At 30.5% G+C, this 43,435-nt stretch carries 42 protein-coding genes, 1 tRNA gene and 1 other RNA gene; 36 read left to right on the forward strand and 8 right to left on the reverse strand.

Annotated features, from left to right (window positions below; translation table 11 throughout):
• Positions 1–177: 177 nt before the first annotated feature.
• Entirely contained in the window at positions 178–1,005 is an 828-nt protein-coding gene (gene speE, locus FGK85_RS05850) for a polyamine aminopropyltransferase (protein ID WP_138204645.1), read from the reverse strand.
• A gap of 417 nt (positions 1,006–1,422) precedes the next feature.
• On the opposite strand from speE, the gene spoIIAA reads away from it, so the two are divergent.
• The 6 genes from spoIIAA (at position 1,423) to spoVAE (ending at position 5,235) form a co-directional block, all read left to right on the forward strand.
• On the forward strand, positions 1,423–1,758 hold the full coding sequence (gene spoIIAA, locus FGK85_RS05855) for an anti-sigma F factor antagonist (protein ID WP_138204647.1): 336 nt from the start codon (positions 1,423–1,425) through the stop codon (positions 1,756–1,758).
• A gap of 17 nt (positions 1,759–1,775) precedes the next feature.
• Positions 1,776–2,207, forward strand: coding sequence for an anti-sigma F factor (gene spoIIAB / locus FGK85_RS05860; RefSeq protein WP_138204649.1), 432 nt, complete (start codon positions 1,776–1,778; stop codon positions 2,205–2,207).
• 9 nt (positions 2,208–2,216) lie between these two features.
• Complete coding sequence (sigF, locus tag FGK85_RS05865; protein ID WP_138204650.1) at positions 2,217–2,972, forward strand: RNA polymerase sporulation sigma factor SigF; 756 nt, start codon at positions 2,217–2,219, stop codon at positions 2,970–2,972.
• A gap of 398 nt (positions 2,973–3,370) precedes the next feature.
• Positions 3,371–3,844 carry a stage V sporulation protein AC gene (gene spoVAC / locus FGK85_RS05870; protein ID WP_138204652.1) on the forward strand — a complete coding sequence of 158 codons (474 nt, stop codon included), beginning with the start codon at positions 3,371–3,373 and terminating at the stop codon, positions 3,842–3,844.
• 13 nt (positions 3,845–3,857) lie between these two features.
• Positions 3,858–4,883 carry a stage V sporulation protein AD gene (spoVAD, locus tag FGK85_RS05875; RefSeq protein WP_138204654.1) on the forward strand — a complete coding sequence of 342 codons (1,026 nt, stop codon included), beginning with the start codon at positions 3,858–3,860 and terminating at the stop codon, positions 4,881–4,883.
• Entirely contained in the window at positions 4,876–5,235 is a 360-nt protein-coding gene (gene spoVAE / locus FGK85_RS05880) for a stage V sporulation protein AE (protein ID WP_138204656.1), read from the forward strand. Before spoVAD ends, spoVAE begins: the two co-directional genes overlap by 8 nt.
• Before the next feature lie 259 nt (positions 5,236–5,494).
• Here the strand turns inward: spoVAE and FGK85_RS05885 are convergent, their stop codons facing one another.
• Positions 5,495–7,804, reverse strand: a complete 2,310-nt coding sequence (locus FGK85_RS05885) for a transglycosylase domain-containing protein (protein WP_138204658.1) — start codon at positions 7,802–7,804, stop codon at positions 5,495–5,497.
• Positions 7,805–8,131: 327 nt separating this feature from the next.
• Between FGK85_RS05885 and yunB the strand changes: the two genes are divergently transcribed.
• On the forward strand, positions 8,132–8,842 hold the full coding sequence (gene yunB, locus FGK85_RS05890; RefSeq protein ID WP_396276661.1) for a sporulation protein YunB: 711 nt from the start codon (positions 8,132–8,134) through the stop codon (positions 8,840–8,842).
• A 252-nt stretch (positions 8,843–9,094) separates the two neighbouring features.
• On the opposite strand, the gene hpt is transcribed toward yunB, so the two are convergent.
• Positions 9,095–9,619: a hypoxanthine phosphoribosyltransferase gene (gene hpt / locus FGK85_RS05895; RefSeq protein WP_138204726.1), complete on the reverse strand. Its 525-nt coding sequence runs from the start codon at positions 9,617–9,619 to the stop codon at positions 9,095–9,097.
• Between the two features lie 597 nt (positions 9,620–10,216).
• On the opposite strand from hpt, the gene hflX reads away from it, so the two are divergent.
• The 9 genes from hflX to FGK85_RS05940 all read left to right on the forward strand — a co-directional run bounded on the left by hflX (position 10,217) and on the right by FGK85_RS05940 (position 19,884).
• Positions 10,217–12,001, forward strand: a complete 1,785-nt coding sequence (gene hflX, locus FGK85_RS05900; protein ID WP_138204662.1) for a GTPase HflX — start codon at positions 10,217–10,219, stop codon at positions 11,999–12,001.
• Between the two features lie 196 nt (positions 12,002–12,197).
• On the forward strand, positions 12,198–13,481 hold the full coding sequence (locus FGK85_RS05905; protein ID WP_138204664.1) for an amidohydrolase: 1,284 nt from the start codon (positions 12,198–12,200) through the stop codon (positions 13,479–13,481).
• Between the two features lie 201 nt (positions 13,482–13,682).
• A complete protein-coding gene (locus FGK85_RS05910; RefSeq protein ID WP_138204666.1) occupies positions 13,683–14,012 on the forward strand; it encodes a hypothetical protein in 330 nt (109 codons plus the stop codon).
• A gap of 149 nt (positions 14,013–14,161) precedes the next feature.
• A complete protein-coding gene (locus FGK85_RS05915) occupies positions 14,162–14,392 on the forward strand; it encodes a hypothetical protein (protein ID WP_243122819.1) in 231 nt (76 codons plus the stop codon).
• Positions 14,393–14,517: 125 nt separating this feature from the next.
• Positions 14,518–15,414 carry a nucleotidyltransferase domain-containing protein gene (locus tag FGK85_RS05920; RefSeq protein ID WP_138204670.1) on the forward strand — a complete coding sequence of 299 codons (897 nt, stop codon included), beginning with the start codon at positions 14,518–14,520 and terminating at the stop codon, positions 15,412–15,414.
• A gap of 40 nt (positions 15,415–15,454) precedes the next feature.
• Complete coding sequence (gene pdxR, locus FGK85_RS05925) at positions 15,455–16,864, forward strand: MocR-like pyridoxine biosynthesis transcription factor PdxR (RefSeq protein ID WP_138204672.1); 1,410 nt, start codon at positions 15,455–15,457, stop codon at positions 16,862–16,864.
• 90 nt (positions 16,865–16,954) lie between these two features.
• Positions 16,955–17,644 carry a HEAT repeat domain-containing protein gene (locus FGK85_RS05930; protein ID WP_138204674.1) on the forward strand — a complete coding sequence of 230 codons (690 nt, stop codon included), beginning with the start codon at positions 16,955–16,957 and terminating at the stop codon, positions 17,642–17,644.
• Positions 17,645–17,719: 75 nt separating this feature from the next.
• Positions 17,720–18,367 (forward strand): YigZ family protein, encoded by a 648-nt coding sequence (locus tag FGK85_RS05935; RefSeq protein WP_138204676.1) that lies wholly within the window; start codon positions 17,720–17,722, stop codon positions 18,365–18,367.
• Positions 18,368–18,711: 344 nt separating this feature from the next.
• A complete protein-coding gene (locus tag FGK85_RS05940) occupies positions 18,712–19,884 on the forward strand; it encodes an FprA family A-type flavoprotein (RefSeq protein WP_138204678.1) in 1,173 nt (390 codons plus the stop codon).
• Between the two features lie 86 nt (positions 19,885–19,970).
• Here FGK85_RS05940 and rocF read toward each other — a convergent pair whose 3' ends face one another.
• Entirely contained in the window at positions 19,971–20,867 is an 897-nt protein-coding gene (rocF, locus tag FGK85_RS05945) for an arginase (protein ID WP_138204680.1), read from the reverse strand.
• A 187-nt stretch (positions 20,868–21,054) separates the two neighbouring features.
• On the opposite strand from rocF, the gene ssrS reads away from it, so the two are divergent.
• A non-coding RNA gene (ssrS, locus tag FGK85_RS05950) (6S RNA) lies at positions 21,055–21,238 on the forward strand.
• A 41-nt stretch (positions 21,239–21,279) separates the two neighbouring features.
• On the opposite strand, the gene FGK85_RS05955 is transcribed toward ssrS, so the two are convergent.
• On the reverse strand, positions 21,280–22,068 hold the full coding sequence (locus tag FGK85_RS05955) for an S-methyl-5'-thioinosine phosphorylase (protein WP_138204682.1): 789 nt from the start codon (positions 22,066–22,068) through the stop codon (positions 21,280–21,282).
• 457 nt (positions 22,069–22,525) lie between these two features.
• On the opposite strand from FGK85_RS05955, the gene FGK85_RS05960 reads away from it, so the two are divergent.
• The 3 genes from FGK85_RS05960 to FGK85_RS05970 all read left to right on the forward strand — a co-directional run bounded on the left by FGK85_RS05960 (position 22,526) and on the right by FGK85_RS05970 (position 25,273).
• Entirely contained in the window at positions 22,526–22,702 is a 177-nt protein-coding gene (locus FGK85_RS05960; protein ID WP_138204684.1) for a DUF896 domain-containing protein, read from the forward strand.
• 32 nt (positions 22,703–22,734) lie between these two features.
• Positions 22,735–23,640, forward strand: a complete 906-nt coding sequence (hprK, locus tag FGK85_RS05965) for an HPr(Ser) kinase/phosphatase (protein WP_138204686.1) — start codon at positions 22,735–22,737, stop codon at positions 23,638–23,640.
• Positions 23,641–23,863: 223 nt separating this feature from the next.
• Positions 23,864–25,273, forward strand: coding sequence for an aminopeptidase (locus FGK85_RS05970; RefSeq protein WP_138204688.1), 1,410 nt, complete (start codon positions 23,864–23,866; stop codon positions 25,271–25,273).
• Positions 25,274–25,441: 168 nt separating this feature from the next.
• Here the strand turns inward: FGK85_RS05970 and FGK85_RS05975 are convergent, their stop codons facing one another.
• The gene (locus FGK85_RS05975; protein ID WP_138204690.1) at positions 25,442–26,275 is read right to left on the reverse strand and encodes a PHP domain-containing protein; all 834 of its coding nucleotides are present in this window, start codon (positions 26,273–26,275) and stop codon (positions 25,442–25,444) included.
• 111 nt (positions 26,276–26,386) lie between these two features.
• A complete protein-coding gene (locus FGK85_RS05980) occupies positions 26,387–26,866 on the reverse strand; it encodes a DUF4883 family protein (protein WP_138204692.1) in 480 nt (159 codons plus the stop codon).
• Positions 26,867–27,003: 137 nt separating this feature from the next.
• Here FGK85_RS05980 and FGK85_RS05985 point away from each other — a divergent pair, with 137 nt between their 5' ends.
• The 4 genes from FGK85_RS05985 to FGK85_RS06000 are packed head-to-tail and all read left to right on the forward strand — an operon-like array spanning position 27,004 to position 30,891.
• Positions 27,004–27,942: an acyl-CoA dehydratase activase-related protein gene (locus tag FGK85_RS05985; RefSeq protein WP_138204694.1), complete on the forward strand. Its 939-nt coding sequence runs from the start codon at positions 27,004–27,006 to the stop codon at positions 27,940–27,942.
• A complete protein-coding gene (locus FGK85_RS05990) occupies positions 27,896–28,987 on the forward strand; it encodes an acyl-CoA dehydratase activase-related protein (protein WP_138204696.1) in 1,092 nt (363 codons plus the stop codon). The genes FGK85_RS05985 and FGK85_RS05990 overlap by 47 nt, the downstream gene beginning before the upstream one ends.
• Positions 28,975–29,934, forward strand: coding sequence for an acyl-CoA dehydratase activase (locus FGK85_RS05995; protein ID WP_138204698.1), 960 nt, complete (start codon positions 28,975–28,977; stop codon positions 29,932–29,934). Before FGK85_RS05990 ends, FGK85_RS05995 begins: the two co-directional genes overlap by 13 nt.
• 42 nt (positions 29,935–29,976) lie before the next feature.
• A complete protein-coding gene (locus tag FGK85_RS06000; protein ID WP_138204700.1) occupies positions 29,977–30,891 on the forward strand; it encodes a ribonuclease Z in 915 nt (304 codons plus the stop codon).
• A 273-nt stretch (positions 30,892–31,164) separates the two neighbouring features.
• Here the strand turns inward: FGK85_RS06000 and asd are convergent, their stop codons facing one another.
• Entirely contained in the window at positions 31,165–32,244 is a 1,080-nt protein-coding gene (gene asd / locus FGK85_RS06005; RefSeq protein WP_138204702.1) for an aspartate-semialdehyde dehydrogenase, read from the reverse strand.
• Positions 32,245–32,570: 326 nt separating this feature from the next.
• Here asd and FGK85_RS06010 point away from each other — a divergent pair, with 326 nt between their 5' ends.
• The 12 genes from FGK85_RS06010 (at position 32,571) to glsA (ending at position 43,155) form a co-directional block, all read left to right on the forward strand.
• Complete coding sequence (locus tag FGK85_RS06010) at positions 32,571–33,455, forward strand: AraC family transcriptional regulator (RefSeq protein WP_138204704.1); 885 nt, start codon at positions 32,571–32,573, stop codon at positions 33,453–33,455.
• 115 nt (positions 33,456–33,570) lie between these two features.
• Positions 33,571–34,011, forward strand: a complete 441-nt coding sequence (locus tag FGK85_RS06015; protein ID WP_138204706.1) for a cytochrome b5 domain-containing protein — start codon at positions 33,571–33,573, stop codon at positions 34,009–34,011.
• A 6-nt stretch (positions 34,012–34,017) separates the two neighbouring features.
• Positions 34,018–34,902 carry a hydrogenase small subunit gene (locus tag FGK85_RS06020; RefSeq protein ID WP_138204708.1) on the forward strand — a complete coding sequence of 295 codons (885 nt, stop codon included), beginning with the start codon at positions 34,018–34,020 and terminating at the stop codon, positions 34,900–34,902.
• 36 nt (positions 34,903–34,938) lie between these two features.
• On the forward strand, positions 34,939–36,345 hold the full coding sequence (locus tag FGK85_RS06025; RefSeq protein ID WP_138204710.1) for a nickel-dependent hydrogenase large subunit: 1,407 nt from the start codon (positions 34,939–34,941) through the stop codon (positions 36,343–36,345).
• Between the two features lie 182 nt (positions 36,346–36,527).
• A complete protein-coding gene (locus FGK85_RS06030) occupies positions 36,528–36,974 on the forward strand; it encodes a hydrogenase maturation protease (RefSeq protein ID WP_138204712.1) in 447 nt (148 codons plus the stop codon).
• A gap of 156 nt (positions 36,975–37,130) precedes the next feature.
• A complete protein-coding gene (locus tag FGK85_RS06035) occupies positions 37,131–37,385 on the forward strand; it encodes a hypothetical protein (protein WP_138204714.1) in 255 nt (84 codons plus the stop codon).
• On the forward strand, positions 37,385–39,241 hold the full coding sequence (locus FGK85_RS06040) for a Kae1-like domain-containing protein (protein ID WP_138204716.1): 1,857 nt from the start codon (positions 37,385–37,387) through the stop codon (positions 39,239–39,241). The genes FGK85_RS06035 and FGK85_RS06040 overlap by 1 nt, the downstream gene beginning before the upstream one ends.
• 129 nt (positions 39,242–39,370) lie before the next feature.
• Positions 39,371–39,595 carry a HypC/HybG/HupF family hydrogenase formation chaperone gene (locus tag FGK85_RS06045; protein WP_138204718.1) on the forward strand — a complete coding sequence of 75 codons (225 nt, stop codon included), beginning with the start codon at positions 39,371–39,373 and terminating at the stop codon, positions 39,593–39,595.
• A 1-nt stretch (position 39,596) separates the two neighbouring features.
• Complete coding sequence (gene hypD, locus FGK85_RS06050) at positions 39,597–40,763, forward strand: hydrogenase formation protein HypD (RefSeq protein ID WP_171011342.1); 1,167 nt, start codon at positions 39,597–39,599, stop codon at positions 40,761–40,763.
• Positions 40,764–40,822: 59 nt separating this feature from the next.
• Entirely contained in the window at positions 40,823–41,818 is a 996-nt protein-coding gene (gene hypE / locus FGK85_RS06055) for a hydrogenase expression/formation protein HypE (RefSeq protein WP_138204722.1), read from the forward strand.
• Positions 41,819–41,903: 85 nt separating this feature from the next.
• Positions 41,904–41,990: transfer RNA gene (locus FGK85_RS06060), tRNA-Leu, on the forward strand.
• A gap of 247 nt (positions 41,991–42,237) precedes the next feature.
• Positions 42,238–43,155: a glutaminase A gene (gene glsA / locus FGK85_RS06065; RefSeq protein ID WP_138204724.1), complete on the forward strand. Its 918-nt coding sequence runs from the start codon at positions 42,238–42,240 to the stop codon at positions 43,153–43,155.
• Positions 43,156–43,435: the final 280 nt, after the last annotated feature.

A 43,435-nucleotide genomic window follows, 5' to 3' on the forward strand; every position in this document is an offset into this window, starting at 1 on the left:
AAGACATAAAAGAAATAATAATCAGAAAGACAATCAAACAAAAAAAAGAGAAAATGAATAGACAAATAAACTAAAAAACAAATAAACAAATAAACAAAAAGTCCACAAGCCCACTAGCCCACTAGCCCACTAGCCCACTAGCCCACTAGCCCACTAGCCCACTAGCCCACTAGCCCACTAGCAAGTGAGGTTTTCTACAAACTTCGGAAGAACAAAGCAGGCTTTGTGAAGTTTTTTTGTATAGTATTTAGTTTCTAGTTCAGGCTTATCAGAAATATCTGCGTTTTCAGGATCGTATTTTTTAGAACCCATAGTAAAACTCCAAAATCCACTAGGATATGTGGGGATTCCTGCCATGAAAAGCTTAGTTATTGGAAAAACATCTTTAGCATCTTTATAAACTCTTTTGACCACATCTGGTAAATAAAAAGGGGATTCAGTTTGAGCAACAAATATGCCGCCTTTTGTTAGGCAATCAGATATTTCCCTATAAAAACTTCCTCCAAATAAACCCTCTGCAGCACCAAAAGGATCTGTAGAATCCACTATAATAACATCAAATTCATTTTTGTGTTCATGAACATATTTTATTCCATCACCTATAAAAATTTCGCATCTTTCGTCTTCTAGGGCACAAGATATTTCTGGAAGATATTTTTTACACTCTTTTATTACTTCAGCGTCTATTTCACATAAAACTGCCTTTTGTACTGATGAGTGTTTAAGAATTTCTCGTATAGTGCCACCATCTCCACCACCAACTACTAGAACTTTTTCAGGGTTTGGGTGAGTATTCAAAGCTATATGTGTGATCATTTCATGGTAAACATATTCATCTGCTATGGTAGTCTGAACTATTCCATCTAATAGAAGCATTCTTCCAAAAGCTTCAGTGTCTACAATAGTTAAATCTTGATAATTAGTTTTTTTTCTTACTAAAGTTTCTTTTACTTTATAAGTCATAGCAGCATCCTTAATTTGAGCTTCTTTAAGCCACATTTCCATAAATAAGACCTCCTTAAAATAAATTTATAGATAGTTAAATATACAAATACTTCAGATTTGTATATAAAATACAATTCTAAAACATTTTTTATAATTAGACCAATATAGTTTTTGATTCAACTTTTGCAGTTATAAAATTTGCAGATAAGTAATAGGTAATAGCTCTTACTTTTTCACTTTTAATTCTTACCTTGTATAATGTAGAGCTTAAAATTTATATGCGAAAGTTGAGGTATTAATTAAATAGTATTCTACAATTAGGTTAAAATTATATCAATAAATTTAGATTAAAGCAATATTTAGAAAAATTATTATAGAAAAAGAAGGAAAATAATGAATAATATAGAATGTAAACTATATACCTTTGTGTAGTATTTGTAAAATTGTATTTAAATATACAGGTATGGAGGGGTTTAAATGTATTTAAAATTCGATAAAGTTGGAGATACAGTTATAGCTTATATGATGGGGGAACTTGACCATCACAGTGCTGAAGAGGTTAGAAATAAAATAGATAACAGGCTTGATGTGGAAAGGGTCAATAAATTGATAATGGATTTTTCAGGGGTTACATTTATGGATAGTTCTGGTATAGGAGTAGTAATTGGACGATACAAAAGACTAAGCAGAAATGGTGGAAAAGTGGTTGTGACTAATGTAACAGGTTCTGTTAGTAGAGTGTTTGAACTATCAGGGATGTTTAAAATAATAAATTTATATAACAACATAGAAGAAGCAGTAAATAATATTTAATTTGTGGAGGGATTATAATGCAGGATAATATGATGAAAATAGAATTTTTAAGTAGATCTGAAAATGAGAGTTTTGCTAGAGTTGCAGTATCGGCCTTTGTATCACAATTAGATCCTACCATTGAGGAATTAACTGATATAAAAACAGCTGTTTCAGAAGCGGTTACCAATTCTATAATTCATGGATATGAAAATAATAAGGATGGTATAGTTAAAATAGAAGGATATATAGAAAAAAATTGCTTTACAGTGATAGTTATAGATGAAGGCAGAGGAATTGATAATTTAGAATTAGCTATGCAGCCTTTATATACCTCAAGGCCAGACTTAGAAAGATCAGGCATGGGTTTTACAGTGATGGAAACCTTCATGGACTCATTGGAAGTATCTTCTGAAAATGGAAAAGGTACCAAGGTAGTAATGAAAAAAGTTTTCAGGTCTTTAAGTTAGGTGAAGCTTATGGAAAATAATAATATAAATAAAAAACAGGATATTTATGAGGATAATGGAGAACTTATAAAGCTTGCAAAGCAGGGAGATAAAAAGGCTTTAGATGAAGTGGTGCAAAATAATTTACCTTTGGTATCAGCTGTAACAAAGAGATTTATGAATAGAGGATATGATTATGAAGATTTGTTTCAAATAGGTTCTATTGGACTAATTAAAGCTATTAAGAATTTTAATCCAGAATTTAATGTTAAATTTTCCACTTATGCTGTTCCCATGATGATGGGAGAAATAAAGAGATTTATAAGGGATGATGGAATAATAAAGGTAAGTAGAAATGTAAAATTACTTGCTCAAAAAATTCATTATGATAAGGAAAAGCTTACAAAAAAATTAGGAAGAGAACCTACTATACAAGAGCTTTCGGATTTTTCTAATGTGGATGTGGATGAAATATTGATTGCTATGGAATCCTCAAGTAAACCTCAGTACTTATATGATGTAATACATCAAGACGATGGCTCACCTGTTATGCTCATAGATAAAATAGGAGAAAAGGGCCAAGAGGATGAGGATATTACAGATAAATTGTTGTTAAAAGAGGTTTTAGGTGAACTTAATAAGAGATCAAGGCAGATAATAATGCTTAGGTATTTTAAGGATAAAACTCAAGTAGAAGTGGCTAAAATGTTAGGCATAAGTCAGGTGCAAGTTTCCAGAATTGAGAAGAAGGTATTAAAAATATTAAAGGGTAAATTGACTGAATAAGGTATGTTGATAATACCTTATTTTTTTTGATTTTTAAACAAGTTTAAAAAAATAAATATTGCAAACAATAATATTAGTAAAGTTATAGCATTTTAAAACAAATATACTAAAAAGTAATTTTAAAACTTAAAGGTAACATATAGAAAGTAAAATATAAGTTCATATGATTGTTGGAATATTGAATTATAAATTATAAATTATAAGTTTTTTATCCGATGCCTACCTGCCGTAACACTCCCACTTCTAACAAAGTGGGAGATAACGGCAGCTACGTCCCTGGATAACGATCTCTAACCTTTAGATGGAGTAAAAACTCCATCTGAAGCTAAGAGCTCTGTTTATACAATAGTTTCTAAGGAAAATTAAATATAGTTTTAAAATAGAAAGGAAGGATAAACATGAATAATTCTTCAGAAAATAAAAAAGAAGAAAAAGTAAAAAAGAAGTTTCAAGAATTATCAAAAACAGAAAATCCTAAATCTAATATTTGGGTTCATTGTATAAGGGCTTTCGTAATTGGAGGGCTTATTTGCGATGTGGGTCAGTTTTTTTATAATTATTTAGAGAAATTTGGACTTCCCAAGGAAGAAATAGGTACTTGGGTGTCTATAATTATGATATTTATAGGAGCACTTTTAACAGGTATAGGTATTTATGACAAACTAGGAGAATATGCAGGAGCAGGTACTGTAGTTCCTATAACGGGATTTTCAAATTCCATAGTTTCGCCTGCCATGGAATTTAAAAAAGAAGGTTTTATCTTTGGAGTAGCTGCCAAAATGTTTACCATAGCAGGACCAGTACTGGTATATGGTGTAGGCTCATCTGTAATTGTAGGAATTATATATTATTTTATAAATTATTTTAAATAGGTGGGTGTTTCATATGAATAAAAGAGTAGGAAATCAAACAGTGAGATTAGAAAGCAAGCCTAGAATCATATCCACAGCAACCATAGTGGGACCTAAGGAAGGAGAAGGACCTTTAAGGGACTATTTTGACACAATTCTTCAAGATGATTTAAATGGGGAAGATAGTTATGAAAAGGCAGAAAAAAGTCTATTGTATAGTGTTATAACAGCTGCCATAAAAAAAGCTAATTTAAAAGAGCAGGATATAAACTATTTATTTTCTGGAGACCTATTAAATCAAATAATTTCATCTAATTATGCAGCTAGAGATGTGGATATACCGTTTATAGGTTTATACGGGGCGTGTTCAACCATGGCAGAATCTTTAGGATTAGCCTCGATGATAGTAGATGGAGGCTTTGCAAATCATGCTGTAGCTTCAACATCCTCGCATTTTTCATCTGCTGAAAGACAATTTAGAGCTCCATTGGAAATGGGTTCCCAAAGGCCCCCTTGTGCCCAATGGACTGTAACGGGTTCCGGTGCTGCGGTAGTTGGAACTGAAGGTAATTTCCCATATGTAACATATGTAACTAATGGAAAGGTTAAAGATTATGGAATAAAGGATGCTAATAATATGGGGGCAGCTATGGCGCCAGCAGCAGTGGACACAATTAAACAACATTTTATGGATACTGGTAGAACACCAGATGACTATGATTTAATCGCTACAGGAGATTTGGGAAAAATAGGTAGAAAGATAACTGCTGAGCTAATTAAGGACTATGGTTATAATATGGATAATATTTATATAGATTGTGGAGAGGAGATTTATGATGCTGAGAAGCAAGGGGTAAATGCAGGTGGAAGTGGATGCGGATGTTCAGCAGTAGTTGCCTGCGGATACATATATAAAAATTTACTAAGTGGTAATATTAAAAAAGCATTATTGATTTCCACAGGAGCCCTTATGAGTCCTACAGCTTCTTATCAAGGTGAAAGTATACCTGGTATAGCACATGCAGTAGCTATAGAATTTGGAGGCGATAAAAATGAATGATTATATAAGCGCTTTTTTGGTTGGAGGAACTATTTGTTTAATAGCTCAAATTCTAATGGATAAAACTAAACTTACACCAGCTAGAATACTAGTGAGTTTTGTAACCATAGGTGTAATATTAGGCGCTTTAAACATATATGATTATGTAATGGAAATTGGAAAAGAAGGAGCAGCTATACCTTTGCCGGGTTTTGGGTATAATTTAGCTAAAAGTGCTATAAAAGAAGTTAATAAAGTAGGTCTTTTAGGGGCATTTACTGGTGGCATAAAGGGGAGTGCAGGAGGGATAAGTGCTGCAATAGTTTTTGGATACATAATGTCTATAATATTTAATCCTAAGACTAAAAAATAACAGTAATATAAGAATGTTGCGACGCAACATTCTTATAATTGACAATTGACAGTTGACAGTTGACAATTATGGATGTTTTGCTAATGCAAAACTAAAATTAAAAACAGAAAAAGACCTAAATATAGATAAATTCTATGTTTAGGTCTTTTAAAATTTTAGTTTTTCTGTAAGAAAAACTTCATTCATTGTCCATTGTCAATTATAAAATTGCGTCGCAATTTATTTTTAGTGCGACAGTCCATTTGTTAATTTTAAAATTTTAGTTACTATTACCACCGTTTGCATTATCGTCTCCTGCGTTATCATCAGCATTTCCGTTACCAGGATCGGCAGGTGGAACTGAAGGCTTATCTTGGCCAGGTGGGTTTGGCTTATTAGTGTCGTTTCCGTTTTTATTTTTATCTTTGTCTTTGTCTTTATCTTTATCTTTATCCTTATTTTTATCGTCTTCAGGCTGTTTAACTTCTATTTTATGCACATCACAGAATTCTGTAGGAGCTGTTCCATTTAAGAAATATTCAGTAAAGGTTTTTCCATCTTTTAAACAATATGGTCCAACTATCTTTCCAGATGCAGCGCAAACAGTAACTTCTTGTACACCTGAAGGTTTTGATATATTTTTGAAAGGCAATCCTTCGTGGGCATATTTCATAATTTTTCCCCATAACAAAGCGGCAGAATTACTACCAAGGTTTACACCTAATTCCTTAAAGTTAACATTTTTATCGTCACCTATCCATACAGCTGCAGAATAGTATGGAGAAAGACCTGCAAACCAAAGATCTTTACTGTCAGTAGTAGTACCAGTTTTACCACGAGCCATAGGACCAAAATTAGCATTAGTACCCCAAGTTTTCAAAGGTTCTTTTAATAAGTCGTAGATAATATAGGCAGTGGCAGGTGAAATCACCTTTTTAGTTTGAACTTTGTTTTCTAAAAGAACCTTACCAGTTCTGTCTATTACTTTTCTATAAGTCTTAGGTTCAGCGTATAATCCTTCATTTCCAAAGACACCGTAAGCCGCAGACATAGCCATAGGCGTAGTTCCGTCTATTTGGCCTAGAGATAAGGCTGCAATACTACTTTTATCTGTAGCAGTTAAATTCAAGCCGAATTTTTCTGCATAACTAGCACCAGTTTTTATACCTATAATATCTTCCACTTGAGCTGCTATAGTGTTTTTAGAATACTTCAATCCAGTTCTAAGAGAAATAGGACCGCTATATCCAGCTGGTGAGTTTTTCGGATCCCAATTTTGGTATTTATCTTTAAACTCTTTTGGAAGAGGGTTATCATTTAAAACTGAAGCAGCTGTAAGTATTTTTGTATCTATAGCAGGGGCATAAACAGAAATAGGTTTTATACTAGAACCACAAGGATTTAACTGTTCTGTAGCTCTGTTTGTGGACATAGCTGGTTGATCGCCCTTTCCTCCTACTATAGCTTTTACTTCTCCTTTATGGTAATCCATTAATACAGCAGCAGCCTGAGGTTGTGAAATATTATTTTTAACAATGGATTTTATATTAAGTAGTTTATTCATATCATTTATTACGTTTTGGGTGTTATCTTGTAAGTTCTTATCCATGGTAGTGTATATTTTAAGTCCACCTTGCATAAGTAATTTATTTACTTCATTATCATTGTACCCATAGGTTGATTTAAGATCCTTTTTAACTTGTTTGACTACTTCTCTAGAAAACCATTCGTATTGCATTTTGTGAGAAGTAGTAGAAGGATTAAATTTCAAATTTCCCTTGTCTATATCGTTAATTGCTGTAGTATACTCTGTATTACTTATTTTACCATTTTCGTGCATTTTATTTAAAACAGTTTTTGTTCTGTTTAAATAAATTGAAGGGTTCTTTTTTGATGTAGGTGAAAAAGCGTCATAAACAGATGGACTTTGAGTTACTCCTGCAATATAAGCACATTCTAGTAAATTTAAATCTTTGATATTTTTGCTAAAGTACTGTTCTGCTGCAGCACCTACCCCACGGGCACCTCTTCCTAGGTAAATAGTATTTAAATAAGCTTCAAGTATCCTATCTTTTGATATTGCATTTTCTAGCTGCATAGCTAGGTATATTTCTTGAACTTTTCTTTTTAATTTTACTTCTGGTGTTAACATAGAGTTTTTTATAAGCTGCTGAGTTATGGTAGAAGCACCTTGTAGGTTTTTATTTCCTGTGATTTTATTTTTCACATCGATTAACACAGCACCTACTATTCTTTTAGGGTCTATACCTTTATGCTCATAAAATCTCTCGTCTTCTATGCTTACGAAGGCATTTCTTAACTGTACTGGCATTTCAGATAGCTTAACGGGAGAGCTTTTTTCTTCAGTAAGTATATTATCCATAAATTTATCATTGTCATCATATAATTTAGATGTTTCGCTTAAAGAAAATATTTGATTTACATCTAATGAAGGTGTTGTTTTAACCATAGCTAATAGTATTCCACCAAAGGCTACTGAAGCCAATAAAATTAATAACAAAATAGATAATAACACCAATTTAAATACTCTTCTGCCCCTTTTTTTAGCAGATTTCTTTTTCTTGGTCATATAATATCCTCCTTGAGAATCAAAATTTAAGTATTATTTATTAGTTTATTATATCACAACATGTTATTTTATAAAATCTAAAATTAATATAGAATTTTAAGCACTTAACTTTCGCATATAAATTTTAAGTTCTACACTATACAAGGTAAGGAGTAAAAGGTAAGAAGTAAAAATTAATGAGGATTTTCCTTCACTCTTACTTCTTAGCTCTTAGCTCCTACCAATTACATACCTGAAAATTTTATATTTTTATTTTATAACTGCGAAAATTGAACTATTAACTATTACTTATTTGTAAATTTTAAATTTTATAACTGTGAAAGTTGAATTACTTATATATATTCTTCATATAGATTAAATATAGCCTTTAAAAGGAGTGGAAATAAAATAAAGATAAAAACAAAATTAAAAATTTTAGTTTGCATTTTTTTTGTATTTGTTATTTTAATTATATTTATATATGTATTTGATAAAATTATAACTCCCACTGTTTTAGTAGTGGCAGATTCTGAGATGAGAGCTAAGGCCACTGAGATTTTAAATGAGTCTATAATACAGGAGTATTCTAAGGATTTTAATTATGATGAAGTTATTAAAGTGCAAAAGGATAATGAGGGAAGTATTGTTATGATGAAAGCTGACACATTAAAAATGAACCAGATAGCATGCAGTGTGGCTTTAAATTCACAAAAAAAACTAAAGGATTTGGGATATGTGGGAATTAAAATTCCCGTTGGATACATAAGTAAAAATAATATAATTTCCTATTTTGGTCCTAGTATAACTGTTAAGATGCAACCTATAGGACATATAGAAACAAAATATTTATCAAAATTTGAAAGTGCAGGTATAAATCAAACCAGTCATAAAATATATGTTCAGGTAAAAACAAAAATTAGAGTAATAATACCATTGGAAAATAGTGAAATAGAGGTGAAACATGAGGTGCCCATAGCAGAAACTATAATAGTAGGGAAGGTTCCAGGTACTGCAATACAGATGGATTTAGGGGATGCAGGATTTAAAATGGCAAATTGAATTTAAAATTTAGAATGTAAAATAGAAAGTTGTAAGTTAGAACAAGTAAGAGGTAAAAAGTAAGAAGTAAGAATGAAGGATAAAACTCAAGGAGTTTTTTTATAATTAATTATAAAAAACTCTTAGAGTTTTATCCTTAACTCTTAACTCTTCACGCTTACTTCTTACTTAGCACTTATCACTTAGTTCCTAATAAGTTTTTTTCTATTATTTATCCGTAAATTTCAATTTATAGTTAATTTTAAAAGAACTTTATTTTTCCCAGTTAAATACATAAGGGACATTTCTGTAATAGTCTCCATAATTTAGACCATAGCCAACTACAAATACATCTGGTATTTGGAAACAGCAGTAGTCAGGTTTTATATCTACCTTTCTTCTCTCAGGTTTATCTAAAAGAACACAACACTTAACATCTTTAGCACCTAATTCTTTTACATGGTTCATTACAAAATCCATAGTTATTCCTGAGTCAACAATATCATCCACTACAAGTACATTATATCCCTTTATATTATCAGGAATATCATTTACTACCTTAACATTTCCACTAGATTCTTCCCCATGGCCATAGCTAGAGGTAGTCATGAAACCTATCATAGTAGGCAAATCCATGTTACGTACAAGATCCGCTGTAAATATAAAACTACCTCTTAATAAAGATAGTACATAAACCTCTTCACCAGAATAGTCTTTAGAGATTTGAGCTCCCACTTCTTTAATTCTTTCTCTTATTTGTTCTTCAGATATTATTATATTTCTTTTTTTGTTATCCATATTTTCCAAAAGGATACCTCCCAACTTGATAATATATAGTATTTATAATTTATAAAGTTCGATAATAATGAAAAATTTTAAAGTATATTATTCATATTAACAATATTTTTTGATTTTTTCAATTCATTTAATTTAATTGCGGAGATTTTCCGGCAAATTTATAATGTGGTTTTTGTCATTAGGGGAATTTTATTAGTTAAGTCATACTGTTTATATATTTGAAGTATATTTACAATCTCATTTACAATGTGCCTACAATGTTATAAAATTATATAAAGTTATAATTGGAAAGTTTATATTTTTGATAAAGGATTAAATAACTCAATTTTCGCATATAAATTTAAGTGCTACATTATATAAGGTAAGAAGTAAAGGTGAAAAAGTAATTATAAAAATTCCATCTGAAGCTAAGAGCTCTGTTTATAACTGCGAAAGTTGAATTAATAGTAATATAAATGAGAAAGCTTATAATATGATTAAACCACAAAAGGGTACAATGGGGTGGATTGTGAAATTTTATAATTTAAGTAATTTAATATCTTTTGTGGGATAATAATAATATAACTTATAAAAAGAATTGAATATGGAGTTGAGAAGATGATAACGGGAAATATTGAAGGAATAAGGAATACCATACTAGATAAGCTGGAAGCAATATATGAAATAAACACAAATAAAAACTATAATTTAAATATGGAAATGATAGATATATTATGCTATGTAACTGATATAATCAATAGAGAAATTAGTGTAGCTATAGATAGAAGAGGAAATGTTATAAATGTATCTATAGGAGATAATTCTACAGTGGAGATAGCCTCTGTGGATATAAAGGATAGAAAACTAAGTGGAGTGGCAGTTATACACACTCATCCTAAGGGAAATTCGCGTTTATCTTTGCTAGATATATCAGCACTTGGAAGGCAAAAGCTAGATTATATAGCTGCATTAGGAGTAGAGAATGGAAAGTGCAGAGAGATTAGCTTTGGATTTTGTATAGTACAGGATGAACAGTTAAAAGCTAAGGTAATAGGTCCAATCACAGTTGAAGCAGCTTTAAATTTAGATATAAGAAGTGAAATACTGCAAAGTGAGGAATCTATTAAGGGGTATGAAAATGTACAGGATGACTGTGAAAGAGCATTGCTGGTAGGCATTGATAGTCAGGAGAGTATAGAGGAATTAAGGGAACTGGCTAAAGCTTGTAATGTTAAAACTATGGATATGGTCATTCAAAATAAAGAAAAGGTAGATACAGCCTTTTACGTAGGCAGGGGAAAAATAGATGAAATATCATATTTGGTTCAATTACATAAAGCTAATGTAGTTATATTTGATGATGAGCTTTCTGCATCTCAAATAAGAAATGTAGAAGATGCACTAGGAGTTAAGGTTATAGATAGAACTACTTTGATTCTTGAGATATTTGCCAGAAGAGCTAGAACTAAAGAAGCTAAAATTCAAGTAGAATTAGCACAACTTAAATACAGACTTCCAAGACTCATAGGTATGGGAGGAGTATTATCTAGAACCGGTGGTGGAATTGGAACTAGGGGCCCAGGGGAAAAGAAACTAGAAACAGACAAAAGGCATATAAGAGAGAGAATATACGATTTAAAAAGAGAACTTGTTAAGATAAAAGAAACAAGAAAAACTCAAAGGGAAAAAAGGGAAAAAGAAAATATACCTAAGGTGGCATTAGTTGGATACACTAATGCAGGAAAATCTACACTTAGAAATAAAATATGTCAAATTTATGCCCCTAATGAAGCTATGGATAAAGAAAAGGTATTTGAGGCAAACATGCTTTTTGCTACTTTAGATACAACTATAAGAGCTATAGAATTGGAAGACTCAAGAATAGTAACCTTTACAGATACAGTAGGTTTTATAAGCAAACTTCCTCATGACTTGGTAGAGGCATTTAAATCTACATTAGAAGAGGTGATTTATTCCGATTTACTTCTTCATGTGGTGGATAGTTCATCACCTAGTGCCATAGATCAAATAAATGTGGTAAATGAAGTGCTTAAAGAATTAAATGCTCAGGATAAGCCTAGTATATTAGTTCTTAACAAGATTGATGCGGCAGATAAAGAAGCAGTGGAAAAAATAAAAGAAAAATTTGCAGATGAAAACTTTATAGATATAAGTGCTAAAGAGGGCTTGAATATAGATGTTCTTATGAAAAAAATACAAGAATATCTTCCTAACAATATGCTTCAAGGGAAGTTTCTAATTCCTTATGATAAACAAAATATAGTGGCTTATATTCACCAAAATGGTAAAATAAATATGGAGGAATATAAAGAGGAAGGAACTTATATAGAGGCTATTGTAGATAAAAAGATATATAATAAATGTAAAGAATTTTTATTATAAAACAATAAATTGTTATGCTATAAGAGTAGAGGGATACCTTTGCTCTTATTAATTAAAATTCAACTTTCCCAGCTATAAAATAAAAATGTAAAATATGAAAACGCGTATTAATTTAATGTAGAGCTTGAATTTCATGTGCAGAAGTTGGATTAAAAATAATTGAGTGAATATTAAAAAAGTGAAAGGGGATACTGGGATGAATATATTGATAAAAAATGCTTTTATAGTAACTATGGATGAAGAAAGAGAAGTAATTGAAAAGGGTTATTTATTTATAGAGGGTGAAACCATTAAATCTGTGGGGGCAGGAGAATATAAAGGGGAAATTGAAAATACTAAGGTTATAAATGGAGAAAATTATTGTGTAATGCCAGGACTTATAAATGCCCATACTCACGCGGCTATGACCTTGTTAAGAGGCTATGGCGAAGGACTCCCTCTTATGCAGTGGTTAAATGAAAAAATATGGCCTATGGAAGCTAAATTTAAAGAAGAGCATATAAAAACTGGTACTGAGCTAGCTTGCATTGAAATGCTAAGAAGTGGAACTACTACTTTTAATGATATGTATTTTATGCAAGAGCAAGTATTAGAAGTGGTAAAACATATGAACATGAGAGCAGTACTGGGTATTCCAATAATAGGTGAGGCATGGGAAAGTCAGTTGAAGGCATCTTTAGATATAATTGAAAAGTTAGATAAAGAGAAAAGTGAAAATTTAAAAATGATGTTTGCACCTCATTCTCCGTATACATTGTCCTATGATGCGCTAAAGAGTGTGGCACAGATAGCAAAAGAAAAAAATAAGGGAGTGCACATTCATGTATCAGAAACAGAAGATGAAAGTAATATAATAAGAGAAAAATATAATAAAACCACTTGTGAATTATTAGAAGAAACGGGCATTTTAAAAAATCCTGTAGTAGCAGCTCATTGTGTGCATTTAACAAAGGGAGACATGAATATTTTAAAAAAATCAGAGGTAAGTCCAGTATATAATCCTCAAAGCAATATGAAATTAGCTAGTGGAACAGCATCTGTGGGAGAAATGCTTGATATGGGGATAAATGTATGTATAGGCACAGATGGAACTTCTAGCAATAATAATCTAAATATGTTTGAAGAAATGGAAACTGCTGCATTCCTTCAAAAGCTTAAATATAGTGATGCCACTATGCTAAGTGCTAAAAATGCTTTAAAAATGGCCACATATAATGGAGCTAAAGCTTTAGGGTTTAAAAATTTAGGTGTGATAAAAGAAGGATTTAAAGGAGATATTATAATGTTGGATTTAAATAGACCTAATATGGTACCTATTTATGATATACATTCAAATTTAGTATTTTCAACTAATGGAAGTGAAGTTCAATACGTAATAGTAAATGGAAATGTAATTATGGAAAAAGGTGAATTTTTAAATGTTGATGAAGAAAAAATAATATATGAAAGTAATAAAATGTGTAAAAAGCTTATATATTAGTAGTACAAATATAGTTTCAATTTAAAATTTAAAATTTAAAATGAATGAAGGAGAAAGCTACTTTAGGAGTTTCAACTTTCATTCTACATTTTAAATTAAAAGATTTTTGTATTGAAATTATTGATTTAATAGAGAGTTTGAAAATTATAAAAAATAGCTTAAGGCAGTAACAAAACAATAGTATAAGGTGTGAATTTTATTATGGAGGAACAGGATATAACTGTATTAAGAGATAAACTTGTGGCATTAAATCAAATACGAGAAGAGTTTATAAAATTAGAACTGGATCCAAAATATGGGATATTTTATGATCAAAATGTAAGTCCTTTACTATTGTCTTTATTGAACTTATCCTATGCAAATTTAAATTTTACACAGTCAGCTTCACTTTTGAATACTATTAATAATAGTAAAAACTCAGAAATAAAGGATTTATTGCATTTAGTATATAATATAGAAGAAATTTCTGAAAATATATTTTGTGAATTAGAAAAACAAATAAAAGCATTAATAAAATCATATAATAAGTAGGTATTTTTTTGAGGCTATAAAGGCCTCTTTTTTATTTGTAAGTAAAGGGTAATTGTAATTTTAAAACTTTAAAAATCAAATTTCATACGTTTAAGATTAAATTTAATGTTACTGGTAAAAATATAATAAGACTATATAAAATAAAAGAGGTGTGCTCATTGGAAAAAATATGCCCAATTTGTAATAAAATAGAGGAAAAAAATATTTGTTGCCCTAAGTGTGAAGGAATTATGGTTGACAAAGGAAGGGTACAGGAATATATGGGGCCCTATGGGGCAGAAATGCCCATAAAAGATTCTGAAGATTATTGTTTGCATTTATACTGTTGTACAAAATGTGCTTTCATGAAAAGGGTTTATATAAATAAAATAGTTATTTGAATAATGAAAGAATTAATTCATAAATGCATATTTATTAAAAGAAGTGTATTGTTTTTATACTATATTATATTATATAATATTCTTTATATAGTGAATTAAAAATGAATTTAAAGGGGGAAGGAGCTATGACAAATACTATACTGCAATATCAAAAAGCATTTAACAGTGTTGTGGATAGACTTAAAGGTGACAAATCTGTTTTAGCTGTTATGGTTTTCGGGAGTATGGTAACAGGTGATCTATGGGAGGAATCTGACATAGATTTATTTGTTGTAAAGGAGGATGAAGCCAATAGCATCAAAAACATTTATACCAGAGAAAAAAATATTCCTATCCATATAAAACTTATGAGCAAAGAAAAGTTCATAAATTTACAAAATGAGGACTTAAAGGGAGGATTCTTACACAGAATATTTTCCGCTTCTAGATTGGTCTTTTCCAAAGACAGGGATATCACCAATAGATATGATAGAGGAAGATTTTATCCAGACTTGGATAGAGAAATATGGAATATGATTTACCTTGCAAAGGCATTAAAAAACATTGGGGTTTGTAAAAAATATTTAGCAAATAATAGAATTTATACTGCATATACTTCTGCTATAAAATGTTCAGAAGACTTTGCTAAGCTAAAAATAAATTCATCAGGATATATGGTAAGCAAGGATGTTATGAGCACAAGCATGAATATAGATGAAAATTTTAAAGAGCATGTTGACGAACTGTTTTTTAATAAGTTGAAAACTGAAGATGCTATTAGAGGAATTATAGAATATGTGGAAACAGAAATTGATAAGGATTTAAGAAATATAACTGGATTTTTATTAGGATATATAAAAGAAAAGGATGCCTTATTAAGTGCAGAAGATATTAAAAGAGATAAATTATTTAAGGATTTTGACATAGATATGGAAGAAATATTAAATAAATTATGGGAAAAGAATCTTTTAAAGAAGGAAACTCGAGATTATAAATCACAAGAGGGAAATGTGTTATTTAAAGAAAATGTATACTTTGTTTAGACAACATATTGTGTAGTAATAATATATAAGTGGTGATTAAATGGAGAAATATAAGGTAATTTTTCAAGAGGAAAAAAGTAAGTATACCCAGATATATATAAAAATAAAAAAACTTATAGAAACATCAAAAATTGAGGAGGGTGAGAAGTTACCCTCTATTAGAAAATTAGCTAGTTTTTTAGATGTGAATAATGTAACTGTAGTTAATGCTTATAAAAAATTAGAAGAAGAAGGATATGCTGTCCAAAAGATTGGCAGTGGTACCTATGCCAAAAAAAAGGATAATGGAAGAGGATTTAGGAAAGAGTATGCAAAGGCTTTTAAAGCTGCTATGGATAATACTAAAGAAAAATATATAGATTTTACAGGAGAAGCTACTTGTGTAGATTACTTTCCTGTAGATATTCTAAAGAAAGTAATAGATGAGGTTTTGGATAGGGATGGAGCTGAGGCACTGGTTTATCAAGAAACTCTAGGATATCACGGACTTAGAAAAAGTATTAATCATTTCTTTTGGCAGGGAGCCTTAAATGATGAGGATATACTTGTAGTATCTGGAGCTCAGCAGGGTATAGATATAGTCACAAAGTCTATAGTGAATGTAAATGATAATGTAATAGTAGAAAAACCTACTTATAGTGGAGCATTATCTGTTTTTAAGTGGAGAAAAGCAAATATAATAGAAGTAAATATGCTTAAGGATGGCATAGATTTAGAACAATTGAAAAAGATTTTAAAATCACAGAAGATTAAATGCTTTTATGCCATGAGTTATTTTCAAAATCCAACAGGGACAAGTTATAGTATAGAAAAAAAGAAAAAAATATTAGAATATGCTGAGACTTATGATTTTTATATAATAGAAGATGATTATTTATCGGAGCTTATATACAACAAGGATTTACAATATAAAAGTTTTAAGAGCTTGGATGTAAATGATAGGGTAATATATATAAAAAGTTTTTCTAAGATATTTTTACCGGGCATAAGATTAGGTTACTTAGTTTCACCAGTAAGATTTATAGAAACCATAAAGAATTCAAAAATAAACACAGATATATCTACTTCCAGCTTAATGCAAAGAACTTTGGATTTATACATTGAAAAGGGGTATTGGAAGGAGTATATAAATAAGCTCAATGAGATATATGTAAAAAAATATACTTTTGCAATGGAAAAAATAAAAGACATATTAAAAGATAAAGTTACTTTTAACGAGCCACAAGGTGGACTAAGCTTCTATTTAAAGATATCTGATAAGGTGAAAATGGACAGTATAAGTCTTTTTTATAAGTGTAAGGAGAAAAGTGTATTAATTACTCCAGGAGTGCTTTTTTATAAATTTCCTCATGAGGGGAAAAAGTATTTTAAATTGAGTTTTTCTCAAATATCCAATGAAGATTTTGAAAATGGACTTAAAGTAATAAATGATGTTTTAGTTTATAGTTAAAATGGATATATTAATAGGTGTAGATAAATATATAAAGGAATTTTAAGTAACTGTAATGCAATTTAAATATAAAAGTGAGATGAACATGTGGTGAAAAAGAATTTATTGGACATAAATTGGAAAGAAATACAAAACTATGATGATAAAGATATTTCTTATTTTCTTTTTTTAGAAGGTAAAGATGTGGAGGCCATTTCAAAAATAAGAAATTTAGACAAGGTAGTAGTGCAAAACCACATAATAGAAGGTAAAATCAAATATAGATTTTTAGCTAAAAATTCAACTGTGGAGGAGCTTTTTATATCTATATATGAGGCAGGTAAAGAGGATAGAACACTATTTTTAAAATTTGTAGATGGTAGGGCAAGAGAAGAGTTAATAAAATATATAAGGGAAAGTTATGCAGATATGTCCCCTAAAAACAAAGAAAAGGCAGTATGGATCCTAGGAGAACTAAGGGATGGGGTAGATGTTTTAAAAAAAGCATCAGTACACAAATTTGTTAGTATTAGAAGGCTTGCGGTATCTGCCATGGGCAAAGTAGAGCATGAGGAATGTGAAACCCCTTTAATTAGAGCACTAGAAGATGAGAATCCTCAAGTAGCTTTGTATGCAATAAAGGCCTTAAAAAAGTTAAGTAGTAATATGGCTTTACCTAAGATTAAAGCTTTGAAAAACAAATGGAATAAAGAGTATATAGCAAGAGCAGTAGAAGATTATATAAGTGCCATAGAGGAAGTTAAATCTTTAGAAGAAGACGAAGTTTTAGAAGAAGTGTAAAAGTGTGCATTTTCATAGTATAATTTAATTATATTGAAATGCACACTTTTTTTGCAGTAAAGAGGAGATGATTAAATGGGATATTTAACCATAAAACATAGGGAAGAAGAAAGATTTTATGAAAAAAAATCAGAGTTTATAGGATATGTAAAAAGAGTAGAAAGTGAAGAAGAGGCTAAGGAATTTATAGGCGACATAAAAAACATGCACAAACAGGCTACCCATAATGTATATGCATATGTAATAGGAGAAAATATGGGTATACAAAGATATAGTGATGATGGGGAACCTCAAGGTACAGCGGGAATACCAGTTTTAGAAGTTATAAAGAAAAATAATGTATCTGATTGTGCTGTGGTAGTAACCAGATATTTTGGAGGAATTTTATTAGGTGCTGGAGGGCTTGTAAGGGCTTATTCAAAGGCAGCGTCCATGGCTATCCAAAAGGGTGGAATAGTGGAAAAGGTAAAAGGTATGCCAATAGAAGTGATTATAGATTATGATATGCTTGGAAAACTACAGTACACTTGTGAGCAAAATGCATGGTATATTGAAGAAATTATATATACAGATAAGGTAACCCTTTTATTTTATTTTGAAATAGACACAAAGGAACAATTTGAGAAAAGAATTATAGATATAACCGGTGGTAAAGTAATAATAGAGGAAAGAGATGAGAATATTTTCTTTAAAAAGGAAAATAGATTGTATTTAGTTTGCTAGCTTGTAAATACTATATATTATTGGTTTACCAAGTAATCACATGCTAGTATAATAGTTTATTATAGAGTAAGAAATATGATAAAATATAATAAAAATTTAAAATAAGAGGAATACTAAAAACAGTTTACTAAATTGAAAAATTAAACTGTTTTAATTAAAATTGCTAATCTTAGTTATATAATAGTTATTATTACTTGAAAATAAAAAAACATAATGGTAATATAATACTATATATAGTAATAAATATACACAATGATAATATAAATACTATATATAATAATCAATATACGCAACGGTAATATAAATACTATGTATAATAAACAAGAGATATTGGAGGTAATGAAATGGGCGTAGAAAAAATAAAAGAAAATATATATTGGGTTGGAGTTAGAAATCCTGAGCTTAGAGTTTTTGATATAATAATGGAGACAAAAAAAGGCACTACATATAATGCATATTTAATAAATGATGAAAAAGTTGCCATAATTGATACAGTTAAAGATGGATACTATGACGAATTTTTAAGCAATATAAAGAGCGTTATAGGGGATAAAAAGGTAGATTATATAATAGTTCAACACACTGAATTAGATCATAGTGGTTCTTTAGTTAAGCTTATAAAGGATTTCCCAGAAGCAAAGGTTATAGGTTCAAAAGCAGCATTAACCTACAGTAAGGCAATAACTAATATGGACTTTAATGCTATGGATAAACCTGAGGAATTAAGCTTGGGCAAAACTACACTTCAATTTATTTATGCTCCAAATTTACACTGGCCAGATACTATGTTTACATATGCAAAGGAAGACAAGGTTTTGTTTACTTGTGACTTTTTAGGATGCCATTATTGTCCAAGTGGATGCATGACTGATGCTTGTACTGGGGACTATTTTGATGAAATGAAATATTATTTTGATGTTATAATGGGACCATTTAAAAAATTTGTACTTGCAGGGTTGGATAAAATTAAAGATTTAGATTTTGAAATAGTAGCTCCAAGTCATGGACCTATACATGTAAATGATATAGAAAGATATTTGAATTTGTATAAGGGGTGGGCTACAGTAGAAGCTCCAAAGGAAAAAGGTGTTCCTATATTCTATATTTCAGCTTATGGAAATACAGAAAAAATGGCTAAATACTTCCAAGATAAATTAGTGGAAAAAGGAATTAATGGGGAAGTATTTGAAATAACCTCAACAGATATGAATAAAATGGTAGATATGATTGAAAAAGCTCCTGGATTTATGATAGGATCACCAACAATAAATCAAGATGCTGTTAAACCAGCTTGGGATTTATTATCCCTTGTATCACCTATAGTAAATAGAGGCAAAGTAGCAGCAGCCTTTGGTTCTTACGGATGGAGTGGTGAAGGTGTACCTATGCTTACTGAAAGAATGAAAAGTTTAAAATTAAAAGTAGTAGAATCAGGATATAAAGTAAACTTTGTACCTGGAGAAGAAGATTATACTAGAGCTGATGAATTTATAAACAAATTTATAGAACTTTTATAATTGCTAAGAATTTAGTAGAAAATAAGCCCTAAAAACTCGCATATGTTTTATACACATAGAGTTTTAGGGCTTAAAAATTAGGCAGGCTAGAGATGCTCTGAAATCCAGTCAATCAAATCTAAACATAGGTTTAGTGTTTTATCTGATGAATCTAATTTAGTATTTAGTTCCACAAAATCTAGAGAACAAACTAGCTTAGTTTCTAACAAGGATTTTAGGGCATATTTACCTTCAGAAATATTTATACCATCTCCTACAGGTGTTCCTGTGCCTGGCACTAAATTTGAATCAAGACAATCTATGTCAAAGCTTAAATGAACCGCATCTATATCTTTAGCTTTTAGTTTATCAATTACATCTTTCATTATAGCTTCTATGCCTAACTCTTTTATATTATTTGTAGAATATAAATTTATCTTATTATCTTTGATAATTTTAGTTTCTCCTTCATCTAAATCTCTAGCAGCTATTAAAAATACATTTTCAGGGTCTACATTTACTCCATGATAATATAAGCTTGTTAAATTCTCATGACCTATTCCCATAGCTGCAGCTAAAGGCATGCCGTGAATATTTCCAGAAGGAGTTGTTTCATGAGTATTAATATCTCCATGGGCATCAATCCAAACTACTGCTAATTTAGAATATTTTCTGTTCACACCTTTTAAGCTTCCAAGTCCAAGGGCATGATCTCCACCAATAACTAAAGGAAAGTTTCCTGAGCTAATAGAGGTGTATACTTGATGTGCTAAATTTTTATTAACATCTACAATTTCTTTTAAGTATTTCATTTTGCTATGCTCAGCATACTTGTCTTCTTCAGAAACTTCAGGAACATATATATTTCCCATATCATAGACATTATGATTATGATTTTCGATAATTTTAATAATACCATTTTCTCTTAATTTATTAGGGGATAAGTCTACACCTTTTCTATCACAACCATAGAATAAAGGAACTCCTATAACGTTTATGTTCATTTTGCATACCTCCAAAAAATTTTTTTGTACAAAAATCAATTATACATTAAATCAAAAAAGATTTTAACTACTTTGGAAAAATGCAAATAATTAAAAAGAACTTAAAAATTCAGTCAATTATTATTGGAAACAATCATATACTATTGTATATAAATTTTAAAATGATATAATATATGTAAAGATAAAAGTTATCCTGATGTGTTCGCAAGACTTATTGGTTCAACCGACACAATAGAAAAGGGATTTTCAAAATCTTTAAGGATATGGAGAATTTAATATTTTATTAAATTTTGATAGAATTAAGGTGCGAAAAGCCCACCTGGTATAAAGCCGGGTGTGTACTGTAAGTTAAACGGCATGTTGGGAAACTTATTAAATGTAATCAAGAGCCTCTTTAGAGGCTCTTATAATTTTATTTTAGAGAATTTAATTCGTTTAATGAGTTTTTACATGTGCAATTCCAATTAGCTAATTCTATATGATCTAAAAAATATCCTAAAACCTTTTTTAGTGTCCCCATCATTTTATTCATGTTTTCACTTACTTCTTTGTGGGTTAATGAATTATTTGATATTCCAGCAGCGTAGTTAGTTACAAGCGCTATAGTTGCATAACATAAGGAGGCTTCTCTTGCAAGAATTACTTCTGGTACATTAGTCATACCTACCACATCACCACCAAGCATTTTATACATGTTGATTTCAGCAGGAGTTTCAAATCTAGGCCCTTCAGTGCAAATATAAGTACCCTTTTGAACTACAGGGACATTAAAAGCATTAAAAGCATTTATAAGTCTATTTCTTATTTCATTGCAATAGGGCTCTGTCATATCTACGTGCACAACGCCAGCTCCTTCTTCATCAAAAAAAGAATAGCTTCTGTTTTTGGTAAAATCCATAAAGTCACTAAGTAATACAAAATCTCCAACGCCACAGTTATTAATACCTCCCACAGCAGCAGTAGAGATAATTAGATCTACATTTAATTCTTTCAATGCGGATATAATACCTTTGTAATTTACATTAGAAGGTATTAATTTATGACCAGAGGAATGTCTTTCTATAAAAAAAACTTCTTTATCATTTCTATTACCTTTTAAATAGGATATTTCACCATATTTAGTGTGGATGTGGTGATTCATTGTATTTTCAATAAATGAACTATCGTAAACGCCTGTGCCGCCTATTATACCTATCTTCATATATACGTGGTTATCCCACTTCCCCCTTTCAATTAACAAATAAAATATATTCATACTTTAATATTCTACATTGGAGTTTTGTAACCTTTAAATAAAAAAACTTTTCATTATAATTTAAACTTTGATATAATATACTATGTAGAGATATACATGAAGTAAATTTTATTATCTATGTTGTTTTACTTACATTTAAATATATGGTATCGTAAGTAGAATTTTGGTGAAGATTAGTTAATATTTCAACTTTTCAAGTTATAAAATAAAAAATTTCAAGGTAAGTAATACTTAATTAGATATTAGGTACTAGGTGCTAAAATAAAAAATTGTAGGTGAGTAATACTCTTTACTTTCTACTTATTATTTCTTACTTTGTATAGTGTAAAACTTAAAATTTATATGCGAAAGTTGAGTTAATATGTATCTGAGATTAATAAAATGTGTTATGGGAGGATATAATATGAGCATGGAAGAATTAATAGGAAGAATTAATTTTTTATATAAAAAGAGTAATGTAGAAGGTCTTACTCCAGAGGAAAAACTAGAACAACAGGAATTAAGGGAAGAGTATATTGGAATAATAAAAGGCAATTTTAGGGCTCAACTTAATACCTTGAAAAAAGTTTCCTGTAGGTAGCAATTTTAATAATACAAGAAAGGAAAATATATATGGGGGTACAAGTAGAAGAAATAATAGAAGAACTAGGATTAGAAGTTTTAGTTAGAGGAAAAGATAATGTAAATATAGATATAAGCGATATAAACAGACCAGGTCTTCAGTTTTCTGGATTTTATAATTATTTTGCCAATAAAAGAGTTCAAGTAGTAGGCATGGCGGAATGGAGCTTTTTGGATGCCATGTCTGTGGAACTTAGGAAAAAAAGATTAAAAAAATTTTTTCAGTTTGAAACACCCTGTGTTATAATTACAAGAAATCAAGAACCCCATGAGGAACTTATAGAAAATGCCCAAAAAAGTAATACATGGGTTTTAAGGACAGATAATATATCCACAAGATTTATAAGTAAATTAATGGGATATTTGGATGATAAATTAGCTCCAGACACAAGAGTACATGGAGTTTTAGTAGATGTGTATGGTATAGGAATTCTTATAACTGGAGAAAGTGGTATTGGCAAAAGTGAAACTGCATTAGAACTTATTAAAAGAGGACATAGATTAGTTGCAGATGATGCAGTGGATATAAAAGCTATTGATGGAAAGTTAAAGGCATCATCTCCTTTTATAACTCAAGGAATGCTTGAAGTTAGGGGGATGGGCATAATAGATGTACCAGCACTTTATGGTTTAAGTTCTGTATTAGAAAACAAAACAATACATTTAATAATTAATTTTGAACAGTGGAAAGAAGGAAAACATTATGACAGACTTGGACTAGATAAAGATTATACAAATATATTGGGGGTTGATGTAAGAAAACTTACTATACCTATAAGACCAGGAAGAAATATAGCAGTTATTATAGAGGCAGCAGCAGTTAATTTTAGATATAGCTTAAATTCAAAAGAAACTCCGGTAGATACCATAGAAAAAAGAATGGACATGAAAAAGTAAATGCTATAAAATTGTGTTAGAATATAATTAGTAAATCATTAAATTAATAAATCATTAAATTAATAGAATATTGGATTAAGGACTATTAATTTGGTAGATTATTAAATTAATCCATTATTAAATATAATATTGCGAGTAAAATACAAAAAAACATATTTGTATTTTATTATATAATTTAGTACAATGTATATATGAATTAAAATTTTCATAGGGGGGAGAAAAAATGACAGAAAAAAAACAAAACTTAGAAAAAAAATATGAATTTGCTTGGGACAAATACACAAAGGAAGATATGGAGAAATTAAATGCTCTATGCGACAGATACATAGACTTCATGTCCAAATGCAAAACTGAAAGAGAATGTGTAAACGAATGCATAGCTATGGCTGAAAAGGCTGGCTACAGAAACTTATCTGATCTAGTAAAAGAAGGTAAAACTTTAAAAACTGGAGATAAGGTTTATGCAAACAACATGGGAAAAACTTTAGCTTTATTTGTAGTAGGTAAAGAACCAATGGAAAAAGGTATGAGAATACTAGGAGCTCACGTAGACTCTCCAAGATTAGACCTTAAACAAAATCCATTATATGAAGATGCAGATTTTGCTATGTTAGAAACTCACTATTATGGTGGAGTTAAGAAATATCAATGGGTAACAATTCCACTAGCTATACACGGTGTATTTGTTAAAAAAGATGGTTCTCTTGTAAATATGGTAATAGGTGAAGATGAAAATGATCCAGTAGTTGGAATATCTGACCTATTAATTCACTTATCAGCTGACCAAATGAAAAAATCTCTTGCTGAAGGTGTTGAAGGAGAAAATTTAAACATTACATTTGGAAGTATGCCTGTAGAAGACAAAGAAGCTAAGAACAGAGTTAAAACTAATATATTAAGAATGTTAAATGAAAAATATGGAATAGAAGAAGAAGATTTCGTTTCTGCTGAATTAGAAGTAGTTCCAGCAGGAAGAGCAAGACATTATGGATTAGATAAGAGCATGGTACTTGCTTATGGACATGATGACAGAGTGTGTGCATACACTTCTTTTGAAGCAATGATGAAAATAGAAAATCCAGAAAAAACTTGTGTAACTTTACTTGTAGATAAAGAAGAAATAGGAAGCGTTGGAGCAACTGGAATGCATTCAAGATTCTTTGAAAATGCAGTGGCTGAAGTTATGAACTTAACTGGAGATTACAGTGAATTAAAAGTAAGAAGAGCTCTTAAAAATTCAAAAATGTTATCTTCAGATGTTAGTGCTGCATTTGATCCAAACTATCCATCAGTTATGGAAAAGAACAACTGCGCTTACTTTGGTAAAGGTATAGTATTTAACAAATATACAGGAGCTAGAGGAAAAGGCGGATGCAACGATGCTAACCCAGAATTCATAGCTCAATTAAGAAGCATAATGGAAAAACACAATGTTTCTTGGCAAACAGCTGAATTAGGAAAAGTTGACCAAGGCGGCGGCGGAACTATAGCTTACATTCTTGCTCAATACGAAATGGAAGTTATAGACTCAGGTGTTGCTCTTCACAACATGCATGCTCCATGGGAAATAGCAAGCAAAGCTGATATATATGAAGCTGAAAGAGCTTACTATGCATTCTTATTAGAAGCATAATTGTAAATTAGAAATATAATTTAAAACCATAATTATATAAAAAAGTTAGATAATAATTATATAAGAAACACTAGATAATAATAATGCCCAATTACTATCCTAAAATCCCTAAAAGTTATCATGCTTAATAGGGATTGGGAGTAGTAATTGGACATTTTGTTTAAATACTTATTTAAAAATTTCATTTAAAAACTTGTCTAAATAATCACCCTTAAGGCATACATCACCCAATGTGCCATGAGTACTGTCTTTATCATTTATTCCATGAAAATCGGAGCCAGCGGTTACTAGTTTACCCGTCTTTTTTGCTAATTTTATAAATTTTTCTTCCTCATCAGAATTGTTAAGAGGATATATGGCTTCTATTCCGTCAAAAGGGAGTTCTAACATATCTTCCATAGGGGTTTTCTTTATTAAAACTGGATGTGCAAGAACAACCACAGCATTGAGATTTTTTAATAAATTAATACCTTCTTCTGTGGATATTTTTTTATTTGGAACATAAGCAGGACTACTACTATTTATAATGTTTGAAAATATATAATCCCAACTGTAGTTATAGCCTTTTTCTATTATGGCTTTAGCAATATGTGGTCTTGCAATAACACCCTTTGCATCATGCAGAACCTTTTGATAATCTATGTCTATGTTAAAAAACTTTTTTAAGTTAGCTATTATCTTTTTACTCCTCGCTATTCTAAAGCTTTGTATATCTTGAAGAAATTTATTAAAATCCTTATTTTTATATTCCTCATTCTTAAAATAACCTAGTATGTGGACAGTTTCTCCATTATAAATGGTAGAAAGTTCTATACCTGGGATAACTTTCACTCCTAAAGATTTACCAGCTTTAATTCCATTTTCTAAGGAATCTAATGTATCATGATCTGTTATGGATATTACATCAAAGCCTTTTTTACTGACAATATCTAATAGCTGCAAAGGGGATAAGCCTCCATCTGATGCGGTAGTGTGCATATGAAAATCGCCTTTAGTATACATTATTATGTCATCCTTTCTAAAATAAATGTTAAGTACATTTAAAAAAACATGCATTATAAATAATTATATACTTATGCGATATTTTTTTATAGGGGATTTTATAGCAATATTTTATTCCATATCATTTGGAATTAAATATTTGCAAAAATTATATAAATTATATCCCTTATACATTGGAGTCATGTCTATATAGTCCATTGGATATTTGCCATCCCAAGGGAATATGGAAACATATTGTTCATCATATACATTAATAACAAATTTATTTTCATCTAAATTAAAAAATATTTTATACTGCGGCTTTTCTGGAAGACTTAAGGGTTTTTTAATAAAATTTTTTTTATCTATAGAATTCATAAAATTTAGTATAGTACTTACATCTTCTTCTTTTAACTCCTTAACTTTATAAAAATTAGTATCCAAAAGGGTTATTTTATATTTATTGCTTAAAGCTATGCTATTTGCAAGTTTAGAAAAATAATAGTCTTCTTTGGTTTTTTCATTATTTAGTTTTATATAACTACAGGCAGCTAATGTGAATGAAAGTAATATTAATAAACAAAAAAGAAAAGATTTAATAGCATTTCTCATAACAAATCCCTCCTACCATTCCTATGTTAAAATATGATTTAAAAAATTTTTTTATTACATCATATACATATATGTATATTTTTTTAGATAAATGTACATTAATTAAAAATAGGAAGTAAGAGAAAGAGGGGATAATATTGAGGATAGGTATTCCTAAAGGATTATTGTATTATAAGTACGAAATATTTATGAAGACTTTTTTTGAAGAATTAGGTTGTGAAGTTATAGTTTCTCCAAATACCAACAAAGAAATATTAAACTTAGGAGTGAAGTATGCGGTAGATGAAACCTGCGTACCCATTAAGGTTTTTCATGGTCATGTGGCGTATATAAAAGATTCTTGTGACTTTATGGTTATACCTAGGGTAATGAGACTTTATCCTAGGGAGTTTATATGTCCTAAATTTTGTGGACTTCCAGAGATGATAAAAAATAGCATACCAGATATGCCTCCTATAACTGAAGGAGAAATTTACGCTTATGATGAAAAAAGTTTCCTTAAATATTTGTATAATGTAGGAAAGAATATTACTAATGACAAGAAAAAAATTTATAGAGCCTATGAAAGAGCAGTAGCTCTTCAAAAACAGCATAAAATATTTCCAAATAAGTTTAATTATAATATGAAAATAGCACTATTAGGTCATCCATATAATGTGCAGGATAGTTTTATGAATATGAATATTGTAAAGAAACTTAATAAATTAGGGGTAGGGGTTATTACAGAGGAGAATCTTCAGGATGAGGATATTAATAAACACTCAAGGGAACTTTTAAAAAGACCCTTTTGGACTTTTGCTAGAAAATCCTATGGCTCAGCAGTTAACCTATGGGAAAGCAAAGAAATCAATGGAATAATTTATTTATCATCCTTTGCCTGTGGCATAGATTCTGTGGTAATAGAACTTATAAAAGACAAAATAGGGGAATTTCCTTTCTTAATATTAAAAATAGACGAGCAAACTGGAGAAGGGGGATTTAATACTAGAGTAGAGGCTTTTGTGGACATGATTGAAAGGAGAAAAGAATATGAAGATAACATTTCCCCATCTAGGGAATGCGTACATTGCAGCTAAAATGTTTTTTGAAGAAATGGGTGTAGATTATGTGGTACCACCTCTTAGCAATAGGGAGGCTTTGAAAATAGGAGCACTTCATTCACCAGAGGAGATGTGTTTGCCATTTAAAATAATGATAGGGAATTATATTCAAGCCATAGAAAAAGGAGCAGATACTGTAATAATAGTTGGAAGTTGTGGTCCTTGCAGATTTGGAGAGTATTGTGAGCTTCAATTAAAACTATTAACAAGGCTAGGGTATGATGTGAATTTTATAGTGCTGGATCATCCAGGAGACATAGGAATGAAGGAACTTTTATCAAGAGCAGGAAAAATAATTGAAAATAGCCCAAAGAGTAATGGTGAAAAAATAATAGCAGCTATTAAGGCTTTGAGGGGAATAAATTTAATGGATGAAATAGAAGCTAAGGCTCACTATTATGCAGGATATGAAGTTAACAAAGGTGAGTGTAAAAGAATACTTCAAAATTGTAGAAAAAATGTGGTAGAGGCTGAAAATTTAAATACAGCTTTAAATATACTTAAGGAATATAAAAATAAAATATGCGGTATAAAAATGGATAAAAATAAAAAGCCTTTAAAAATTTCAATTATTGGAGAGATTTATACAGTAATAGAGCCCTTTTCAAATTTATATATAGAAGATAAGCTTATGGATTATGGTGTTAGCAGTAGCCGAACTTTAACTCCTAGTTGGTGGGTTAAGGATGCGGCTTTAAGAAATTTTAGATTAAATTCCATAGCTATAAGAAGGGCTTCTAAGGAATATTTGCCTTTATATATAGGAGGTCATGCCAGAGAATGTATAGGAGAGGCGGTTTTATCCAGTAAAAAGGGATTTGATGGAGCAGTTCAGCTATTTCCTATGGGGTGTATGCCTGAAATAGTTAGTAAGGCAATATTACCTAACATATCAAAGGATAAAGATTTTCCAATAATGACTTTAGTATTGGATGAGATGACTGGACAAAATGGTTATGTAACTAGAATAGAGGCTTTTTTAGATCTTTTAGAGAGGAGAAGAGAGAGATGTATCATTTAGGTATAGATGTGGGCTCTGTAAGTACAGACATAGTTATGTTAGATGAAAATATGGAGATTATTGAAAAAATATATTTGAGAACTAAAGGAAGGCCCATAAGAGCAATTCAGCAAGGATTTAATATGCTTAAGGATAAATATAAGGATGAAGAAATTAAATCAGTGGGAACTACAGGCAGTGGTAGGGCTATAGCGGGTTTTTTAGTTGGAGCGGATTCAGTTAAAAACGAAATAACTGCTCATGCAGTAGCAGCACTGGAACTAGATAAAGGAGTAAGGACAATTTTAGAAATAGGTGGTCAGGATTCTAAAATAATAATTTTAAAGGATGGTATAGTTACGGATTTTGCCATGAATACTGTATGTGCAGCTGGTACTGGTTCTTTTTTAGATAGACAGGCGGAGAGATTAGAAATACCTATAGAAAGATTTGGAGAGTATGCCTTAAAGTCTAAAACTCCAGTGAGAATAGCAGGAAGATGTGCTGTTTTTGCAGAGTCGGATATGATACATAAGCAGCAGTTAGGTTATGATCCTTCAGACATAATAAGGGGCTTGTGTGAGGCATTGGTTAGGAATTATCTTAATAATGTAGGTAAGGGAAAGGAAATAGAATCTAAGATATTTTTTCAAGGAGGGGTGGCAGCCAATATAGGTATGAAGGAAGCTTTTGAGAGAGTCTTAAATAAGGAAGTTATTATACCTCCATATTATGATGTAATGGGATCTATAGGAGCTGCAATTATAGGAAAGGAAACTTTAAAGAAGAAAAAAGCTAAAACAAATTTTAAGGGATTTAATATAGCAGATAGCAAGGTGGTATCTGAAAGTTTTCAATGTAAGGGTTGCGCAAATAGGTGTGAAGTTGTTAAAATTTTAGAAAATGGTAAGGAAATAGGATGTTTTGGAGATATGTGCGGAAAATGGACTGAAAGATTAGTAGTTTAGTTATGTTATAATTATTGCATAATATTACTAGAAGGTGATTATATGCTAAAGGTTTCATTATTAGGCACAGGAGGAACTATGCCTTTGCCAGGAAGAAATTTAACAGCTCTTTTGTGTAAGTGCAAAGGCAGTATGATTTTAATAGACTGTGGAGAAGGCACCCAGGTGGCTCTTAAAGAATTAGGATGGGGAATTAAAAATATAGATGTCATTTGTTTAACTCATTATCATCCAGATCACATAGTAGGTCTTCCAGGTTTTTTATCTACTTTGGGCAATAGCGAGAGAAGAGAAAAGATAACCATAATGGGGCCAAAGGGGTTACATAAAATAATGGAAGCTGTAATGGTTATGGCACCATATCTACCCTATCCTATAGAACTTTTAGAAATACCTGTAGAGGGGTTAGAACATTTTTCAATAGGTAATTACTATATAAAATCCTTATATTTAGAACATAGTGTTCCTTGTGTTGGGTATTCTATAGAAGTAAAAAGAGGAAGAAAGTTTGATCCTAATAAAGCTAAAGAACTTATTATACCAGTAGAATATTGGAATACACTACAAAAGGGTGGCAGTATACTTTTAAATGGTAAAACTATAGAAGGAAATGAAGTTTTGGGTCCTGAAAGAAGTGGATTAAAAATAAGTTATTGCACAGATACAAGACCCGTAGAAAATATTAAAGAAATTTGTTATAAATCTGATTTATTTATATGTGAAGGTATGTATGGCAGTGATGACTATTTAGAAAGGGCTTTGGGAAATAAGCACATGCTTTTTAGTGAAGCAGCAAAAATAGCTAAAAGTGCAGAAGTAAATGAAATGTGGCTTACACATTTTAGTCCTTCATTAAATGAGCCAGAAGGATATCTGGAGAAAGTAAAGGATATTTTTGAAAATACTATAATTGGTGAGGATTTAATGGAAAAGGAATTAAAATTCAAGGAGAATTAATATACCAGAAGATTGGCCATAAATATAAATTGCGATGCAATTTTATAATGGACAAGGGACAAGGGACAATGGACAATGAATGAAGTTTTTCTTACAGAAAAACTAAAATTTTAAAAGACCTAAACATAGAATTTATCTATATTTAGGTCTTTTTCTGTTTTTAATTTTAGTTTTGCATTAGCAAAACATCCATAATTGTCAACTGTCAACTGTCAATTGTCAATTATAAGAATGTTGCGTCGCAACATTCTTATGTTACGGCTTAAATAACATTTAATCTAAAAATCCTTTTGCTTTAAGAAGTTCTGCAGTGAGTACAGAGCCGCCAGCGGCACCTCTTAAAGTATTATGAGAAAGACAAACAAATTTATATTGGAATAGGTTATCTTCTCTTAATCTTCCAATACTTATGCCCATACCTTTTTCTAAATCTCTATCTAATTTAGTTTGAGGTCTATTGTCTTCTTCAAAATAAGTTAAAAATTGTTTTGGAGCATTTGGTAAGTCTAAAATCTGAGGATCCCCTTTATATTCCTTCCAAAGCTGTATAATTTCATCCTTTGTAGGTTTATGTTCAAAAGACACAGAGACAGTAGCTAAATGTCCATCAGAAACTGGAACTCTTATACATTGAGCAGAAATTATAGGTTCATCAGCATTAACTATCTTATTTCCTTCAATATGACCCCATAATTTTAATGGTTCTAATTCACTTTTTTCTTCCTCTCCACCTATAAAAGGAATCACATTGTCAATTATTTCTGGCCAATCTGAAAATATCTTTCCGCTACCTGATATAGCTTGATAAGTAGAGACTAATATTTTAGTTGGGTTGAATTTCATAAGGGCATTTATAGCAGGTACATAGCTTTGTATAGAGCAATTTGGTTTGGCCACTATAAATCCTCTCTTAGTACCTAGACGTTTCTTTTGTTCTTCTAATATTTCTAGATGCTCCGGATTTATTTCTGGAATTATAACAGGTACATCAGAGGTACCTCTATGGGCAGAATTATTTGAAATCACAGGTATTTCTGCCTTTGCATAGTTTTCTTCTAGTTCTCTAATTTCATCCTTTTGCATATTTACAGCGCAAAATACTAAATCTACTTCATTTTTAATTTCGTCAATGTCATGTAAATCTTTTACTATTATATTTTTAACCGTTTCTGGTATTTCATTTTCTAGTTTCCATCTATTTTTTATAGCATCATAATAACTTTTTCCCTTTGAACTTTTACTTGCAGCTAAAATTGATATTTGAAAAAAAGGGTGATCATGTAAAAGTGTAACAAGTCTCTGACCTACGAATCCTGTGGCACCTAGTATGCCTACTCTTAATTTTTTACTCATTTTGATACCTCCATAGTTTTATATAATATAAACTTACAGTTTAAATTGAAATTAAGGATAAAACTCTCTTAGGAGCTTACTAAAATATATTATTCTTATTATCACATCATTACCATTGTAATTCAATAGTATTTTTTTACTGAAATAATAGTAAATTTTTTTTAATACCTCTCTATATTATTATATAAATATTTTTTGCTATATTTATTGCTAATAATGCTTGAAATATTGCAAAAAGTGCTATAGCATGAAAATATGCAAAGTATATATTAACAGGCAGAGAGGGGTGACTTGGGCTAGAAAGTTTTCTTAGCTCAATATAATATATGAATGAAAATAATAAAAGGGGATATTTAAAAGAGGATTTTAAGTTTTTTCATTTGAAAGATAAAAAAAGTTTAGATTTGGAATTTCATTATCATGATTTTAATAAAATAATAATTTTTCTTTCGGGAAATGTTACTTATTTAATAGAAGGAAAAGCTTATAAATTAAAGCCATGGGACATACTTTTTGTAAGTAGTGGGGAAATACATAAACCACTTATTGATTCAAAACAAGTATATGACCGTATAGTTATATGGATAAATCATGAGTTTATTGAAAGTCACAATAAAAATGGATGTAATCTTCTTAATTGTTTTAGCTTAACTAAAAAGAGAAAGTTGAATATTTTAAGATTAGATGGTAATGGTTTAGAGGATATAAAGTATACCCTAGATAAATTAGATGACACCTGTTCCATAGAGGGATTTGGTAATGAAATACTTAAAAATGCACTTTTTTTAGAACTTATGGTTTACTTAAATAGACTTTTTATGAATACATACACAGATAAAAATCAACAAACAAAGGATGTCCAATATGATGAAACAGTAAATTCTCTTTTAGATTATATAAATGAAAATTTAAGCAAAGATTTAAGCATAGATAAACTTTCTTCCATTTTTTATGTTAGCAAATACTATTTAATGCATAAATTTAAGGAACAAACAGGGTATACCATACACAGTTATATACAGAAAAAAAGATTAATAAAAGCTAGTGAGTTTATAAAAAGTGGAAAACCTGTGACACAGGTATATTTGGAATGTGGCTTTGGAGATTATTCTAATTTTGTTAGAGCATTTAAAAAGAATTTTGGATATGCACCAAAAGAGTATTATAAAAAGAGAAAGAGTTCTTATAATACTACTAATATAGAGGGATAGAAGGGAATAAGTAAGAGGTAAGAGGGAATAAGTAAGAAGTAAGGAGTAAGAAGTTGGCATTTTAAAATTAAATTTTGCATATTATTAAAGGTAATATTTTTTAGGGGAATGATTTATGGATTTAAGAACTTGCGAAAATTTGATAAACAAAATGGAATGCAATATATACAATCTCCAAAGCATAAGCTATAGGAGCTTTAATATGTGTGAAAAAATGTTTTATAATAGCTTAATTCAGCAGGAGATGTATAAGGTAAATGTGTTAAAAAACTTTATATATAACATGCGAACAATGGAAAATACATTTGAAAACTTGAAAAATATGAGACAGCAAAGTTTTACTCTAGAAGAACTTTCAAAATATGATGGAAAAGATGGAAATAGGGCATATGTAGCTATTGATGGTGTGGTTTATGATGTAACTTATAATGCAGCTTGGGCTGCTGGAACACATTTTGGACTTAAAGCTGGAAATGATTTAAGTAAAGAAATTAGTACTTGTCATAATAAAGAACAGATTTTAAAAAGTTTAGAACAAGTGGGAATATTGAGGTGATTAGTAGTGAAGGATAATGTGTGTCCAGTAATTAAATCTAAAAATGTTACTGCTAGAGCTTTGGTAGAATCAGCAGTTTCTCAAATAAAAATTGGAAATAAAAAAAAGATGAACTTAGTATGGATTGAGGCGTCAGGTTGTTCTGGAAATATAATTTCTTTGTTAGATGGATGTGCGCCTAATGTGGGATATTTTTTAGAGGATCTAGTGGATTTTAAATATAATAACAGCATTATGAAGGCTCAAGGGGAACAGGCTCAAGAGCAGTTATTGGCTACTCTCGATACAGAGTTTATTCTTATAGTGGATGGAGCGATAGCCACTAAGGATAATGGAATTTATAATGTAGTGGCTAATTATAAGGGAAAAGCTATAACGGGAATGGAAGAGGTAAAAAGAACTGCAATTAAAGCAAAATATATATTAGCCGTTGGTACTTGTGCATCTTATGGAGGAATTTCAGCAGCAAAGCCAAATCCTACTGGATGTATAAGTGTTTTTGATTATCTAAAAAAAGAAATTAATAGGGAAGCTATAAGGGTACCAGGCTGTCCAGCACATCCTGATTGGATTATGGGAACTTTAGCTCATTTAATATTATTTGGAGATATGGAACTTGACGAGGACAGAAGGCCTATTATTTTTTATGGAGTGACTATACACGATATGTGTCCTAGAAGGGCATATTTTGAAAAAAGGATATTTGCAAAATCCGTGGGAGAAAAGGGATGCATGTTTAAACTAGGTTGTAGGGGGCCCGTTACTAGAACAGATTGTCCTACTAGAAAATGGAATGATTATGTAAATTGGCCTGTGGGAGATAATACCCCATGTATAGGGTGTGCCCAAAAGGGATTTCCAGATGCTATGGAGCCATTTATAAATTTTTAATCTAAGATAAAAAAGGTAAATGAAAGGGGTGATTATGTGACGGATAAGGTAATTATTAATCCTGTAACTAGAATAAGTGGATATCTGCAAATAACCGCTTATATAGAAAAAAACAAGATTGTAGATGCCAAAAGTCAAGGAATGCTTTTTAGGGGTTTTGAAAAAATGTTGAAAGGAAGACCCCCTCTTGATGCTATTTATTTTACTGAAAGAATTTGTGGCATATGCTCTACAGCGCACTCAATGGCTTCTGCAAGAGCTTTAGAAAATGCTTTTAACATACAGCCAGATAAAAATGAGGAAATGATTAGAGATGTACTTCACGGTAGTGAATTTTTACAAAATCATTTAAGACATTTTTATCAATATGTTATTCCCGATTATGTTAATGGATTTAATATAAATCCAATATATTCAATAACCCATGAGGATTTTAGAATACCTAAAAAAGAAAGTGAAAAAATTATAGAAGATTATTTTAAGTCACTAATTTATAGTAGAAAAGCCCATGAAATATTAGCTATTTTAGGAGGAAAAGCGCCTCATAATCATGGAGTTTTTGCGGGAGGAGTTACGGTTAATATAACGGCACAAAAAATTGTTCAAATAAAGGCATTGGTTACAGAAATAAAAGAATTTATCCAAAATAATATGTTGGAGGATTTAAGTATAATAACAAAATACTATAGGGATTATTTTAATATAGGTACAGGATGTAAAAATTTAATGACTTATGGTGTGTTTGATAGTTATGGAAAAGATATTTATTATGTATCTCCGGGAGTTATCGTAGATGGGGTAGAAGAAAAGTTAAATATAAAGGATATAAATGAAAATATATATAGCTCATGGTATAAGGCAGAAGATAATACATTGGACATACCAGACAATGATTGGCAGGTAGATCCTTTTAAGGAACTGGGATATAGCTTTATAAAGGCTCCAAGATATAAAGGCCATGCAGTACAGGTAGGGCCTCTTGCTAGAATGTATATAAGTGGAGGGTATAGAAGGGGCATTTCAACCATGGATAGAATTGTAGCTAGAGTATTAGAAGCTGAAAAGATAGCAAATATTATGCTTAAACTTTTAGATAGAATAGTACCTAAAGATAGTACTAATAAAGCATTTACTTTACCTAAAAATGCTGTAGGATACGGATTTATAGATACTACCCGTGGAGCACTAGCTCATTATACAAATATACAAGAGGGAGAAATAAAGAATTATACAATAATAACACCAAGTACTTGGAATTTATCTCCTAAGGATTCTAAGGGAATAGTCGGTGCACTAGAGGAAGCATTGATTGGTACCCAAGTGGATAATCCTAAAAATCCTACAGAAATAGGAAGAATAGTTAGGTCTTTTGATCCTTGCGTTTCTTGTGCTACTCATGTTTTGAGCGAAAAATTTTCTACTTTGGATATACGTATAGTGTAATGAAGGTAAAGCATATGAAATAAAATATTAGTATGGAAATTATGGATAAAGTCATAAGTATATAAATATCATGTAATAGCAGAATTAAAAAGTATAATAGCATAAGAGTATATTTAAGAAAGATTTAAAAATTATATCTATAAAAATAATTTCAAATAAAAAATATAGAAGTTGGGGTATTTATGGGAAAAAAGATTATAGCCATAGGAAATAGGATAATGAAAGACGATGCTGTTGGTATATTAATTGGGGAAGAGTTAAAGAATGATTTAGAAAGTTTGGGTTTTGAAGTTATATTAGGGGAAACAGATGTGGATTATTGTTTAAGTTTTATAGATAAGGATGACTTTATAATTATTTTAGATTGCACTCTTTATGGAATAGAACCAGGAAAAATTACTGCCTTGAATATTAAGGATAACAAAAATTTTTTTGAAAAGGGATATTCACAGCATCAGTTAAGCCTAATAAAGCTTTTGAATAGCTATAGCATGAAAAATGTAACGGGATATATTATAGGAATAGAGGGGGTAAATGTTAATTATGGAACAGAATTAAGTACGGAGCTTTTAGAAAAATTTAATCATATAAAAAATCAAGTGTACAATAAAATAACATATATGTGTTAAGTTAAATTATGAATTACAAATATCAATTATCAGGTACATGAACTATGGTGGCTTTTGTAAGATTTATATAAAATATAAATTTTATATTAGAAAAATAATTATAATATGTAGGGAAAAGTTTTATTAGTTAAAAAACAAAATAGGGGTGGTGGAAAAATGCATGATTCATTTTTGATGCAGAATATTTCTAGTGCAGTTAAAGAAATTTGCAACAGAAATAATTTGAAAAGGGTAAGCAATATAGAAATTTCGGTAGATCATAGTAGTCATATAACTGAGGAAAATCTTTTAGATCACCTTAGGGACTTAAACAGTCAAGTAGTAGATAACAATACGAAGGTAAAGGTAAATTATGAAGATATGGAGGAACTTATGGCTATTATTAGAAAGGTTGAAGGGGATAAAATATAATGAAGCCAGAACTTATTTTAACAGATAATAAAGGAAAAAGAGTACAGTGTGAAGATGAGATAAAGGAATGTGCATTGCTTTTAAATCAAGGTAAAATTTTAGGCATTAAAGGCATAGGTGGTTTTCATATAGTGTGCAATGCTCTTAATGAAGAAGCAGTTTTGAAAATTAGAAATAGAAAAAAAAGACCACATAAACCTTTAGCCATGATGATGAAGGATATTGGGGAAGTTAAAAAATACTGTGAAGTTAGTAAAAGGGAAGAGGAAATTCTCATTAGTAATAAAAGGCCTATAGTGCTTTTAAGAAAAAAATATAACAGTAATATATGTCAATATATAGCACCTAATATGAGAAGTTATGGGGTAATGCTCCCATACACTCCAATGCATAATTTATTATTTTTAGAAGATTTGCCACCACTTGTGATGACTAGTGGAAATATAAGTGGTAGTCCCACGGAATACACAGATGCGGGGGCACTAGAAAATCTTTCTACTATAGTAGAATTTTTTTTACTTAACAACAGGAAAATAAATACTCCAGTGGATGATTCTGTAGTTAAAGTGGTAGAAGACAAAGTTATCATAAGTAGACCTGGAAGGGGATTTTCTCCTTACTGTTTACATGAAAATATAAATAACAAAATATTAGCCCTTGGAGGAGAACAAAAAGGTACATTTTCTTTTTCTTTAAATGGCATATCATATATGAGTCAATACTTTGGAGATTTAAAAGAGCTAAAGGTCTATAAGGAATACTTAAAATGTATAAAAAACATGAAAAATATATTCCAGTTTCAAGAGAGAATTGTATCTTTTGATATGCATCCCAATTATATGTCCACTGTCTATGGAAAGAGTTTAAACTCTGTTAAAGTTCCTATTCAGCACCATCATGCTCACATGGCAAGTTGCATGTTAGAACATAATATAATGGATAAGGTTATAGGCATAATATATGACGGCACTGGCTATGGGTTGGACGGGAATAGCTGGGGGGGAGAGTTTTTTATTGGAAATAGAAAAGATTTTAAAAGAGCAGCACATTTTAAATACACAAAAATTCAAGGGGGAGATTCTGCTCAAAAAAATATATGGAAAATAGGAATAAGTTATTTAAAAAATATTGAAGATGGAGAAATAATGAATATTGGATTGAACCAAATAAAATCTTCATTAGAAAAAGCAAAGATTAAATTGGAAAGTGGTGATTACAATACTGATTATGAATTAAAAACTGCTGAGGAATTTTCAGAGGAGTGTTTAATAAAGTCTTATGAAAAGTTGTGGGAAAAAACTATAGAAAATTTATGGTCAGCATTAGATAACGATTTGAATTGCTATAAAACCTCTAGTGTGGGGCGATTATTTGACGCGGTCAGTTCTATTTTGGGGTTAAGAGAGATAATAAGTTACGATGCACAAGGGGCTATAGAGCTAGAGGATATTTTAGATGAAAGAATTAAGGAGAGCTATCCCTATGTGATAGAGGATGTATTAGATAAAAAACAGGATGATAGTATGTATATAGTAGATTATTCACCTATGCTTATGGATTTATTAAAAGATATGCAACGAAATATAAAAAGTTCAGAAATAAGTGCAAAATTTCACAATACAATCATTAATATTACAGTAGAAATGGCTAATAGATTAAGAGAACAATTTAAAATAAATATAGTTGTTTTAAGTGGAGGAGTTTTTGAAAATAGATATATTTTAAAAAATACCTATAGAGGTTTAAAGGATCAAGGATTTCAAGTATTTTTTAATGAAAAAATACCTACTAATGATAGCGGAATTTCTTTAGGACAAGTTGCTATAGCGGAAGAAATAGTAAATAACAGAGTATAAATAATAAATAACAAAGTATAAATAATAAATAACAAAGTGGAGATAAAAGATAACAAAGAAAGAGTGATTTAGGTTACTAATGAAAATCAATAATATTTGATAGTTGATATTTGTAAGAAGGTGTATATTATGTGCCTTGCAGTAGGTGGAAAAATAAAAACTTTAGATTTGCCCTTTGCCCTAGTGGACATTAAAGGAATAGAAACTTGTGTCAATGTGGAGCTTTTAGAAAATCCTAAAAATGGGGACTATGTATTAGTTCATGCTGGGTTTGCCATTGAAAAGATACAGGAAGAATATTTTAATTATTTAGATTGTGCTTTGAAAGAAATGTTGGAAGAAGATGAGGGGTAAAATGGAAATTAAAAAGGTAGATAATTTGCAAAGGGTAATAAATAATATAAACAAATATGCAAATCTTATAGATGAAGAAAATATAAATATAATGGAAGTGTGCGGTACTCACACTAATTCTATAGCTAAGTATGGTATAAACAGTGTTATTTCTAATAAAATAAATTTATTATCAGGGCCGGGATGCCCTGTATGTGTTACTAATGAAGACTATATAGATAAGGCAGTGTATTTATCTTCAAAGGATATAACCATAATAACCTTTGGAGATTTAGTTAAGGTTTCAGGGAATAATTGCAGCTTAGTTGTGGCAAAATCTCAAGGGAGAGACATTAGGATAGTTTATTCTATAAGTGAAGTGATTTCCATAGCAAGGGAACTGTATCCTAAGGAAGTTGTATTTTTAGCAGTAGGGTTTGAAACTACAGCGCCAGCTATTGCAACAATTATAAGGAAAGTTCATGAGGAAAATATAAAGAATTTATCAGTATTAACATCAATAAAGATAATGCCACCAATACTTAATAAAATCCTTAGTAGCAAGTATAAAAAAATCCACGGCATAATTTGTCCAGGAAATGTGGCAGTAATAGCAGGTGGAGACAGATTTAAATTTGTTTATGAAAAGTATAAGATACCAGCAGTGATAAGTGGTTTTGAAGGGAAAGAAATATTGGCTTCAATATATTTTTTAATTAGGGATATTTATAAAAAAGCAGAAGGTAAAAAACAAATTGGATTTAAAAATTTATATATAAAATGGGCAAGCACTAAGGGAAACAAGTTGGCACAAAGTTTAATAAAAGATGTATTTAAAATAGAAGATGTGGTTTGGAGGGGAATTGGCAATGTTGAAAATTCAGCGTTAATTATAAATGATAAATATTCAACTATAGATGCTGAAAAGAGATTTCATTTACAAAAGCATTTTAATAAAAAGTTTTATAAGGATGAGTACTTAATAAAAGAGCAATTTAGAAATGGTCATAAGGTTTGTAATAATGATTATAAAGCTTGTAGATGTAAAGATGTGCTTCTTGGCAATATATATCCCTTTCAATGCAGTCTTTTTAGAAAGGTGTGTAACCCTGAAAAACCTGTAGGGCCATGCATGGTGTCAGAAGAAGGGGCTTGTTCAGTTTATTATAAATACCATAGGGAAGCTTGAAAATCATGTGAAAAAGTTGAGTAAGTAATATAAAGGTTAAGGATTGGGGGAGAATAAAAATGGGTGAAAATTATATACAGCTTATTCATGGAGAAGGAGGAAAGCATACTCAAGAGTTAATAGGAGATGTTTTTTATAAAAATTTTAACAATGATATTTTGTTAGAAAATGATGATTCAGCAATTATAAATCTTCCTTCTAAAAAAATTGCATTTACAACGGATTCTTTTGTGGTAAATCCTATATTTTTTAGGGGAGGAGATATAGGAAAATTAGCTGTATCTGGCACCATAAATGACTTGGTAGCTTGTGGGGCAGAGCCTTTATATTTAAGTTCGGCTTTTATTATAGAAGAGGGATTTAGCAAAGAGGATTTAATTAAAATTGTAGAGTCTATGAAGAGAACTTGTATTATGGCTAAAGTATCTATAGTTACTGGAGACACAAAGGTAGTGCCTAAAGGTAAGGGGGATAAGATATTTATAAATACTACAGGAATTGGAGTTTTAGATGGTTATGTATCTAAATATATAGCAGCTGGTGATAAAGTTATAATAACTGGAACTGTTGGAGAACATGGTACTGCCATTGCTGTGGACAGATATAATTTAAAGGTTACAGGGGATATAAAAAGTGATTGTCAGCCTCTTAATCATATTTTAAAGTGTTTAAAAAAATATTATCCTCATATAAAGTTTATGAGGGATCCTACAAGGGGTGGTGTAGGAGAAGTATTAAATGAAATATCTAAAAAATCTGGATTAGGCGTACATCTTTTTGAAAAGGATATTCCTATAAGAAAGGAAGTAGATGCTATAAACAGTATGCTGGGAATAAATCCTCTTTATTTGGCCTGTGAGGGAAGAATGATAATTGTTGTGGATAAAGAAGCTTCTCTTGCATTGCTGGAGGATTTGAGAAAGCAATGTGATTCCCAAGCAAGCATTATAGGGGAATTTACAGATGAAAATTCTTTTGTATATATTGAAAATTATTTTGGTGGTGAAAGGATATTGGGAGAGTTGGATGGGCAGATATTGCCGAGAATATGCTAAATAGGTTACTAGTCTATGAGAATTTTTTTATAAAAATTACTTGCATATAAATGAAATCTATGGTATTATAATTTTCGTGAGATATGCCGGTGTGATGGAATTGGCAGACGTAGTGGACTCAAAATCCACCGGTGGCAACACCGTGCCGGTTCGAATCCGGCCACCGGCACCAGCTATAAAAAACCCTTCAACCTTGAAATTTAATATTTCAAAGTTGAAGGGTTTTTCGTTGTAACATAATAAATTTTTAAGAGTATTATTGGCTATTATTAACTAATCTAAATCTTCTCTATTATGCGGTTTTTGAATTGATCAAATCAGATATACGTCAGTTGCGATAATTTGCTTTCAACATTCTCAAAAAGGATATATAATATATATGGAAATATGCAAAAGGAATACTTTTAGGGGGAGTTAAAATGAATAGATTACTGAATTCTATAATTGAAAACAACAGGAAATGGACTAAAGAAGGACAGGTAGCCTCTTATATACCAGAGCTTTCTAAAGTTGATTCAAATTTATTGGGCATTTGTATATCCACGCTAGGGGGAGAAGAACACTGTGCAGGAGATAGCGATACTAAATTTACAATTCAAAGTATATCTAAAATAGTAACACTTATGTTGGCTATATTAGACAATGGAAAGGATTATGTATTTTCCAAGGTTGGTATGGAACCAACAGATACGTCCTTTAACTCTATAGTAAATTTAGAAATAAAAGATGCCCACAAACCTATAAATCCTATGATAAATGCTGGTGCCATTGCTACAGTATCTATGATAGCAGGAAAGGATTCGGAGGAAGTTTTTGAAAGAATACTTAAGTTTACTAGAAAAATAAGTAATAACCCTAATATAGGTATTAATGACAGCGTTTACAAATCTGAAAAGGAAACAGGAGACAGAAATAGAGCTCTTGCATACTTTATGAAGGGCACTGGTGTATTAGATGGAAATGTTGAAGAAATATTGAATGTTTATTTTAAACAGTGCTCTATAGAGGTAACTTGCCGGGACTTAGCTAGAATAGGAGCTATGCTTGCTAATGACGGCATAATGCCTTGGAGTGGTGAAAGAGTTGTGCCAAGAGATGTGGCTAGGATAGTAAAAACCATAATGGTTACTTGTGGCATGTATGATGCTTCAGGAAAATTTGCTGTGCAAATAGGCGTACCTGCTAAAAGTGGTGTAGGCGGAGGAATACTAGCTTGCGTACCAAGAAGAATGGGAGTAGCGGTTTTAGGACCTGCTCTAGATGAGAAGGGAAATAGTTTAGCTGGAATAAAAGTTATGGAAGAGCTATCTAAACAATTGGATTTAAGTATATTTTAAACAACAAGACACTAAATTATTTAAGCAGCTAGAAGGAATAATAAATTAATATATTTTTAGGATTTATATAAAAATCTGCCATTAAAGAAGTAGTAAAGTTGTAAAGGGTTCTAAGTTACAATTTTTTATGGATTTAAAGGCAGATTTTTTATAAATAACTTTAGTTCTGCAAAATAAAAAGTCAAATTGGTAATGCTACCAAAAAATAAATATGGCACACCGACGGTTTCCGTGATATATAAAAGTTATTACTCAATTAATCACACGGGAGGTTGTCAGT

Origin of the sequence: Haloimpatiens lingqiaonensis (assembly GCF_901447495.1) — a bacterium.
GTDB classification, from domain to species: domain Bacteria; phylum Bacillota; class Clostridia; order Clostridiales; family Clostridiaceae; genus Haloimpatiens; species Haloimpatiens lingqiaonensis.

What these genes read in the sequence shown, in the direction of transcription:
- spoIIAB (WP_138204649.1), top strand. Translation starts at nt 1,776, where the DNA reads ATGCAGGATAATATGATGAAAATAGAATTTTTAAGTAGATCTGAAAAT.
- glsA (WP_138204724.1), top strand. Translation starts at nt 42,238, where the DNA reads ATGAATAGATTACTGAATTCTATAATTGAAAACAACAGGAAATGGACT.
- FGK85_RS05960 (WP_138204684.1), top strand. Translation starts at nt 22,526, where the DNA reads ATGAGCATGGAAGAATTAATAGGAAGAATTAATTTTTTATATAAAAAG.
- hpt (WP_138204726.1), bottom strand. Translation starts at nt 9,619, where the DNA reads ATGGATAACAAAAAAAGAAATATAATAATATCTGAAGAACAAATAAGA.
- rocF (WP_138204680.1), bottom strand. Translation starts at nt 20,867, where the DNA reads ATGAACATAAACGTTATAGGAGTTCCTTTATTCTATGGTTGTGATAGA.
- spoVAC (WP_138204652.1), top strand. Translation starts at nt 3,371, where the DNA reads ATGAATAATTCTTCAGAAAATAAAAAAGAAGAAAAAGTAAAAAAGAAG.
- FGK85_RS06015 (WP_138204706.1), top strand. Translation starts at nt 33,571, where the DNA reads ATGGATTTAAGAACTTGCGAAAATTTGATAAACAAAATGGAATGCAAT.
- FGK85_RS06035 (WP_138204714.1), top strand. Translation starts at nt 37,131, where the DNA reads ATGCATGATTCATTTTTGATGCAGAATATTTCTAGTGCAGTTAAAGAA.
- hprK (WP_138204686.1), top strand. Translation starts at nt 22,735, where the DNA reads ATGGGGGTACAAGTAGAAGAAATAATAGAAGAACTAGGATTAGAAGTT.
- pdxR (WP_138204672.1), top strand. Translation starts at nt 15,455, where the DNA reads ATGGAGAAATATAAGGTAATTTTTCAAGAGGAAAAAAGTAAGTATACC.
- FGK85_RS05910 (WP_138204666.1), top strand. Translation starts at nt 13,683, where the DNA reads ATGGAGGAACAGGATATAACTGTATTAAGAGATAAACTTGTGGCATTA.
- sigF (WP_138204650.1), top strand. Translation starts at nt 2,217, where the DNA reads ATGGAAAATAATAATATAAATAAAAAACAGGATATTTATGAGGATAAT.
- hflX (WP_138204662.1), top strand. Translation starts at nt 10,217, where the DNA reads ATGATAACGGGAAATATTGAAGGAATAAGGAATACCATACTAGATAAG.
- FGK85_RS06040 (WP_138204716.1), top strand. Translation starts at nt 37,385, where the DNA reads ATGAAGCCAGAACTTATTTTAACAGATAATAAAGGAAAAAGAGTACAG.
- asd (WP_138204702.1), bottom strand. Translation starts at nt 32,244, where the DNA reads ATGAGTAAAAAATTAAGAGTAGGCATACTAGGTGCCACAGGATTCGTA.
- spoVAD (WP_138204654.1), top strand. Translation starts at nt 3,858, where the DNA reads ATGAATAAAAGAGTAGGAAATCAAACAGTGAGATTAGAAAGCAAGCCT.
- FGK85_RS05970 (WP_138204688.1), top strand. Translation starts at nt 23,864, where the DNA reads ATGACAGAAAAAAAACAAAACTTAGAAAAAAAATATGAATTTGCTTGG.
- FGK85_RS05935 (WP_138204676.1), top strand. Translation starts at nt 17,720, where the DNA reads ATGGGATATTTAACCATAAAACATAGGGAAGAAGAAAGATTTTATGAA.
- hypE (WP_138204722.1), top strand. Translation starts at nt 40,823, where the DNA reads ATGGGTGAAAATTATATACAGCTTATTCATGGAGAAGGAGGAAAGCAT.
- FGK85_RS06045 (WP_138204718.1), top strand. Translation starts at nt 39,371, where the DNA reads ATGTGCCTTGCAGTAGGTGGAAAAATAAAAACTTTAGATTTGCCCTTT.
- FGK85_RS06000 (WP_138204700.1), top strand. Translation starts at nt 29,977, where the DNA reads ATGCTAAAGGTTTCATTATTAGGCACAGGAGGAACTATGCCTTTGCCA.
- FGK85_RS05995 (WP_138204698.1), top strand. Translation starts at nt 28,975, where the DNA reads ATGTATCATTTAGGTATAGATGTGGGCTCTGTAAGTACAGACATAGTT.
- FGK85_RS05940 (WP_138204678.1), top strand. Translation starts at nt 18,712, where the DNA reads ATGGGCGTAGAAAAAATAAAAGAAAATATATATTGGGTTGGAGTTAGA.
- hypD (WP_171011342.1), top strand. Translation starts at nt 39,597, where the DNA reads ATGGAAATTAAAAAGGTAGATAATTTGCAAAGGGTAATAAATAATATA.
- FGK85_RS05975 (WP_138204690.1), bottom strand. Translation starts at nt 26,275, where the DNA reads ATGTATACTAAAGGCGATTTTCATATGCACACTACCGCATCAGATGGA.
- FGK85_RS06030 (WP_138204712.1), top strand. Translation starts at nt 36,528, where the DNA reads ATGGGAAAAAAGATTATAGCCATAGGAAATAGGATAATGAAAGACGAT.
- FGK85_RS05885 (WP_138204658.1), bottom strand. Translation starts at nt 7,804, where the DNA reads ATGACCAAGAAAAAGAAATCTGCTAAAAAAAGGGGCAGAAGAGTATTT.
- FGK85_RS05980 (WP_138204692.1), bottom strand. Translation starts at nt 26,866, where the DNA reads ATGAGAAATGCTATTAAATCTTTTCTTTTTTGTTTATTAATATTACTT.
- FGK85_RS05920 (WP_138204670.1), top strand. Translation starts at nt 14,518, where the DNA reads ATGACAAATACTATACTGCAATATCAAAAAGCATTTAACAGTGTTGTG.
- FGK85_RS06010 (WP_138204704.1), top strand. Translation starts at nt 32,571, where the DNA reads ATGAATGAAAATAATAAAAGGGGATATTTAAAAGAGGATTTTAAGTTT.
- FGK85_RS05955 (WP_138204682.1), bottom strand. Translation starts at nt 22,068, where the DNA reads ATGAAGATAGGTATAATAGGCGGCACAGGCGTTTACGATAGTTCATTT.
- FGK85_RS05990 (WP_138204696.1), top strand. Translation starts at nt 27,896, where the DNA reads ATGAAGATAACATTTCCCCATCTAGGGAATGCGTACATTGCAGCTAAA.
- speE (WP_138204645.1), bottom strand. Translation starts at nt 1,005, where the DNA reads ATGGAAATGTGGCTTAAAGAAGCTCAAATTAAGGATGCTGCTATGACT.
- FGK85_RS05905 (WP_138204664.1), top strand. Translation starts at nt 12,198, where the DNA reads ATGAATATATTGATAAAAAATGCTTTTATAGTAACTATGGATGAAGAA.
- spoVAE (WP_138204656.1), top strand. Translation starts at nt 4,876, where the DNA reads ATGAATGATTATATAAGCGCTTTTTTGGTTGGAGGAACTATTTGTTTA.
- spoIIAA (WP_138204647.1), top strand. Translation starts at nt 1,423, where the DNA reads ATGTATTTAAAATTCGATAAAGTTGGAGATACAGTTATAGCTTATATG.